49 protein-coding genes and 2 pseudogenes are annotated in these 56452 nt (G+C 71.6%); 12 read left to right on the top strand and 39 right to left on the bottom strand.

Annotated elements, in window-relative coordinates:
* Positions 1–78: 78 nt before the first annotated feature.
* Genes E5N76_RS25920 through E5N76_RS25900 form a run of 5 tightly spaced genes read right to left on the bottom strand, consistent with a single transcriptional unit; the run spans position 79 to position 4810 of the window.
* Complete coding sequence (locus E5N76_RS25920) at positions 79–783, bottom strand: nitroreductase (RefSeq protein WP_149540650.1); 705 nt, start codon at positions 781–783, stop codon at positions 79–81.
* A 2-nt stretch (positions 784–785) separates the two neighbouring features.
* Positions 786–1304 (bottom strand): MaoC family dehydratase, encoded by a 519-nt coding sequence (locus E5N76_RS25915; RefSeq protein WP_149540648.1) that lies wholly within the window; start codon positions 1302–1304, stop codon positions 786–788.
* Between the two features lie 31 nt (positions 1305–1335).
* Positions 1336–2472: a CaiB/BaiF CoA transferase family protein gene (locus E5N76_RS25910; protein WP_149540646.1), complete on the bottom strand. Its 1137-nt coding sequence runs from the start codon at positions 2470–2472 to the stop codon at positions 1336–1338.
* The gene (locus E5N76_RS25905) at positions 2469–3638 is read right to left on the bottom strand and encodes a CaiB/BaiF CoA transferase family protein (RefSeq protein ID WP_149540644.1); all 1170 of its coding nucleotides are present in this window, start codon (positions 3636–3638) and stop codon (positions 2469–2471) included. The genes E5N76_RS25910 and E5N76_RS25905 overlap by 4 nt, the downstream gene beginning before the upstream one ends.
* Positions 3635–4810, bottom strand: coding sequence for an acyl-CoA dehydrogenase family protein (locus E5N76_RS25900; protein WP_149540642.1), 1176 nt, complete (start codon positions 4808–4810; stop codon positions 3635–3637). The genes E5N76_RS25905 and E5N76_RS25900 overlap by 4 nt, the downstream gene beginning before the upstream one ends.
* Before the next feature lie 200 nt (positions 4811–5010).
* Here E5N76_RS25900 and E5N76_RS25895 point away from each other — a divergent pair, with 200 nt between their 5' ends.
* Positions 5011–5778 (top strand): GntR family transcriptional regulator, encoded by a 768-nt coding sequence (locus tag E5N76_RS25895; protein ID WP_187830409.1) that lies wholly within the window; start codon positions 5011–5013, stop codon positions 5776–5778.
* Positions 5779–5785: 7 nt separating this feature from the next.
* Here E5N76_RS25895 and E5N76_RS25890 read toward each other — a convergent pair whose 3' ends face one another.
* Positions 5786–6742: a Bug family tripartite tricarboxylate transporter substrate binding protein gene (locus E5N76_RS25890; protein ID WP_187830408.1), complete on the bottom strand. Its 957-nt coding sequence runs from the start codon at positions 6740–6742 to the stop codon at positions 5786–5788.
* Positions 6743–7046: 304 nt separating this feature from the next.
* Between E5N76_RS25890 and E5N76_RS25885 the strand changes: the two genes are divergently transcribed.
* Positions 7047–8249, top strand: coding sequence for a CaiB/BaiF CoA transferase family protein (locus E5N76_RS25885; protein WP_207792117.1), 1203 nt, complete (start codon positions 7047–7049; stop codon positions 8247–8249).
* Positions 8246–9151, top strand: a complete 906-nt coding sequence (locus E5N76_RS25880) for an HpcH/HpaI aldolase/citrate lyase family protein (RefSeq protein WP_149540634.1) — start codon at positions 8246–8248, stop codon at positions 9149–9151. Before E5N76_RS25885 ends, E5N76_RS25880 begins: the two co-directional genes overlap by 4 nt.
* 381 nt (positions 9152–9532) lie before the next feature.
* Here E5N76_RS25880 and E5N76_RS31175 read toward each other — a convergent pair whose 3' ends face one another.
* Genes E5N76_RS31175 through E5N76_RS25855 form a run of 6 tightly spaced genes read right to left on the bottom strand, consistent with a single transcriptional unit; the run spans position 9533 to position 15199 of the window.
* Positions 9533–10165: an NAD(P)/FAD-dependent oxidoreductase gene (locus E5N76_RS31175; RefSeq protein ID WP_207792116.1), complete on the bottom strand. Its 633-nt coding sequence runs from the start codon at positions 10163–10165 to the stop codon at positions 9533–9535.
* The gene (locus E5N76_RS31170) at positions 10102–10776 is read right to left on the bottom strand and encodes an NAD(P)/FAD-dependent oxidoreductase (RefSeq protein ID WP_207792115.1); all 675 of its coding nucleotides are present in this window, start codon (positions 10774–10776) and stop codon (positions 10102–10104) included. The genes E5N76_RS31175 and E5N76_RS31170 overlap by 64 nt, the downstream gene beginning before the upstream one ends.
* The gene (locus tag E5N76_RS25870; RefSeq protein ID WP_149540632.1) at positions 10769–11902 is read right to left on the bottom strand and encodes a M24 family metallopeptidase; all 1134 of its coding nucleotides are present in this window, start codon (positions 11900–11902) and stop codon (positions 10769–10771) included. Before E5N76_RS25870 ends, E5N76_RS31170 begins: the two co-directional genes overlap by 8 nt.
* Entirely contained in the window at positions 11902–13209 is a 1308-nt protein-coding gene (locus E5N76_RS25865) for an LLM class flavin-dependent oxidoreductase (RefSeq protein ID WP_235907888.1), read from the bottom strand. The genes E5N76_RS25870 and E5N76_RS25865 overlap by 1 nt, the downstream gene beginning before the upstream one ends.
* The gene (locus tag E5N76_RS25860) at positions 13206–14201 is read right to left on the bottom strand and encodes a ketopantoate reductase family protein (protein WP_187830407.1); all 996 of its coding nucleotides are present in this window, start codon (positions 14199–14201) and stop codon (positions 13206–13208) included. The genes E5N76_RS25865 and E5N76_RS25860 overlap by 4 nt, the downstream gene beginning before the upstream one ends.
* Entirely contained in the window at positions 14198–15199 is a 1002-nt protein-coding gene (locus E5N76_RS25855) for a Bug family tripartite tricarboxylate transporter substrate binding protein (protein ID WP_149540629.1), read from the bottom strand. The genes E5N76_RS25860 and E5N76_RS25855 overlap by 4 nt, the downstream gene beginning before the upstream one ends.
* A gap of 226 nt (positions 15200–15425) precedes the next feature.
* Between E5N76_RS25855 and E5N76_RS25850 the strand changes: the two genes are divergently transcribed.
* The gene (locus E5N76_RS25850; protein ID WP_207792114.1) at positions 15426–16487 is read left to right on the top strand and encodes a phosphotriesterase family protein; all 1062 of its coding nucleotides are present in this window, start codon (positions 15426–15428) and stop codon (positions 16485–16487) included.
* A gap of 104 nt (positions 16488–16591) precedes the next feature.
* On the opposite strand, the gene E5N76_RS25845 is transcribed toward E5N76_RS25850, so the two are convergent.
* Positions 16592–16864 carry a hypothetical protein gene (locus tag E5N76_RS25845; RefSeq protein ID WP_149540627.1) on the bottom strand — a complete coding sequence of 91 codons (273 nt, stop codon included), beginning with the start codon at positions 16862–16864 and terminating at the stop codon, positions 16592–16594.
* A 262-nt stretch (positions 16865–17126) separates the two neighbouring features.
* Here E5N76_RS25845 and E5N76_RS25840 point away from each other — a divergent pair, with 262 nt between their 5' ends.
* Positions 17127–18230, top strand: coding sequence for a catalase family peroxidase (locus tag E5N76_RS25840; protein WP_149540625.1), 1104 nt, complete (start codon positions 17127–17129; stop codon positions 18228–18230).
* On the top strand, positions 18227–18754 hold the full coding sequence (locus tag E5N76_RS25835) for a cytochrome b (protein ID WP_149540623.1): 528 nt from the start codon (positions 18227–18229) through the stop codon (positions 18752–18754). Before E5N76_RS25840 ends, E5N76_RS25835 begins: the two co-directional genes overlap by 4 nt.
* 152 nt (positions 18755–18906) lie before the next feature.
* Here the strand turns inward: E5N76_RS25835 and E5N76_RS25830 are convergent, their stop codons facing one another.
* Complete coding sequence (locus E5N76_RS25830) at positions 18907–19050, bottom strand: peptide chain release factor 1 (RefSeq protein ID WP_149540621.1); 144 nt, start codon at positions 19048–19050, stop codon at positions 18907–18909.
* 90 nt (positions 19051–19140) lie between these two features.
* Positions 19141–20307, bottom strand: a complete 1167-nt coding sequence (locus tag E5N76_RS25825) for a hypothetical protein (protein ID WP_149540619.1) — start codon at positions 20305–20307, stop codon at positions 19141–19143.
* A gap of 187 nt (positions 20308–20494) precedes the next feature.
* Between E5N76_RS25825 and E5N76_RS25820 the strand changes: the two genes are divergently transcribed.
* Entirely contained in the window at positions 20495–22660 is a 2166-nt protein-coding gene (locus E5N76_RS25820) for a M10 family metallopeptidase (protein ID WP_187830406.1), read from the top strand.
* A 15-nt stretch (positions 22661–22675) separates the two neighbouring features.
* Here the strand turns inward: E5N76_RS25820 and aroC are convergent, their stop codons facing one another.
* From aroC to fabI, 3 genes are read right to left on the bottom strand one after another with little or no spacing between them, the layout of a single operon-like run.
* The gene (aroC, locus tag E5N76_RS25815; protein WP_149540615.1) at positions 22676–23782 is read right to left on the bottom strand and encodes a chorismate synthase; all 1107 of its coding nucleotides are present in this window, start codon (positions 23780–23782) and stop codon (positions 22676–22678) included.
* Positions 23783–23796: 14 nt separating this feature from the next.
* Complete coding sequence (locus E5N76_RS25810; protein WP_149540613.1) at positions 23797–24171, bottom strand: coiled-coil domain-containing protein; 375 nt, start codon at positions 24169–24171, stop codon at positions 23797–23799.
* A gap of 32 nt (positions 24172–24203) precedes the next feature.
* Positions 24204–25037, bottom strand: coding sequence for an enoyl-ACP reductase FabI (gene fabI / locus E5N76_RS25805; RefSeq protein ID WP_149540611.1), 834 nt, complete (start codon positions 25035–25037; stop codon positions 24204–24206).
* Between the two features lie 105 nt (positions 25038–25142).
* Between fabI and pdxH the strand changes: the two genes are divergently transcribed.
* From pdxH to E5N76_RS25785, 4 genes are all read left to right on the top strand, one after another.
* Positions 25143–25730 carry a pyridoxamine 5'-phosphate oxidase gene (gene pdxH / locus E5N76_RS25800; RefSeq protein ID WP_149540608.1) on the top strand — a complete coding sequence of 196 codons (588 nt, stop codon included), beginning with the start codon at positions 25143–25145 and terminating at the stop codon, positions 25728–25730.
* Complete coding sequence (locus tag E5N76_RS25795; protein WP_235907887.1) at positions 25727–27214, top strand: bifunctional aminoglycoside phosphotransferase/ATP-binding protein; 1488 nt, start codon at positions 25727–25729, stop codon at positions 27212–27214. Before pdxH ends, E5N76_RS25795 begins: the two co-directional genes overlap by 4 nt.
* Before the next feature lie 229 nt (positions 27215–27443).
* Positions 27444–28322, top strand: coding sequence for a universal stress protein (locus E5N76_RS25790; protein ID WP_149540606.1), 879 nt, complete (start codon positions 27444–27446; stop codon positions 28320–28322).
* Positions 28323–28661: 339 nt separating this feature from the next.
* Positions 28662–29372 carry a pirin family protein gene (locus E5N76_RS25785; protein WP_149540603.1) on the top strand — a complete coding sequence of 237 codons (711 nt, stop codon included), beginning with the start codon at positions 28662–28664 and terminating at the stop codon, positions 29370–29372.
* Between the two features lie 82 nt (positions 29373–29454).
* Here the strand turns inward: E5N76_RS25785 and E5N76_RS29870 are convergent, their stop codons facing one another.
* Together E5N76_RS29870 and E5N76_RS25775 are read right to left on the bottom strand one after the other, a co-directional pair.
* The gene (locus tag E5N76_RS29870; protein ID WP_207792113.1) at positions 29455–30285 is read right to left on the bottom strand and encodes a hypothetical protein; all 831 of its coding nucleotides are present in this window, start codon (positions 30283–30285) and stop codon (positions 29455–29457) included.
* 5 nt (positions 30286–30290) lie between these two features.
* Positions 30291–31310, bottom strand: a complete 1020-nt coding sequence (locus tag E5N76_RS25775; RefSeq protein ID WP_149540600.1) for an NADP-dependent oxidoreductase — start codon at positions 31308–31310, stop codon at positions 30291–30293.
* 353 nt (positions 31311–31663) lie between these two features.
* Here E5N76_RS25775 and E5N76_RS25770 point away from each other — a divergent pair, with 353 nt between their 5' ends.
* Positions 31664–31963 (top strand): hypothetical protein, encoded by a 300-nt coding sequence (locus tag E5N76_RS25770; RefSeq protein ID WP_149540597.1) that lies wholly within the window; start codon positions 31664–31666, stop codon positions 31961–31963.
* Between the two features lie 198 nt (positions 31964–32161).
* On the opposite strand, the gene ligA is transcribed toward E5N76_RS25770, so the two are convergent.
* The 19 genes and pseudogenes from ligA to E5N76_RS29865 all read right to left on the bottom strand — a co-directional run.
* Positions 32162–34315, bottom strand: coding sequence for an NAD-dependent DNA ligase LigA (gene ligA / locus E5N76_RS25765; protein ID WP_149540720.1), 2154 nt, complete (start codon positions 34313–34315; stop codon positions 32162–32164).
* Positions 34316–34323: 8 nt separating this feature from the next.
* On the bottom strand, positions 34324–34788 hold the full coding sequence (locus tag E5N76_RS25760) for a GNAT family N-acetyltransferase (RefSeq protein WP_149540594.1): 465 nt from the start codon (positions 34786–34788) through the stop codon (positions 34324–34326).
* A complete protein-coding gene (recN, locus tag E5N76_RS25755; RefSeq protein ID WP_149540591.1) occupies positions 34785–36464 on the bottom strand; it encodes a DNA repair protein RecN in 1680 nt (559 codons plus the stop codon). The genes E5N76_RS25760 and recN overlap by 4 nt, the downstream gene beginning before the upstream one ends.
* A 24-nt stretch (positions 36465–36488) precedes the next feature.
* A complete protein-coding gene (locus E5N76_RS25750; RefSeq protein ID WP_149540588.1) occupies positions 36489–37343 on the bottom strand; it encodes an outer membrane protein assembly factor BamD in 855 nt (284 codons plus the stop codon).
* Between the two features lie 217 nt (positions 37344–37560).
* Positions 37561–38532 (bottom strand): UDP-3-O-acyl-N-acetylglucosamine deacetylase, encoded by a 972-nt coding sequence (lpxC, locus tag E5N76_RS25745; RefSeq protein ID WP_149540585.1) that lies wholly within the window; start codon positions 38530–38532, stop codon positions 37561–37563.
* Between the two features lie 352 nt (positions 38533–38884).
* Positions 38885–40441, bottom strand: a complete 1557-nt coding sequence (gene ftsZ / locus E5N76_RS25740; protein ID WP_149540581.1) for a cell division protein FtsZ — start codon at positions 40439–40441, stop codon at positions 38885–38887.
* A 140-nt stretch (positions 40442–40581) separates the two neighbouring features.
* Entirely contained in the window at positions 40582–41880 is a 1299-nt protein-coding gene (gene ftsA, locus E5N76_RS25735) for a cell division protein FtsA (protein WP_149540578.1), read from the bottom strand.
* Positions 41877–42764: a cell division protein FtsQ/DivIB gene (locus E5N76_RS25730; protein WP_149540576.1), complete on the bottom strand. Its 888-nt coding sequence runs from the start codon at positions 42762–42764 to the stop codon at positions 41877–41879. Before E5N76_RS25730 ends, ftsA begins: the two co-directional genes overlap by 4 nt.
* A gap of 38 nt (positions 42765–42802) precedes the next feature.
* Positions 42803–43726, bottom strand: a complete 924-nt coding sequence (locus E5N76_RS25725) for a D-alanine--D-alanine ligase (RefSeq protein WP_149540574.1) — start codon at positions 43724–43726, stop codon at positions 42803–42805.
* A 131-nt stretch (positions 43727–43857) separates the two neighbouring features.
* A pseudogene (gene murB, locus E5N76_RS25720) lies at positions 43858–44769 on the bottom strand (UDP-N-acetylmuramate dehydrogenase); the annotation flags it as partial.
* Positions 44770–44852: 83 nt separating this feature from the next.
* Positions 44853–46298: a UDP-N-acetylmuramate--L-alanine ligase gene (gene murC, locus E5N76_RS25715; RefSeq protein ID WP_149540572.1), complete on the bottom strand. Its 1446-nt coding sequence runs from the start codon at positions 46296–46298 to the stop codon at positions 44853–44855.
* Positions 46299–47429 (bottom strand): undecaprenyldiphospho-muramoylpentapeptide beta-N-acetylglucosaminyltransferase, encoded by a 1131-nt coding sequence (gene murG, locus E5N76_RS25710; protein WP_187830404.1) that lies wholly within the window; start codon positions 47427–47429, stop codon positions 46299–46301.
* A gap of 43 nt (positions 47430–47472) precedes the next feature.
* Positions 47473–48651: an FtsW/RodA/SpoVE family cell cycle protein gene (locus tag E5N76_RS25705; protein ID WP_149540570.1), complete on the bottom strand. Its 1179-nt coding sequence runs from the start codon at positions 48649–48651 to the stop codon at positions 47473–47475.
* Positions 48651–50015 carry a UDP-N-acetylmuramoyl-L-alanine--D-glutamate ligase gene (gene murD / locus E5N76_RS25700; protein WP_149540568.1) on the bottom strand — a complete coding sequence of 455 codons (1365 nt, stop codon included), beginning with the start codon at positions 50013–50015 and terminating at the stop codon, positions 48651–48653. Before murD ends, E5N76_RS25705 begins: the two co-directional genes overlap by 1 nt.
* Positions 50012–51100 carry a phospho-N-acetylmuramoyl-pentapeptide-transferase gene (mraY, locus tag E5N76_RS25695; RefSeq protein WP_149540566.1) on the bottom strand — a complete coding sequence of 363 codons (1089 nt, stop codon included), beginning with the start codon at positions 51098–51100 and terminating at the stop codon, positions 50012–50014. The genes murD and mraY overlap by 4 nt, the downstream gene beginning before the upstream one ends.
* A complete protein-coding gene (locus tag E5N76_RS25690) occupies positions 51097–52533 on the bottom strand; it encodes a UDP-N-acetylmuramoyl-tripeptide--D-alanyl-D-alanine ligase (protein ID WP_149540564.1) in 1437 nt (478 codons plus the stop codon). Before E5N76_RS25690 ends, mraY begins: the two co-directional genes overlap by 4 nt.
* The gene (locus tag E5N76_RS25685) at positions 52530–54029 is read right to left on the bottom strand and encodes a UDP-N-acetylmuramoyl-L-alanyl-D-glutamate--2,6-diaminopimelate ligase (protein WP_408021730.1); all 1500 of its coding nucleotides are present in this window, start codon (positions 54027–54029) and stop codon (positions 52530–52532) included. The genes E5N76_RS25690 and E5N76_RS25685 overlap by 4 nt, the downstream gene beginning before the upstream one ends.
* Entirely contained in the window at positions 54016–56265 is a 2250-nt protein-coding gene (locus tag E5N76_RS25680; RefSeq protein ID WP_149540560.1) for a peptidoglycan D,D-transpeptidase FtsI family protein, read from the bottom strand. Before E5N76_RS25680 ends, E5N76_RS25685 begins: the two co-directional genes overlap by 14 nt.
* Positions 56262–56452 (bottom strand): annotated as a pseudogene (locus E5N76_RS29865) (hypothetical protein); the annotation flags it as partial. The gene E5N76_RS25680 and the pseudogene E5N76_RS29865, both read right to left, overlap by 4 nt.

The following is a 56452-nucleotide window of genomic DNA, read 5'->3' as shown; positions in this document are numbered from 1 at the left end:
ATGACCGTTCGCTCCCGGCCTCTCTCGCCACGCCGTCCGATCAGGGTGCCGGCCGGCGCATCCCCCGCCCAGCCATTTTCAATCGTCCAGGAAGCTGGCGAATGCCTCCACCGGCTCACGCGGCGATCGCAATTGGTTGGCCGGTGCCTCTGGATCCGCCATTCCCAGCGCCATCCCGCACACCACGATCTCTTCCTCTGGCACATTCAGGAGCCGGCGGATGATTGCGTGATAGCTCTTGAACGCGGCCTGCGGGCAGGTGTCCAGGCCGCGGCCCTGGGCAGCGATCATGACATTCTGCATGAACATGCCCAGGTCGAGCCAGCTACCGTAGCCCAGCGACCGATCCAGGGTGAAGATCATGCCAACCGGGGCGCCGAAGAAATCGTAGTTCTTGCGGTGCTGCCGCGCCATTGCCTCCCGGTCGCCTTTGGCAATGCCGAGACGCCCGTAGAGCGCCCAGCCGATCTGTCGGCGCCGGTCGATATAGGGCGAGCGCCATTCCCGCGGATAGTAGGCATACTCCGCCTCCGGCTCTTCGCCGCGAGCATGGGACGCGGAGATCTCAGCCGACAGCCGGTCGCGCGCCGCGCCCGTCACCACATACACCCGCCAGGGCTGGGTGTTGGTCATGCTCGGGGCACGGCTGGCCACCGCCAGGATCTCCCGTATCGTCGTGGCCGCAACCGGATCAGGCAGAAAACCCCGAACGCTCCGGCGCGACGTGATGGCCAGGTCGACTATTCGCGCAACGGCCGGCTCCGCCGCGGGGAAGGGCTGCATCGCTAGACCTCGGCCATGTCGTCCACGGCATGTCCTCGCTTCGGCACCAGCATCGTGCGCTCGAAGGTCATGAAGACGGTGCCGTCGGCCTTCTTCCCCGTCGTCCTGACGGTGACGATCCCCTGGGTCGGGCGCTTCGCCGACTCGCGCTTGGACAGAACCTCCGACTCGGCATAGAGCGTATCGCCGATGAAGACCGGCGCGGTCAGGCGGATGTCGTTCCAGCCGAGATTGCCGATCGCTTTCTGGCTGAGATCGCTGACGCTCATCCCCACGACAATGGACAAGGTGAGGCAACTGTTCACCAGCGGCCGCTTGAACTCGGATTTGGCGGCGAAGGCGAAGTCGAAGTGCAGCGGATGGGTGTTCATCGTCAGCAGGGTGAACCAGGTATTGTCCGCCTCCGATATGGTCCGGCCAGGCCGGTGTTCATAGACATCGCCCGGCTCGAAATCCTCGTAGTAGCGGCCGAAGCTTTCCCGCCAACGCTGCGGTCCAACCTGCTTCGCGATACCCACCATGATCCTTCTCCGGTGCCGAATCTTGCGTGATCTAGCGACGGGAGGCAGTGCCCGTCGCAAGGGCGCTGCGCAACTCTTCCGTATGCTCGCCAAGCAGCGGCTCCCGCAGGCGAGGCTGCGGCGGCTCTTCGCGGAAGCGTATGGCCGGGGCGATGTGGCGGCGCCCAGTCTCGTCCGTCAGGACCATCCCGCGCGCCAGCAGGTTGGGATCCCTGAAGGCTTCGGGCAGCGTGTTCACCGGCGCAAAGCACACATCCAGGCCACCCAGCCAGTCCAGCCAATCCTGCAGGTCCCGCTGGCGAAAGGTCTCCTGCAGGAAGTCCACCACCGGCTGCTGATGCGTGCCCGGTCCCCGGGCGCAGAGCGCCTCAAGGTCCGGCCGACCGAGTGCTCGCAGGAGAGCGTGTACGAATTTTTCTTCCTGCCCTGCAAGAACGAGCTGCCGGCCATCTCGCGTATAGTAGATGCGATAGAAGGCGGATCCGCCGGTGGTCCGTTCCTGCTTGACGATGGGTTGGCGATCCGCCGCGAAGGTCGGGCCCACGACATTGGCGCAGGCCGCCACCAGCGCGTCATGCATGGCAAGGTCGAGATAGTCGCCGCGGCCCGTGCTGGTGCGCCGGAGCAGCGCCATCAGCACGCCGGAAAGGCCCTGCAGGGCGCTGATGATGTCGGCGGTCGGGATGCCGGGGATCGCCGGCCTTCCATCCTCGCCGAGGGTCAGGCCCAGCACGCCGCTCACTGCTTCCAATGCCAGGTCGTGCGCCGGCCGGCCGCGATAGGGACCGTCCTGGCCGAAGGCGCTGATGGAGACGTAGACCACGCCTGGATTGCGGGCACTGACCTGCGCATAGCCGACGCCGAGCCGCGCCGCGACGCCGGGGCGGAAGGACTCGACCATGACATCGGCGGTGTCGCACAGGTGGAGCAGCGCATCCCTGTCAACCTCCTGCTTCAGGTCGAGGACCAGGCTCTTCTTGCCGCGATTGGTGTTGCGGAAGAAGACGCTGGTCCGCCCGTCCGGCGGCCCGATGCGCCGGCCCGGATCGCCTTCGCCGGGCGGCTCGACCTTGATCACCTCGGCGCCATGGTCGGCCAGCGCCATGGTCAGGTAGGGCCCCGGCAGGAACCAGGAGAGGTCGACAACGCGGAGACCAGCGAGCTTCATGCGGCGCCGCCGGCCGGCGTGGCCGGCTCCTCCTGCTGCAGCAACGCAGCATTGTCGGCGCCGAGCGATGCACAGGCCGATTGCCCGGGGCGGACACCGTTGAACTTCAGCGGGTTCGCCAGCACCTGCATCTCCGGCTTCGCCGGATGCGGGACGCTGCGCACCAGGCCGTTCGCGCGGACGAAGCTGCTGTCGAGCGCCTCCGGCAGGTCATGGACCGGGGCAACCGGTAGCTGTCCTCCCAGGATCTGGAGCCAGCGTCCGGTGGGCGCCTTGCGCAGTTCGGCATCGAGTATTGCCGTCAGCGCAGCGCGATTGTCGCGCCGCGCCCCGAAGCTGGCGAAGCGCGGATCCTCCGGCAGGTCCGGCCGCCCGATCCCGTCGCAGAAGACGCGCCAGAATTTCTCCGTCATGCACATGACGAAGATCCACCCATCCGCGGTCGGGAAGGTCTGCACCGGCACGAGCGATAGGTGGGAGCTGCGGGAGAGGCGGCGCGACGCGTCTCCCTCGTTCAGATACCACATGGCGGGATAGGAGAGCTGGTGCATGGCCACGTCGAACAGGCAGGTGTCCACGTCGCAGCCGATGCCGCTCTGCCTGGCCTGCAGCACCGCGCTCAGCAGGCCGATCATGCCGGTCATGCCGGTCATCGTATCGACCAGGGAGGCGCCGACCCGCGCCGGTGGCCCGTCCGGCTCGCCGGTCAGGCTCATCAGGCCGGTCTCGGCCTGCATCAGGTAGTCATAGCCCGGCCAGGCGGCGCGCTCATTGTCCCGGCCATAGGCGGAGATATGCAGGCAGACCAAGGCGGGATTCACCCGCTTCAGCGCCAGGTAGTCAAGGCCGAGCCGGCCAGGGAGATTGCCGCGCAGATTGTTCACCACGGCATCGGCCCTGCGCACCAGCGCCTCGAATTGCCGGCGCCCCTCGGGCGATTTGATGTCGAGCGTGACGCTCCGCTTGCCGAGATTCCAGGCCTGGAAATACTGGCTGTCGGCGGGGCCCAGCATATGCGGCCCGACATGCCGCGCGGGATCGCCGCCCGTCTCGGCATTCTCGATCTTGATCACCTCCGCGCCGAGCTCGGCGAGGAGCATGGTGCCATAGGGCGCCGCGCCGAATTGCTCGATGCTGACGACCCGCATGCCCTGCAGCGGCTTCACGACGCGGGATTCCGCTTGATGAGCTGGCGGGCGATGATGATGCGCTGCATCTCGTTGGTTCCCTCCCCGATGCAGGTGAGCGGCGCATCGCGGTAGAGCCGCTCGATGTCGAATTCCTTGGAATAGCCATAGGCGCCGTGGATGCGCATCGATTCGATGCTGTTCTCCAGCGCCGCCTCGGAAGCGAAGTATTTCGCCATCCCGGCCTCCATGTCGCAGCGCTCGCCGCGGTCGAAGGCGGCGGCGGCGTCGAGCGTCAGCAGCCGGGCGGCGCGGGCGCGGGTTGCCATTTCGCCGAGCTTCAACTGGATCGCCTGGTGCTCGCAGATCGGCTTGCCGAAGGTCTTGCGGATCTGGGCGTATTCGGTGGCCAGCTGCAGCGCGCCCTCGGCGATGCCGACGCCGCGCGAGGCGACGTTGATGCGGCCCAGCTCGAGCCCGCCGGTCGCCTGGTAGAAGCCCTGGCCCTCGACGCCGCCGATCAGGTGGTCGGCCGAGATGCGGTAATCCTCGAAGATCAGCTCGCCGCTGTCGATCGACTTGTAGCCGAGCTTCTCCAGCTTGCGGCCGACCCGGAAGCCGGCCTGCTTGGGGGCGATGAACAGGCTCATGCCCTTGTGGCGCTGCGCGGCATGCGGGTCGGTCTTGACCAGCAGGGCCACGCAATTGCCCTCGATGCCGTTGGAGATCCAGGTCTTCACCCCGTTGATGACATAGTGGTCGCCATCGCGCCGCGCCGTCATGCGGATGGCCTGCAGGTCGGTGCCCGCATCCGGTTCGGTCAGCGCCAGCCCACCGCGGACCTCGCCGGTCGCCAGGCGCGGCAGCCAGGCCTGCTTCTGTGCTTCGGTGCCGAATTTCTCGATCGCCAGCGCCAGCATCAGATGCGAGTTGAAGATGCCGGTGATCGACATCCAGACCGCGGCGATCCGCATGACGATCTCGGCATAGAGGCGTGCCGGCAGGCCGAGGCCGCCATAGCCCTGCCCGATCGTCGCGCCGAACAGGCCGAGCTCCTTCATCTGCTCGACGATGGGCGTCGGGTAGCGGTCGGCGTGGTCGTAGGCCTTGACGACCGGCTTCACCTCGCGCTCGAGCCAGCGGTCGATGGCCAGGATGAGCTGCGCCGCATCGCGTTCGTCCAACTCATGGTGCCTGGTGACCAGGTTCATGGCGGCAAGCCCTCCTTCGGCCTGGCCATTGCTATTGCATGGAGGTATTGTACGTACAAGTCATATTTGAGCGGACAGAAGCGGCGCTGCGCAGGCTGCCCGGACTCGCCGATGCTTGACATCGGCCCGAGAACCACCCAAACGCAGCCGCTTGTTCTGACAAATCCGGAACGGCATGGCGCCGTGGAGAGATGCCGCGGATGGGCGAGCGCAGCGCAGGCAAGGAGCGGGCGGTCGGCGGCGACACGCCGCCCCTGTACCGCACGGTCATCGACGCGCTGCGGCAGGAGATCCTCGCCGGGACCTACGCCATCGGCGACAGGCTGCCGACCGAGGATGCGCTCTGCCGCCGCTTCGGCTGCAGCCGGCACACCATCCGCGAGGCCCTGCGGCAGCTTCGGGAGGAGGGGCTGGTGGCCTCGCGCCAGGGCGCCGGCACGACGGTCCTTCGCCGCGGCGCCGCGCCGCCGCTCTACACCTCCTCGGTTTCCTCCGTGGAGGAATTGCTGCAATACGCGACCGAGGCCCGCTACGAGGTCGACAAGAGCGGGCTCGTCGTGGCGGATGCCCTGCTGGCCGCGCGGATCGGCTGCCGGGTTGGCCAGCGCTGGCTCCGCGTCGAGGGCTTCCGCACCGTCGCCGGGCAGGACGCGCCGATCTGCTGGACCGAGGTGTTCGTTCTCTCGGACTATGCCGGCATTGCGCTGATGATCGGCCGCAAGCCCGGCACTATCTACTCCTGGATCGAGGAGATGTACGGCGTGCGCATCGGCGAGGTGCAGCAGGTGCTGCGTGCGGAGCCGATGCCGGAGGCCCTGACCGCCGAGCTCGGCTGTCAGCCCGGCAGCATGGCGATCAACGTCCGCCGTTCCTATCGCCTGGTCGGCGGCGAGCTGGTGGAGGTCGCCTTCAACCTCCATCCAGCCGACCGCTTCACCTATGAGGTGACGCTCCGGCGGCAAGGCTGAGCGCCGCCTACTGTACCTCGATCCTCGCATCCCGCACCACGCGCCGCCAGCGGGTCAGCTCCGCCGCGATCAGCTCCCGGAACCGGGCGGCCGGCTCAGGGGGCGCGACCTCAACATTCTGCGCGGCGAAGCGTTCGGCGATGGCGGGCTCGGCGAGCAGCTTGCCGAGCTCCCGGTTCCAGTACTCGACGATTTCGGGCGGCGTTGCCGCGGCGCCGAGCAGGCCGGTCCAGGCGCGAACCTCCATGCCGGCGATCTCCGGCACGCCGAGCTCCGAGACAGCCGGGATCTCCGGCGCCAGGGGGGAACGGCGCTGCTGCATCACCGCAAGGGCACGCACCTGCCCGCCGCGGGCCTGGGGCAGGGCGGTGCTCATGGCGTCGATCATCAGGGCAACGCGGCCGCTGGCGACATCCATCAGCGCGGCGCCGCTGCCGCGATAGGGCACGGTCTCCATGCGCGTGCCGGTCTGCAGCATGAATTGCTCCGAGGCGAGATGCGTCACCGTGCCGCTGCCGGGCGTGGCCATGGCGTAGCGCCCTGCCGGTGCCGCGCGGAGCACCTGTACGACATCAGCGAGGGTCTTTGCCGGGAAATCGGGGCTGCAGACCAGCAGGTAGCCGGTCCAGCCCATCAGCAGGATCGGCGCGAGGTCGCGCAGCGGATCGTAGCCGGGGTTGGCGGTGAGAACGGGGTTCACCGCGATGGGCGATACGGAGCTCAGCAGCAGGGTGTAGCCATCCGGCGGCGCCTGCATCACGGCGCGGATGGCGATGCCGCCGCTGGCGCCGGCCCGGTTGTCGACAACCCAGCTATGGCCCAGGCGCCGCTGGATCTCCTCGGCTGCCAGCCGTGCCGTGAGATCGGCCAGGTTGCCTGGCGGGAAGGGAATGATGAGGCGCACCGGCCGCGTCGGATAATCCTGCGCCAAGGCCGGGGAGGCGAGGCTGGCGGCGGCGAGCAACCCGGCAATGACGCGTCGACGTCCGGCCGCCGGAGCCGCTGCATGGCGCGGCGGGTCCTCCGTCCTGGGTTCCCTGTGCACTTGCTCCTCCCTTCTCCGCGTTCCGGCGCGCATTCAGAGTGCAGGATATTTGTACGGTCAAGTTGGAATTGATCGGTTCCGGTTGATCGCCACACCGGTGTGGGATGGGGTGCGACATCCGGATCATGGCCCTGATCGGCGGAGATCCAGCGTTCCGCCCCCGCTTCACCCTTGACGAAGCTTCGGCAACTCATCCAGTGTGTCCGGACAAATGGATGAGACGATGCAGCCAGATACGACCCCGCAGGACGGAGCGGCACGCGGACCGTTGGCGGGCATCCGTGTCCTCGATCTCGCCACCTTCATCGCCGCACCCTATGCCGCCACGCTGATGGCCGAGTTCGGCGCCGATGTGGTGAAGGTGGAACTGCCCGGCAGCGGCGACCCGACCCGGCGCTTCGGCAGCATGACGAGCTGCGGCGACAGCCTGCCCTGGCTGAGCGAAGCGCGGAACAAGCGCTCCATCACGCTCGATCTCCGCACGGCGGCGGGGGCTGCCACCCTGAAGCGCCTCGTCGCCGTGGCCGATGTGGTTTGCGAGAATTTCCAGCCCGGCACGCTCGAATCCTGGGGGCTGGGCTGGGACATGCTGCGGGAGATCAATCCGCGCCTCGTCATGCTGCGCGTCTCCGGCTATGGCCAGACCGGTCCGTATAGCGGGCGGCCGGGCTTCGGGCGCATCGCCAACGCCTTCGGCGGCATCTCCTTCCTCGCCGGCGACCCTGAAGGGCCGCCGGTCACCCCCGGCTCCGCGACGCTCGCCGATTACATGTCGGGCCTCTACGGCGCGGTCGGCGTGCTGATGGCGTTGCGGGCGCGCGACACTGCGGGGGCGGCCGGCCAGGTGGTGGATATCGGCCTCTACGAAAGCGTCTTCCGGATCCTCGACGAACTCGCCCCTGCCTATGACCTGCTCGGCAAGGTGCGGCAGCGCATGGGCGCGGCGACCGTGAACGTCGTGCCGCACAGCCATTACCCGAGCGGCGACGGGCACTGGATCGCCATCGCCTGCACCAGCGACAAGATCTTCGCCAGGCTCTGCGCGGCCATGGGCCGGCCTGAACTGGCCGGGCCGGACCGCTTCGCCAGCATCGCGCAGCGCGAGGCGGCGCGGGCGGAGGTCGACGGCATCGTCACCGACTGGACCCGCGGCATGACGCGCGATGCGGTGCTCGCGGCCTGCGAACAAGCCCAGGTGCCTTGCGGGCCGGTCTATGCCATCGACGAGATCTTCGCGGATCCTCACTACGCGGCCCGCGGCAATATCGCGCAGGTCTTCGAGCCGCGCCTGGGCCGCAGCCTGGCGGTGCCGGCACCGGTGCCGCGACTCACCGGAACGCCCGGCGCCATTCGCTGGCTGGGGCCGTCCCTCGGCGCGCAGGCCGCCGAGATCCTGTCGGAGTGGCTGGGCGAGAAGCCGGCATGACGAGCGGACCGAACCGGACCTTCCTCTTCGCCCCGGGCGACCATGCACGACGCGTCGAGAAGGCGCTGACGATGGATGCCGACGCCGTCATCCTCGACCTCGAGGATGCCGTGGCGCTCTCCGCCAAGGAAGCGACGCGGGAGCTGGTCGTGGTGGCGCTCCGAAAGCCGCGGCGCGGACGTGCCTATGTCCGCGTGAACGGCTTTGCCACGCCGTTCTGCTTCGGGGACCTGCAGGCCGTGATCGGCCCCTGGTTGGACGGCATCGTGCTGCCGATGCTGGAGGAGCCGGGCCAGCTTATCGCCGTGGACTGGGCGATGACGGCGCTGGAGCGGCAGCACGGCCTGGCGGAGCGCAGCCTGGACCTGATGCCGATCATCGAGACGGGGCGCGGCCTGGCCGGGTGCCGGGCGCTGGCTGCGGCCGCCGCGGCGCTCGGCGGCAGGGTGAGGCGGCTCGCCTTCGGGGCGGGTGACTACACGCTGGATCTCGGCATCACCTGGACCTCCGACGAAGCCGAACTGGCCCCTGCCCGGAGCGAGGTGGTGCTGGCGAGCCGCTGCGCCGGCCTGGAGGCGCCCATCGATACCGTCTTCGCCAGCCTGCAGGAGCCGGAGGCCTTCGCCCGTTCCTGCCGGTGCGGCGCTGCGCTGGGGTTCCAGGGCAAGCTCTGCATCCATCCCGACCAGCTTTCGGTTGCCAATGCCGCCTTCGGCCCGGCCGCGGGCGAGGTGGAATGGGCCCGGCGGATCGTCGCCGCTTTCGCCGAGGCGGAGGCAAAAGGTGTGGCTTCCATCCAGATCGACGGCCGCTTCGTGGACTACCCGATCGCCGCGCGGGCCCGGCGCATCGTTGAACTCGCCGAACTGATTGCGTCCGCCGAGAGCCCCGTTCTGCCCTGAGGCCGGTGCGCCCGCCGAGGCCATGGCGTGGCCCGGCCCGTCGCTGGCTGCATGGCCCGATGGCGGCAACCCGGGCCAGGCGCGCGAGGCTGGTAGCACGGACCGGATCGTCCATGGCCTTCATCGTGGCCAGCCGGTGTCGCGCCATGCCTGGACAGGCATCCGAATCCGCCGGGCGGAAACGCGCAGCCTCCGAAGGGGCGGAGCCAGAGCGCGGCCCGGCCGGGGATGCAGCCGCAGTGCCGGCTCGTCGCTAGAGCAGATCGCCGGAGGGCGGCATCGCCCGGAGGCGTGAATCTGCTCTACAATCCATAAGCTAGAGCGGTTTCGCGCTGCACAGTCAGCGTGAAACCGCTCTAGGGGGCCTCGGAGGCCAGCCCGTCAGAACCGCGCAGCGGCATAGGGTGCCGGGTCGATGGGCGGCGCCACGCCGGCGATCATGCGGGCCACCAGCTTCCCCGAGGGCGGGCCCGCCGTCATGCCGAAATGGCCGTGGCCGAAGCAGAGGAACAGGCCCGGATGCCCCGGCGCCGGCCCCAGCACCGGCAGGCTGTCCGGGAAGGACGGGCGGAAGCCCATCCAGAGCCGCGCCGGCCCCGTGCGCAGGTCCGGGAAAAGGCGCTTCGCCTGGGTCTCCAGCAGCGCGGCGCGGCGCTCGTCGGGCGGCGCTTCCAGCCCGGCGATCTCCACCGTGCCGGCGGCGCGCAACCCATCCTCCATCGGCGTCAGGCCGAAGCCGCGGCTCTTCTGCATGATGGGCAGGCGCAGCTCGATGGAGGGCGCGGGGAGGTGCGCGTGGTAGCCGCGCTCCGTCTCCAGCGGCAGCTTCAGGCCGAGCGGCGCCAGCAGCGCGCCGGCGAAGGCGCCGCCGGCCAGCACCACGGAGTCCGCCGCGTGGTTGCCGGTGTTGCTCAGCACCATCCAGCGCTGGCCGGGGCAGGGGACCAGCTTCATCGCCCGCTCCGGCAGGATGCGCCCGCCCTCGGCGAGGAACAGCTCCGCCAGGCTGCGCACCGCGCGGGGGGGCTGACGAGATGGCCATTGCCCGGCACCAGCAGCCCGCGCGTGATGTCGCGCGCGATGCCGGGGAAGAGCTGGCGCAGCTCCTCCGGCCCCAGCTTCTCCGCCCGGATGCCATGGCGTTCGCGCAGCGCCGCCTCCACGCGCTGGCTGGCAGTGTCCTCCGTGCCCTCCCAGACCTGCACCTGGCCGGTGCGGCGCATCAGCTCGCGCGCCAGGGGCTCGCCCAGCAGCTCCCGCCAGCACTCCAGGGAGGGGCCGTGCAGGGCGCGCAGTGCGTTGGAGATCTGCTCCACCCGCGCCAGCCGGCTTTCCCCCACCCAGCGCAGCAGCCAGGGCAGGGCGCGTGGCAGGTAGGCGTGGCGCACCGTCAGCGGGCCCAGCGGGTCGCGCAGCCAGCCCGGCACCTTGCGCAGCATGCCGGGCAGGGCGATGGGCACCACCGTCTCCGGGCTCAGCAGCCCGGCATTGCCGAAGCTGGCGCCGCCGGCGGGGCCGAGCGGGTCCAGCACCGTCACGGCGAACCCCTCCCGGCGGAGGTAGAGCGCCGTCGCCAGCCCGGCCACGCCGGCGCCGATGACGAGCACGGCCTGTGCCTCAGCCACCGATGAGGAGCCCCGGCGGGGCGCCGGTGAGGATCTCCGGCCCGGTCTCCGTCACCAGCACCGTCTCGCTGAGCGCGGCGCCGCCGGCCGAGGCATAGACGTGGAAGACCATCCCCGCCTCCAGCGGCCAATGCGCCTCCGGGTGGAGGATGCGGGTGAAGTCGCTGGTGCGTGGCGTCTGCGGCGCGTAGAGGCCGAGCGTGTAGCCGGTGATGTTGTCGTAGCTGGCGCGCAGCCCGGCCTGGACCACGCCCTGGCGGAGGATGGCATCCACCTCCGCCGCGAGGACGCCGGGGCGCATGGCGGCGATCTGCTGCGCCTGCAGCGCGGCCAGCGTCTCGGCCGCCTGGGCGCGGGCGGGTTCCGGCGGGCCGATGGAGACGCAGCGCATGATGCGCGCGCTGTACCATTCGATGCGCGGCGTCAGCTCGATATGCACCACGCCGCCGGGGCGGAGCGGCGCGTCCTCCAGATGGCCGTGCAGGAAGTCCCAACCGGTGACGGCGGTGATGGGGCCGGGGGCGGAGGGATCGGCGCCCAGCTCCATGAAGCACTCCATGGCGGCGCGCGCCACCTCCCGCTGGGTGCTGCCGGGGCGGCAGGCGGCGGCGGCGCGGGCGAGGGCGGCATCGGCGATGCCGGCGGCGCGGCGCAGCAGGGCGATCTCGGCCGGAGACTTCACCAGCCGCAGCTCGTTCGCCAGTGGGCCGAGATCGACCAGCCGCGCCCCGGGCAGGGCGGCGGCGAGGGCGGCATGGCGGTTGACGGAAAGAGCATAGGAATTGAGATCGAGCCCGATCGCCGCCTCCGCCAGGCCGCGCCGGGCGAGGGCGGCGGCCAGCGCCGGCACCGGGTCCTCCCAGTCCCGGTAGGGGATCACCTCCACCCCCGCGGCGCGCTCCCGGCAAACCGCGGCGTCCAGGGCACGGATCAGGATGAAGGGCTCGCCGATCAGCGGCACCACCAGGCAGCGCCAGCGGTTCAGCGAGGAGCCATAGCCGGAGAGCCAGGCCATGGCCTCGATCTCGTCGAACAGCGCGGCGGCGACGCCGCGCGCGGCCAGGGCGCCGCGCAGCCGGGCGAGGCGGGCGGCGAATTCCTCTTGCGGGAAGATGGGGTGGGGCATCAGGGGTTCAGCAGGTTCTCTCGCAGGGTGCGGCCCCGGTATTCCTTGCGGAAGATGCCGCGGCGCTGCAGCTCCGGAACCACCAGCTTACAGAAATCCTCGAACATGCGGGGGAAAACGGTGGGCCAGATGATGAAGCCGTCGCAGGCCCCGGCGAGGAACCAGTCCTCGAGCTGGTCGGCGATCACCTTCGGGGTGCCGACCAGAAGGTCGCGCGGCTTGCTGGCCGCCTTCTCGAAGCTGATCCCTTCCTGCTCCATCACCTGGAGCACCCGGTCCACCGAGCCGGTGATGCCCTGGTTGCCCTGGGCGGCCACCATCGCCTCCTTGGTCCGGGCCTTGGAAAGATCGGCGCCGAGCAGGGAGGAGTTCAGCATGAGCTGCGCCTCCGGGTCGATCAGCGACTGGAGGTATTGGTGCTTCTCCTCGGCGATGCTCGCCGTCTCCCCCACCACCATGGCGAAGGAGGGCAGCACCTTGCAGTGCTCCGGCGGCCGGCCGTACTTCGTCATGCGGGACTTGATGTCGTCATGGAAGGCGATGGCGTCGGCCTTGCTGTTGGGGGTGCAGAAGATCATCTCCGCCCAGCGCGCGGCGAATTCCCGGCCGCGGTCGGAGGCGCCGGCCTGCAGGAAGACCGGCCGGGTCTGTGGGCTGCGCGGGATGGTCAGCGGGCCGCGGGTCTTGACGTAGCGGCCCTCGAAATTGGCGTAGCGGACCTTCTTCGGGTCGATGAAGACGCCGCTCTCGCGGTCCATGACGAAGGCGTCCTCGTCCCAGCACTCCCAGAGGGCGATGCAGGCTTCCAGCACCTCGTCGGCGCGCTCGTAGCGCAGATCCTTGGGCGGGATGCCGTCCATGCCGAAATTGCGGGCTTCGAGGTTGGTGGCGGAGGTGACGACGTTCCAGGCGGCGCGGCCGCCCGTCAGCATGTCCAGCGAGGCGAGGGTGCGGGCCAGCCAGTAGGGATTCATGAAGGTGGTGGAGAGGGTGGCGCCGAGGCCGAGATACTTCGTCACCCGCGCCATGATCGGCAGGATCATCAGCGGGTCGAGATAGGTGATCTGCCCGCCATAGCGCAGATAGGCGTTGAAATTGCCGCCATGGATATCGGGCAGCCCGAAGGTGTCGGCGTAGAAGCCGGCATCGATGCAGCCATGCTCCAGCACCCGCGCCAGGTGCTCGTAGCGCTCCGGCGCGAAGATGTCGTCGAGGTCCGAATCCGGGTGCCGCCAGGCGCCGGGATGGTTCGCGGTCGGCCCGGTCTTGAGGTAGGCGACCAGGTTCATGCGGCGGGGTGCGGTCACGGCACGGGTTCCTCGGGTTCGGAATAGGAGCCTACGGAGATCGCGCGGGCCTTCACCAGCGCGATCAGCAGGTCGAGCGTCGGGGTCGGCACCCCGGCCAGGCGGGCCAGCGCCTGCGGGCCGCCGAACATCGGGTCGAATTCGATGGGCGCGCCGCGCGCCAGATCCTGCACGACGCTGCTCTTGTGGCCCTGGGAGCGGGCGCGGCCGAGCAGCGCCTCGGCATCCAGCGGGCTGGGGTGGCCGAGGGCGGCGGCCACGGCGCCGACCTCCGCCACCACGCGGCGCACCGCATCGGCGACGGCCGGGTCGGAATAGATCGCCCTGGGCGGGCTGTCGGCGAGGCAGCCGAACAGGCCGGAGCAGATATTGGTCTGCAGCTTGGACCAGATGCGGGCGCGGATGTTCGGCTCCGCCGTCACGGTGAAATCCGTGTCGCGCAGCAGCGCGGCCAGCGCCTCGGCGCGGGCGGTGGTGCCGGCGGGTTCGCCCAGGTGCAGCGCCGTCTGGGCGGTCTCGATATGCACCACCCCCGGCCGCTCGATATCGCAGGAGGCGAAGATGACGCCATGCAGGGCGCGCTCCGGCCCGACGGTGCGCCACATGATGTCGCCGGGGTCGATGCGCGGCAGGCGCTGCCCCTCATGCGGGCCGCCATGGGCATGGAAATACCACCAGGGCAGGCCGTTCATGACGAAGCAGACCGGCGTCTCCTGCCCCAGCAGCGTCGCCAGGCCCGGGGCGATGGCGGGCAGCGCCGGCGCCTTCACCGTGACCAGCACCATGTCCTGCGGACCGAGCGCGGCGGGATCCTCGGCGACCTCGACCCTGGCGTGGAGGTGCTTCGCCGGCGTGTGCACGGTGACGCCCTCGGCGGCGATGGCGGCGAAGGTTGCGCCGCGCGCCACCATGGACACCGTGGCGCCGCCCTGGTGCAGCCGCCCCGCGAGATAGCAGCCGACCGCGCCGGCACCGTAGATGCAGACCTTCATGTGATGCGAATCCCCCGCGCCTTGATGATGCCGCCCCATTTCGCCGTGTCCTCCGCCATGTGGCGGGCCAGCGTCGCGGGGTCTCCGCTCAGCGGAATGAAGCCGGCATGGGTGAGCATGGCCTGCGTGGCGGGCAGCGCCATCCAGCCCTGCATCGCCTCCGCGAGCCTCGCCTGGATCGGCGCCGGCACGCCGGCGGGGGCGACCATCGCCCAATAGGTCGCGCTCTCGAAGCCGGGCACGCCGGCCTCGTCCAGGGTCGGGATCTCGGCCAGCAGCGGGTGGCGCTGGCGGCTGGTGACGGCGAGCGCGCGGATATTGCCGGCGGGCAGCAGGGTCCGCACCAAGGCGGCTTCCATGAAATTCACCTGCACCTCTCCGGCCGCGATCGCCTGGCTGGCCGGCGCCCCGCCGCGATAGGGCACGTGCAGCATCTTCGTGCCCGTCATCGCCATGAAGAGCTCGGTCGCAAGATGGCTGGTGAAGCCGATGCCGGCGGTGGCGAAGGCCAGCTTCTCCGGCTCCCGCCGCAGCAGCGCCAGGAATTCCGCCAGGGTGGCGGCGGGAACGGTACGATGCAGGACGAGGAAGCTCGGCGCCTCGGCGATCAGCGCGATGGGGGCGAAGGCCGTCGCATTGTCATAGGGCATCGGGTAGAGGTGCGGCGCGATGCTGTAGGTGCTGTTGCTGTACACCACCAGCGTATGGCCATCCGGCCGCGTGCGCAGCGCATACTCCAGCGCGATGGTGCCGCCGGCGCCGGTGCGGTTGTCGATGACGAAGGGCTGGCCGAACGCCGCCTGCAGATGCTGCGCCAGGGGGCGGGCGATGACGTCGCCCGGGCCGCCCGGCGCCGTGGGCATGACGAAGGTGACAGGGCGGTTCGGCCAGGCGTCCTGGGCGCGGGCCAGGCGCGGCGCGGCCAGGCCGGGCGCAAGCATCCCGGGCACTGCCAGGGCGGCGGTGCGGAACAGGGAGCGGCGGGCGGCAGAGCGCATGCGGCACCTCGCGCAGACGCACCCGTGCCGCAGCACGCATGCGCCCGGTTGCGGCGCCCCCTCTGACCGTCGCGGCCCTGGTTCGGGCCGATCTCACGGCAGGCCCGTGCACCTGCCGGCCCTCATTGCGGGGCGCTGCGAGTTAAGCGTCCTGCCGCCGCCCGGGCAACCCATGGACAGCATCGCCCGCCCGCCGGATCATCCTGCGGCAGCGGGAGGGGCGAGCATGGCCGAGGCAGGGCAGCGCATGACGCGGGAGATGTTGCGGGGCCGCGCCCAGACCGTGCTGGGGCCGGTGGCGCCGGCCGAGCTGGGCCCGACCCTGATGCATGAGCACCTGATCTGGGACATCCGCACCCCCGCCATGCGGGCCGAGCCGGATCAGGGACCGGAGATCACCCTCTGCAATTGCTTCGCCATCAATTACGGCCGCAAGCGCAAGGTGCCGGGCAATTTGCGCTTCCGCTGCGAGCCGACAGCCCTGGGCGAGCTGGCGGCGATGAAAGAAGCCGGCGGGCGGACGGTGGTGGAGCTGAGCAGCGGCGGGCTGGACCCGGACCCCGCGGCGCTGGCCCGGCTGGCGGCGGAGGCCGGGATCCACATCGTCATGGGCTGCGGCCATTACGTGCATGAGTACCAGGATCCGGCGAATGCAGCGCGCAGCGCCGAGGACTTCGCTCGGGAGATGGTGGACCAGGTGCAGCTCGGCGCCTGGGGCACCGACATACGGGCCGGCATCATCGGCGAGATCGGCTGCCAGGCGCCCTGGACCGCGCAGGAGAAGCGCGTCATGGCCGGCGCCCTGCTGGCCATGGCGGAGACCGGCGCGGCGGTGAACGTCCACCCCGGCCGGCATCCGGACCAGCCGCAGGAGGTGGCGGAGTTCATCCGCGCCCATGGCGCCGACCCGTCGCGCGTCATCATCAGCCATATCGACCGCACCATCTTCGACGAGGACCGGCTGCTGCGCCTGGCCGACAGCGGCGTGGTCGTCGAATTCGACCTGTTCGGGCAGGAGGCGAGCTACTACGCGCTGGCGCCCATCGACATGCCGAACGACGCGGTACGGCTGAAGCTGATCCGCGCCCTGATTTCCCGCGGCCATCTGGAGCGCGTGGTGATCAGCCATGACATCTGCTACCGCACGCGGCTGACCCGCTGGGGCGGCCATGGCTATGGCCATATCTTCGAGAATGTCCTGCCGCTGATGCGCGAGCGTGGCTTCTCAGAAAGCGAAATCGACGCCATCACGGTCGGCAATCCGCGGCGGCTGCTGGCGTTCGCCTGATTCGGGGCAGGGTCCGGGAGGAGCCTTCCTCCCGGCCGGGGGTGGCGGCGCTGCCGCCGATGGGCAGCGCCGCTGCTGGAGGCATGGGGGCGGAGCCCCGCCCGTCAGCCGCGGACCACCTGCGCGTCCTTGCCGCCGCCGATCAGCATGGCAGCGCCGGCCGGCCGTTGCGCGCCGCTCGTGGCGTCATGGGTGTAGGTCAGGTCGGCGCCGCCGCCGGTCACCGCCGCCACGCCGCCGCCGGCGAGATTCATGGACGGCGCGTCATACACCACCTGCCCGTTCTCGCCGCCGCCGACCAGGCGGGGGCCCGCGGCCTGGGCCGCGCCGAAGGTGGAGAGGGCCAGGGCGGAAGCGAGGATCAGCTTGCTGAACATCGTACTGTCTCCGTGGGGTTCCTGCGGGGCGTTGCGCCCTCGCCTTGGCCCGGAAGATGCCCCTCGCTGCGTGCCCTGCCCAATATCCGCTGCAGATGGGCCCCATTCATCCAATGGATTATCGAACGCTCATCCAGCCCTGCCCGTAACCCGAGCATGCCATGGCGCGAAGAACTCCCCCGTCCCGTGGCAGCGACCGAATGGCCTCGCCGCCTGGCTTCCCGGGACACGTCACACGCCCATGCCGGGCCAGGAGCATTGCATGACGGATATTTCCCCCGAGCCGGCGCCGCCGCGGCGCCCGCCCGCCCTGTATGGCCGGCTGGCCGCCATCGGCGTGGTGCTCGGCGCGCTCGGCGCCAGCTTCGCCTATGCCGGGGGGTGGCTGAGTCCCGGCCGGCTGACCCCCGGCCGCATCGTCGACGCGCTGGGCGAGCGCGGCGGCGACCCCACCGGCCACCGGCGCAACCACGCCAAGGGCATCTGCTTCACCGGCAGCTTCGAGGCAAGCGGCGAGGGGGCGCGCTATTCCACCGCGCCGATGCTGGCGGCCGGGCGCTATCCGGTGGTCGGCCGCCTCGCCATTGCCACGGGCGATCCGGCGGCGCCGGATGCCAGCGGCGGCCGGGTGCGCAGCATGGCGCTGCGCATCATTGCGCCGGACGGGCAGGAATGGCGCACCGGCATGAACAACCTGCCGGTCTTCCCGGTGGCGACGCTGGAGGCCTTCTACGAGCTGACGCTGGCCGGCCGGGTGGACAAGGCGACCGGCAGGCCGCTGGACCCGCAGGCGACGCCGCGCTTCGTCAGCGCCCATCCGGAGATGCAGCCCTTCCTCGCCTGGGCCCGCTCCGCACCCTGGACGCCGAGCTATGCGGAGGAGGATTACCACGGGCTCAACGCCTTCTATTTCGTCGATGCGGCAGGCACAAGGCGCGCGGTGCGCTGGTCCGTGCTGGGGACGGTGCCGCCGGAGCCGAGGACGCCGGCCGAGCTGCAGGCGATGGGCCCGGATTTCCTGAGCCGGGACCTGGAGGCGCGGCTGCGCCAGGGCATGCTGCGCTGGCGGATGGTGGCGCGCTTCGCCGCCCCCGGTGACCCCGTCGAGGATTCCACCCGCGCCTGGCCGGAGGATCGCGAGCAGGTCACGCTCGGCACGCTGGTGGTGGAGCAGGCGGAGGAGGAGGCGAGCGGCCCCTGCCGGGACGTGAATTACGACCCGCTGGTCCTGCCCGCCGGCATCGAGCCCTCGCGCGATCCCATCCTGCTGGCGCGCTCCCCGGCCTATGCCGCGTCCTATCTGCGGCGGCAGGCGGAGCTGGGGCAGGTGCCCGCCCTGGCACATGGCCCGGGGGCCGGAAGATGAGCGGGCGCGGCTTCACCCCGCTGCAGCGGGGCGTGCACTGGCTGATGGCGGCACTGATCCTTGCCATGCTGTTCATCGGCGTGGCGATGGTCGCCTCGGTCACTGGCTATGCCGGGCTGGTGGCGATCCACAAGCCGCTCGGCATCGCGTTGCTGCTGCTGGTGGTGCTGCGCATCGGGCTGCGGCTGCGCCATGGCGCGCCTTCCCTGCCGGCGGACCTGCCGGGGTGGCAGAAGGCCGGGGCGCATGCCTCGCATGTCGCACTCTACGCGCTGATGCTGGCCATGCCGCTGCTGGGCTGGGGCATGCTGTCCGCGGCGGGATACCCTGTGGTGCTCACGCCGGGCCTGGTGCTGCCGGCGATCCTGCCGGTGAGCCCCGCGCTCTACGCCCTGCTGCGGGCGGCGCATGGCTGGCTCGGCTACCTGCTGTTCCTCACCGTGCTGCTGCATCTGGGCGCGGCGCTGTTCCACGCGCTGGTGCGGCGGGACGGGGTGTTCAGGGGAATGGTGCGGGGACGGTGATTTCGAGAGGGGCTTTGCCCCTCTCGGGCTCACCCGGCCAAAGGCCGAAGGGCCTTTGGAAACCATGAGGTTGCGGCTGGTCCGTCGGCTCCAAACCTGGGGATTCAAGGGGCCATTCGGCCCTTTGCGGGTGGGGAGGGCAGGGCGCTCCCTCAACACCCCGCCATCTGCGGCAGTCGCGCCCCGCTGAGCTCGGCCAGCAGGGCCCAGACCCGGTCGGGGTCCATGCGCGTGTCAGGGTCATTCAGTAGCTGGTCCAACTCGGCCAGCTTCGCGTCCATCTCGGCTTCGCTCATCCTGGTCCCCATACTTCGGCGACGGTGATTCCCGCCGGAAAACGTGGCAGAAATCAGCCGGTTGCCGCTATGAAGCCGAAAGGAGGCCGATCACAAGGAAGAGAGAACAGCCGGCGAAAGGCCCGGATGCTTCGCCGCCGGATGCCTTGGGTTGCGGAAGCGCAGCTCGCCTTCACCCGCCGCGTCCGCCGCCCCGAACATCTCGAACCGGGAGGTGCAGGAGACCGCCACCACCTCGCTCGCCGGGGGGGTGGTGAACCAGCGCCGCACCGCGCCTTCCAATTGCAGATCCTCCCGCAGCGCGCGCCATTCGCCGCGCTCCAGCTCCTCCAGGAAGACGGCAAGGATGGCCGGGTGCTTGCCGCTCAGCCGGCGTTCCGCCGTGCCGGTCAAATGGCGGCAGACCGCGCCGCTGATCTCGTTCTCCCGCCCCGCCCGGGCGGCCATGGCGAAGACGCTGCGGCTGCTGGCATCGGTGGTGACGGCCAGATGCGCCTCATGCCCGAAGATCTGCCGCAGCCGTGCCGGCAGCCCGCCCGCCGCGTCCTGTAATTGCGCCCCGGCCAGGACCAGCGGATCGAGCTTCAGGATCGCCTGTGCCCCGGCATCCTGGCGCTTCTCGGCGGTCAGCATCTCGCTGATCCGGCGCTGCAGCCCGGCCAGCTGGTCCGGGCCGGAAATCCCCTCCGGCAGGGTCAGCTTCAGCAGATAGCGGCCGGGATGCGCCGCCAGCCAGGTCTGCAATTCGGGATGGATGCGGTCCACCAGGGCGAACCAGTCGCCGCGATGCACCGGCCGGCCCTCCTCGGCGGAGACGGTCTCGCACACCACCTCGGCCACCGCCCCGCCGCGCTGGGCGAGCAGATCATAGGGCGCATCCTCCGCCAGCCCGTCGAAGCGCAGTTCGAAGCCCTGCTCCCGCAGCCGGGCGGCGGTGCGCAGCAGATGGAACAGGGGCAGCAGGGTTGCCTCCCCGCTCAGCCCGGCCAGCAGCCGGGCCCGCAGCCTCTCGCGCGCCGCGGGCGGCAAGGTCTCGGCCAGGGCCACCAGGTCGCGGGCAAAGCCGCAGAGCCGCTTCTCCGCCGGGGCGGCGCGGGCCAGGGCGCGGCCATCCGCCATGCGCGCCAAGGCGAGTTCCAGGGCGTGACGGTGCTGCGCGGCACGCGCGGTGAGCGAGCCTGGCTGGCCCTGGGCACTCAGCGCCGCCATCCGCCCGGCCCAGGCGGCATCGCCGCAGAGCGCGATGAAGGCTGCCAAGGGGCCCGGTTCCGGACCTGGTCTCGCGGATGGCCTGGCACGCGACATGGGCCAGCTCTCCTTCGGGGAATTCCGTCCGCCCGAAAAGCGCCAAGGCGGCATGGCCGTCAAGCGCCGTTTTGTCGGGCCAGGCAACCGAATCTTGGGGGAGGCGGTTTAGTCTCGCCCGGTCGGTGGAGCAGCGATGATGGCAGCCTTTGACCCTCTTCTCTACCTGCTGGAGGATGGCGGGACCTCGACAAGGTGGAATTTTCCCCTGGCGGCGGGCACCGACCTTGCGCTGAGTGTTGGCCTCGGCACCGCCGTCAGCCTCACCTACAGCTTCATGGCGACGGTGCCGGAGTATGAAAGCCCGGACATCCATCCGGGCTTCGTCCCCTTCACCGCGGCGTTGCAGGACGGGGCGCGGCGGGCGCTGGCGGCCTGGGCGGCGGTGGCGAACCTCACCTTCACCGAAGTGGCGGATGACGGCGGTGGCGGCCAGCTCCGCTTCGGCCAGGAAAGCATGGCGGATCGCGGCGGCTACGCCTTCCCGCCGAGCTTCGCCTATACCTACAACCCCGCGACCAATACCGTCACCGGCTACAACGCCGTGCCCTGGATGGGCGACATCTATATCAACGACGCGCCGGAGAACGGCGTGATGACGTCCGGCGCCTATGGCTATGAGGTGCTGGTGCATGAGATCGGCCATGCGCTGGGCCTGCAGCACCCGCAGGACGGCGCCGACCCGTTGCCCCCGGCGGAGGCCACGCTGCGTACCAGCGTCATGGCCTACGCCATTCCGGAGAATCTCGGCATCGTCACCGTCACCGGCGATGCCTCCGCCTATAGCTGGGTGACGGGGACGCTCTATCCGAGCGGGCCGATGCTCTACGACATCGCGGCCATGCAGTATCTCTACGGCGCCAACACGGCGACCAATGCCGGCGCCACCTTCTATGGCTGGGCCACGAATGCCCCGCTGTTCGAGACCATCTGGGATGGCGGCGGCATCGACACCATCGACACCAGCAACCAGGTGCTGCCGAGCCGCATCGACCTGCGCGACGGGCATTTCAGCAGCATCGCGATGCGGCTGACCGAGGCCGAGCGGCACCTCGAGATTCCCGCCTGGGCCACGGCCGTGCCGACCCCGAGCTATGACGGGGTGGACAACCTGGCCATCGCCTTCGGCGCGGTGATCGAGAATGCCCGGGGCGGCGTCGGCAATGACGGCATCGTCGGCAATGACGTGGCGAATTGGCTGGAGGGCAATGCCGGCAATGACACGCTGGAAGGCGGCGCCGGGCCCGATACGCTGAATGGCGGCGGGGGGGCTGACAGCCTGGTGGGCGGTGCCGGCGATGACTGGTTCCTGGTGGACGACCCGGGCGACCTGGTCATCGAGGAGGCGGGCGGCGGCACGGATGGCGTGACCAGCTCGGTCGGCCTCTACCTCTCCGCCTGGGTGGAGAACCTGGCCCTGGCGGCCGGCACCGGTGGCATCTCCGGCGTGGGCAACGAGTTGGCCAACAGCCTCATCGGCAATGAGGGCGACAACATGCTGGTGGGCTGGGGCGGCGCGGATGTGCTGCGCGGCGATGCGGGCGCAGACGTGCTCCATGGCGCCGAGGGCGATGACCGGCTGGAGGGCGAGGCCGGCCTCGACTCGCTGTTCGGCGGCGCCGGCAACGACACCCTGCTCGGTGGCGCCGATGCCGATGTGCTGCAGGGCGAGGCGGGCGATGACAGCCTTTCCGGCGGCAGCGATGCCGCCTTCGACCTGCTGGTGGGCGGCGCCGGCAATGACACGCTGGACGGCGCCAGCGGGTTCGGCGAGGCCGACCAGCTCTTTGGCGAGGCGGGCGACGACCTCTTCCTCGTGGATTCGGCGGGCGACCTGGTCGTCGAGCAGCCGGGCGAGGGCAGCGACACGGTCCAGGCCGCCATCCCGGGTGGCGGCTATTCCCTGCCGGAGAATGTCGAGGCGCTGGTGCTGCTGGGCAGCACCGCCTTCGGCGCCGGCAATGCGCTGGGCAACGCGCTGACCGGCAACGCGGCGGCGAATTACCTGCTGGGCGGGGCGGGCAATGACACGCTGGATGGCGGCGCGGGCAATGACCTGCTGTTCGGCGAGGCGGGGGCGGATGTCTTCGCCTTCCGCCGCGGCACCGGCGCCGATGTGGTGGGCGATTTCGCTGCGGGCACGGACAAGCTGCTGCTCATCGGCCTGGGCTTCGGCAGCCTGGCCGAGGTGCTGGCGGGCTTCACCGTGGCGGGCGGCAATGGCGCGCTCGATCTCGGCCAGGGGGATGGGGTCGTGCTGAACGGCGTCACCAGCCTCTCGGCCGGGGATGTGCTGCTGGCCTGAAGCGGCGGCGATGCGTCAGTTCCGCGGCAGGCGGGCGCGGTCGGGCGCGTCCGGGTTCTGCGCGCGGTGGCGCAGCAGATGGTCCGCCAGCACCAGGGCCAGCATCGCCTCCCCCACCGGCACGGCGCGGATGCCGACGCAGGGGTCGTGCCGCCCCTTGGTCTGCACCTCGACCTCCTGGCCGAAGCGGTCCACTGCGGCGCGCGGGGTGAGGATGGAGGAGGTGGGCTTCACTGCGAAGCGCGCGACGATGGGCTGGCCGGTGGAGATGCCGCCGAGGATGCCGCCGGCATGGTTGCTGCCGAACACCACCTCGCCCTGTTTGCCCATGCGCATCTCGTCCGCGTTCGCTTCGCCGGAGAGGGCGGCGGCGGCGAAGCCCTCGCCGATCTCGACGCCCTTCACCGCATTGATGCTCATCAGCGCCGCGGCGAGCTCGGCATCCAGCTTGCCGTAGATCGGCGCGCCGAGGCCGGGGGGCGCGCCCTCCGCCACCACCTCGATCACCGCGCCGAGGGAGGAGCCGGATTTGCGGGCGGCGAGCAGCGCCTGCTCCCAGCGCGCGGCGGCGGCGGGATCGGGGCAGAAGAATTCATTGCGGCCCACCTCGGCCCAGTCCCAGGCGGCGCGGTCCACCTTATCTGCGCCGATCTGCACCAGGGCGCCGCGGATCGTCACGCCCGCCCCCAGCACCTTGCGCGCCACCGCGCCGGCGGCGACGCGCATCGCGGTCTCCCGCGCCGAGGAGCGACCGCCGCCGCGATAGTCACGGACGCCATATTTCAGCTCATAGGTCAGGTCGGCATGGCCGGGGCGGAAGCGGTCCTTGATCTCGCCATAGTCGCGGCTGCGCTGGTCGGTGTTCTCGATCTGCAGGGCGATCGGGGTACCGGTCGTCACCCCCTCGAAGGTCCCGGAGAGGATGCGGATCTGGTCCGGTTCCTGCCGCTGCGTCACGAAGCGGGACTGGCCGGGGCGGCGGCGGTCCAGGAAGGGCTGGATGTCCGCTTCCGTCAGCGGCAGGCGCGGCGGGCAGCCATCCACCACGCAGCCGATGGCGGGGCCATGGGATTCGCCCCAGGTGGTGACGCGGAAGAGATGGCCGAAGGAATTATGGGACAAGGGGCGGCTGCCGCTCAGTGCTGGAGGATGCGGGTCAGCACGACGGGGGTGCCGAGCACAGCGAGGGTCTGCAACCCGACGGCGCTGATGACCCATTTCAGCAGATCGGCCTTGAGTTCCGCGATATCGGCCTTGGTCGTTTGCCGCAGCTCCGCAATGTCGGCCTTGGTGGCCTGGCGGTGAGCATCGAGCTCGTGCCGCAGCCCAGCAATATCGGCCTTCGTCGCTTGCCGCAACTCCGCCAGGTCGGCCTTGGTCGCCAGATCGGAGAAATCGATCTCCTGCCCCTTCCGCACGGCGCGCGTCACCGCTTCCGCCTGGGCTTCGGTGAAGCCTGCGGCCTGCAGCTCCTTCACCACCGCATGGGTGTCCAGGGCGATCACCGGCATGGGCCGATCCTAGCCTATCCGGCCGCCCATTGTCACACCGTGCTGATATCCGGCGCGTCCGGATTCTTCATGCCGACGATATGGTAGCCGCAATCGACATGATGCACCTCGCCTGTCACCCCGGCGGCGAGGTCGCTCAGCAGGTACAGCCCCGCCCCGCCCACCTCCTCGATGGTCACGTTGCGGCGCAGCGGGCTGTTGAGCTGGTTCCATTTCAGGATGTAGCGGAAATCGCCGATCCCGCTGGCCGCCAGCGTCCGGATCGGCCCGGCGGAAATCGCATTCACCCGGATGCCGGCGGTGCCGAGATCGGCCGCCAGGTAGCGCACGCTCGCCTCCAGCGCCGCCTTGGCCACGCCCATCACGTTGTAATGCGGGGTGACACGTTCGGCGCCCAGATAGCTCATCGTCAGCAGGCTGCCGCCCGGCTGCATCAGCGGCACCGCCCGCTGGCTGACCGCGACGAAGGAGTAGCAGGAGATGTCCAGCGCCTGGGCGAAGACGTCCCGCGGCGTGTCCAGATAGCGGCCGCGGAGGTAGTCCTTGTTGGCGAAGCCGATGGCATGCACCAGGAAATCCAGCCCACCCCATTCCTGTTGCAGCGCAGCGAACAGGGCGTCGATGCTCGCCTCATCGGTCACGTCGCAGGGCAGCACCAGGCGGGCGCCGATGCTCTCCGCCAGCGGCCGCACGCGCTTCTCCAGCGCCTCGCCCTGGTAGCTGAAGGCTACCTCCCCACCCTGGGCCGCGACCGCCCGGGCGATGCCCCAGGCGATGGAACGGTCATTGGCCACGCCCATGACGAGGCCGCGCTTGCCCGCCATGAGCGTGCCGGTGGGGGCGTCTGCGAGCGGCGCGTCGGGCATGAGGGAAAGGAACCGGGCTGTTGCGGAGAGGCGGTCGTGGTGGCACACCCCCGCCCGGCGGGCAAGGGGGACCTGGCCCGCACCACCCGCTCCGGGATCCTCGCCATGAGCAGCAGCGCCGCCGACCCCATTGCCCGTTTCGAGGCCTGGATGGCGGAGGCGACGAAGACGGAGCCGAACGATCCGAATGCGGTCTGCCTCGCCACCGCGACGAAGGACGGCGTTCCTTCCGCCCGCATGGTGCTGCTGAAGGGCGCCGATGCGCGGGGCTTCGTCTTCTACACCAACCTCGAAAGCCGCAAGGGGCAGGAGCTGGCGGCCAATCCCAATGCCGCGCTCTGCTTCCACTGGAAGTCGCTGCACCGCAGCGTGCGGGTGGAAGGCGGGGTGGAGCCGGTCACCGCGGTGGAGGCGGATGCCTATTACGCCTCCCGCGCCCGCGGCAGCCGGATCGGCGCCTGGGCCAGCAAGCAGTCCCGCCCGCTGGAAAGCCGCTTTGCGCTGGAGAGGGCCGTCGCCGAATACACGCTGAAATTCGGCCTCGGCGAGATCCCGCGCCCGGAATTCTGGTCCGGCTTCCGCCTGATCCCCCGCCGGATGGAGTTCTGGCAGGACATGCAGTTCCGGTTGCATGACCGGCAGGTCTTCCACCGCGAGGGCGATGGCTGGCGGGTGGAGGCGCTCTACCCGTGATCCCGGCGCCGCAGCTGCCCATCGCGGCGCTGCTGCGGCGGCTGACCGGGGCGGCGCCGCTGGAGACCCATATCTCCGCCATCTTCGTCGGCCCGGACCATGCCTGGAAGCTGAAGAAGGCGGTCGCCCTCGGCTTCCTCGACTTCACCGCGCTGGCGGCGCGGGAGCATTTCCTGCGGCGCGAATTGGCGCTGAACGCGCCGCATGCGCCGGGCCTCTACCAGGCGGTGCTGCCCGTGACCCGCACGCCGGAGGGCGGGGTGGAGCTGGACGGGCCGGGCGAGGCGGTGGAATGGGTGCTGCGCATGGCCGCCGTGCCGTCCGGCGATTTCCTCGATGCGGTGGCGGAGGCGGGCGGGCTGGACGGGGCGCGGCTGGATGCGCTGGCCGATGCCGTCTTCGCCATGCACGCCGCCCTGCCCGCCGCCGCGCCGCTGAACGACATGGCAGCGGTGCGGGAGGGAAATCGCCGCGCCGCCCTCGCCGCCGGCCTGCCGCAGGCGCGCATCGCTGCCTGGAATACGGCGCTGGCCACCCGGCTGGCGGCGCTGGCCCCGGTGCTGGCAGCGCGGCAGGCGGCGGGGCGGGTGCGGCGCTGCCATGGCGATCTGCACCTGGGGAACCTGCTGCTCTGGCAGGGCAGGGTCTGCCCCTTCGACGCGCTGGAATTCGACGAGGCGCTGGCCACCATCGACACCGGCTACGATCTCGCCTTCCTGCTGATGGACCTCGAGCACCGGCTGGGCCGCGCCGCCGCCAACCGGGTGCTGAACCGCTACGTGGCGCGCAGCGGGGATATCGGGCTGGCGGCCGGGCTGCCGGCCTGGCTCTCGCTGCGGGCCATCATCCGCGCCCATGTCGCCGGCGCACGCGGGCGGCGGGAGGAGGCGCTGGCCTATCTCGCCCGCGCCGAGGCCTATCTCGCGCCGCCGCCGCCCCGCCTGGTCGCGGTGGGCGGGCTGCAGGGTACCGGCAAGTCGCGACTCGCCCGGGCCCTGGCACCGGAGCTCGGCGCCGCGCCTGGCGCGCTGGTGCTGCGCAGCGACGAAATTCGCAAACGCCAGGCCGGCGTGCCGCCGGAGCAGCGCCTGCCGCCTGCCGCCTATGCGCCAGAGGCCAGCGAGTCGGTTTTCGCCGAACTCGCCGCGCAGGCGGCGGAGGCGATCGGCGCCGGCCATGCGGTGGTGGCGGATGCGGTGTTCGGTCGTCCGTCCGAACGCGCCGCGCTGGAGCAGGCCGCCGGCACCGCGCCCTTCACCGGCTTCTGGCTCACCGCCCCGCAGGAGGTGCTGGAAGCGCGCATCGCGCGACGGCGCGGCGATGCCTCGGATGCCGATGCGGCGGTGCTGGCGGCGACCGCGGCGCGGGATATGGGCGAGATCGCCTGGCATGTGCTGGATGCGACGGAAGACCCGCTGCCCGCGGCGCGCGCGGCGCTCGGTCTCGATGCCGGCGGCGGAGACGGGCCGCCCGGTCCGCCGTGATGCAACGGCAGGGCCGGTTGCGCCGTTCGCATGGTGCGGAACGGCAAGCGTTTCCGCCGGGCCAGGAAATGCTCTAGTGTCCCGATTCCGCAGTCCTGCGGACTTCGGAATCGGGACACTGGCTTTTGTTTTCAGTGGCCCGCTTGTCCGCTGCGTTCGCTGGAAAGCCAGCGAACTTCGCGGGCAGGACACTAGCCTGCCGACGGAAGCGCCGTTTGGGAGACGCGCCATGGCTTATCGTCGCCTGCTGCTGCCGCTGACCGGAACCGCTGCCGGGGAAGCGGCTCTTGCCACCGCGCTGATGGTCGCGCGGATATGGAACGCGCATGTCCATTGCCTGCATGTGCGGGTGGATGCGCGCGACGTGGCGCCGTTGGCCGGCGAAGGCCTCTCCGGCGCCATGATCGAGGAGATGATGGCCGCGACCGAACGCGAGAGCGGCGAGCGCGCCAACCGCGTGCGCGCCCTCTTCGAGCGCTTCGCCGAGCATGCCGGCGGGGTGACGCTGGCGAACAGCGCCGAGAGCGCGCTGAAGACCGGCGGCCCGACCCTCTCCTTCGAGAGCATCGCGGGGCGGGAGGAAGACGTGGTGGCGCAGCAATCGCGCCTCTACGACATGGCCGTGGTGCCGCATCCGGAGGCGGAGGAGGATGTCTCCTCCTCCGACGCGCTGCATGCCGTGCTGTTCGATTCCGGCCGGCCGGTGCTGATCGCGCCGCGGCATGTGCCGCAGACCATCGGCACCCGCGTCTGCTGCGCCTGGAATGGCAGCGCGGAGAGCGCCGCCGCCATCGCCGCGGCGCTGCCCTGGCTGCACCGGGCGCAGGCGGTGCGGCTGCTCTATGCCGATGAGTACCAGCGCCGCGGGCCGCAGGTGGAGGGCATCCGCGCCTATCTCCGCTGGCACGAGATCCTGGCGGAGCCGGTGCAGTTCAAGCCGCAGACCAAGGATGTCGGCGCCGGGCTGCTGGGCGCGGCGCGGGATTTCCGCGCCGATCTGCTCTGCATGGGCGCCTACAGCCATTCCCGGCTGCGGCAGCTCATCCTGGGCGGCGTGACGCGGCATGTGCTGGAGAACAGCGACATGCCGGTGCTGATGTGCCGGTGAATCCCCGCGGCACCGCGGCGCGGTGCCGTGGCGGCCCCGGGGGTGCTCCTGGCCCCGTGTCCCTGCCGCGGTAAGGGCGGGGCAGGGCGCCGGGCGGCGCGGGAGCCTCGGGCGCGATCGGTTGAGATCGAAGCGGCCGAAACCGTGAATCACGCGTCCGAACAGCGAGTTGGAGCCGGATCGGGGGCGAAGCGCCGCCGGTCACGCCGGGCAGCACCGCCCCGCGGCGACCATAGCCCCCGCCAATGACCGCGATCACGCCCGCCGCATGGCGCCGGCCCGCCCGCCTCGCCATCTTCCGCGCCAACGGACGACAAACCCGTCCGACGGAGCACACCGATGATCGACATCCGTCCTTTCAAGAGCCTCGGCGGCGCCGAGCATGGCTGGCTGAAGGCCCGCCATCATTTCTCCTTCGCGCATTACCACGACCCCTCGCGCATGAACTGGGGCAAGCTGCGCGTCTGGAACGATGACGAGATCGCCGCCGGCACCGGCTTCGACCCGCACCCGCACCGCGACATGGAAATCATCACCTATGTCCGAGACGGCGCCATCACCCATCGCGACAACATGGGCAATGAGGGCCGCACCGAAGCGGGCGACGTGCAGATCATGTCCGCCGGCACCGGGGTGGTGCATAGCGAGTACAACCTGGAGGACGACACCACCCGCATCTTCCAGATCTGGATCATCCCGGACCGCCGCGGCGCCAAGCCGAATTGGGGCGCCAAGCGCTTCCCGAAGGAGCAGCGCGAGGCGGGGTTCGAGGTGCTGGCCAGCGGCCGCCCCGGCGACGAGGGCAGCGGGGCGCTGCCGATCAACGTGGACGGCGCAGTGCTGGCCGCCACGCTGAAGGCGGGGCAGACGGTGGTCCAGCCGCTCGCCAAGGGCCGCGCCGCCTATCTGGTGCCGGCCAGGGGCGCCGTCACCGTGAACGGCCAGGCGGTGAACCGCCGCGACGGCGTCGGCATCGTCGATGAGGCGGAGATCGCCATCACCGCGACCGAGGATGCGGAGCTGGTGATGGTGGAGGTGGCGGCGGAGTAGCGGGGTGGGGCTCCGCCCCACACCCCGGCAGGGGGCTCTGCCCCCTGCACCCGCCCCGAGTCGGCGGGTTGAACCAGCAAACTCACACCGGGGTCCGGGGGGTGGTCCACCCCCCGGCGGGGGTTTGGGGGCAGCGCCCCCAATCTTCCGCCCCCAGCACCTCCGCCAGCGCCCGCCGCAGCACCCCGATCGGGTCCCTGCCGCTGCCCTCCGCCACCAGGGCCCGGTGCCCGCCCTCCAGCACCTCCTGCCGCGCCCCTGGCAGCAGGGTGGAGGCGACCGGCACCAGCCCGTCATTCGGCCCCGCCCCCAGCCTTTCCATCCAGCGCGCCACCGGCAGGTAGACATTGTCCTGCCAATCCTCGGCGCTCCGCAGCACCGTCGCCAGGCTCAGCATGGGCAGGGTCGCGGCCAGGGCCATGATCGCCGCCTCATGCTCGGCCATCCAGGCCCCGCGCACCGTGGTGGTCAGGTCCTGCACCCCGCGCCCATCCCCCAGGCCGAGCGCTTTCAGCACGTGATGCGCCGCCAGGTGCAGCGGCTTCTGCTGGCACACCGCATCCGCCACCGGGGAGCCATGGAAGGGCGATTGCAGCGCGACGAAGCCGCGGCAGCGCGCCGCCACCCCCGGCTGCAGCAGCGCCGCCAGCGCTTCCAGCCCGCCCTTGCTGTGGCCCACCAGCAGCGCCGGCCGGTCCGCCGCCAGCACCGCGGCGGCGATCTCCGCCGCATTGCCCGCCACCGGCGCGCCGGTGGCCAGCGGCACCACCGCGACGTCCACGCCCAGGCCGCGCAGCCAGAGGAGCTGCCCCGCCATGTAGTCCACGTGCAGCCGCACCATCAGCTCGCCGAGCAGCCCGTAGCAGAGCAGCACGCGCTGCCCGGCCAGCGCCGCGGCCAGCGCCGCATCCATCCCGGTCAATCGATCTTCACCACCAGCTTGCCGAAATTGGCGCCCTTCAGCAGGCCGATGAAAGCGGCGGGGGCGTTGCGCAGCCCCTCCACCACATCCTCCCGCCACTGCATCATGCCCGCCGCCATATGGCCCAACATCTCCTGCCGGAACTGGCCATAGCGTGGCCAGCCATTGTCGCTGACGATGAAGCCCTGAATGCGCAGGCGCTTGCGCACCACCGCGCCGAGATTGGGGCCAGGCGGGCCGCCGAAGCTGTCCGCCCCTTCGACCGTGTTGTACTGGCTAATGACGCCGCACATCACCATCCGGCCGAAATCCCGGAAGCGCGGGAAGACCGCCGCCTGCACCGCGCCGCCGACATTCTCCCAATAGATGTCGATCCCCTCCGGGCAGGTGGCGTCGAGCTGCGCATTCAGGTCGCCGCGATGGTCGAGGCAGGCATCGAAGCCCAGCTCCTCCGTGACGAAGCGGCATTTCTCCGGCCCCCCGGCAATGCCGATGACCGTGCAGCCACGAATTTTCCCGAGTTGCCCGACCACCTGGCCCACCGCGCCCGACGCGGCGGAAACGACCAGGGTCTCCCCCGGTTTCGGCAGGCCGATATCCTCGAGCCCGACCCAGGCGGTGAGCCCCGGCATGCCGAGCACGCCAAGGCTGGCCGAGAGCGGCGCCTCGGCGGGGTCGATCCGGAACAGTCGCGCCGGGCTGGCGCAGGAGAAGCGCTGCCAGCCGAAGCCGCCCAGCACCGTATCGCCGGGCGCGAAGCCGGGGGCGTTGCTCGCCACCACCTCGCCCACCGTCTGGCCCTCCATCACCGCGCCCAGCGCCACCGGCTTGGCGTAGCTCTTCGCCTCCGACATGCGGCCGCGCATATAGGGGTCCAGCGAGAGGAAGCGGGCGCGCACCAGCACCTCCCCCGCGGCCGGCACCGGCACCGGCGTCTCGACGATCTCGAAATCCTCCGGCACCGGCTCGCCCTTCGGGCGGCGGCGCAGCAGTACCTGCAGGTTGGTCTCGGCCATGGCGCGGTCCTTCTTGCTCGGCGCGGCCGGCCCGGCCGCGGAGCCCCGGAGGGGCGCGGTCCGGGCCGCCGGACGCCGGTTCGGCGGCGGGCGGGCCCCGCGACGCCGGGGCAGGGAGAAGATCGGGTCGATTCGGCGATGGCGGAAGGGGCGGCGGCGGACCGCGCATTCCGGCCACAGCTTTGAAGCTTCATGCCCGGAAGGCATCATCACGGCCGCGGGAGGGTGGTACGCCCGATTATTTCACGGCAGACTGGCGGAGCCGGATGACTCAGTGGTAACCGACGAGTCCCTGGCCCGGTTACATGCCGGCAAGGGAACCGCGCGGGCGGGAAGGAGAGAGAAAGAAAGCCATGCATCCATCCAAGCTTCTGCTCGGCCTTGCCGCCGGGCTTGCCCTTTCGGCCTGCGCTGAGGTGAGCGCGCCCAGCGGGCCGCCGCCGGCCGGCGCCGCCGCCGGCCCCGGCGCCCCGGCGATCCAGCAGCAGGTGCGCGATATCGGCGGCAGCAGCCCCAACGCCTCGGCCGGCACCCCGACCGTGACCGGCACCGACGCGGCGGGCCGCCCGATCGTCACCTATTCCGGCCCGACCGGGAATGTCGGCGGCACCGGCACGCCGGCGACGCCGCCGGCGCGCAGCCACCGGCCCTGACGCTGTGCGGGGCCCGGCCCGGCCGGGCCCCGAAGACTGTCGGGCCGCCCTGACGGGGGCGGCCCGTTTCGCCCGCCGCGACTAGCTCCTTTGGCCTAGAGCAGATCGCCGGAGGGCGGCATCGCCCGGAGGCGTGAATCTACTCTACAATCCATAAGCTAGAGCGGTTTCGCGCTGCACAGTCAGCGTGAAACCGTTCTAGCCCTCCAGCCCGGCCATCTCCCGCCACTCCGCCTCCGTCAGCATGCGGATGCCGAGTTCCGCGGCCTTCGTCGCCTTGCTGCCGGCCTCCGCGCCGACCACGACGAAATCGGTCTTCTTCGAGACGCTCTTCGTCACCTTCGCCCCCAGCCGCTCCGCCACCGCCTCCGCCTCGTCGCGGGAAGTGCGATCGAGCGTGCCGGTGAAGACCATGGTCTTGCCGGCGAAGGGGCTGGCGCTGTCCCCGAAGCTGGCGGCGGCCAAGGGCGAGACCTCCCGCAGCAGATCGTCCAGCGCCGCGAGGTTGCGCTCCTCCTTGAAGAATTCCGCCAGCTCCGTGGCGATGGCCGGGCCGATGCCCTGGATGGAGCCGAGCTCCTCCCGCGCCTCGGAGCCGATCACGGTGGCGTCCAGCATCCGCGCCCGCCAATTCGCCACGTCGTGGTAGTGCCGCGCCAGCAGCTTGGCGTTCTGCGCCCCGATGCGGCGGATGCCGAGGGCGAAGATGAAGCGTTCCAGCGGCGGCCGCCGCCGGCTTTCGATGGCGGCCAGCAGGTTGGCCAGCTTCTTCGATTCGCTGCGGGAGGCGCGGCCCCAGCCCTCCCATTGCCTGATGGTCTCGGCATGGTCCTTCAGGCGGAAGATGTCGGCAGGGCTCTTCACCAGCCCGGCCTCGTGCAGGGCAATGATGTTCTCCTCGCCCAGCCCCTCGATGTCCATGGCGTTGCGGCTGACGAAATGCTTGAGCCGCTCCACCGTCTGGGCCGGGCAGATTAACCCGCCGGTGCAGCGCCGCACCACCTCCCCCGGCGGGCGCACCGCATGGCTGCCACAGGCCGGGCAGGTGTCCCGGAAGACGAAGGGCTGGCTGTCCGCCGGCCGCTTCTCCGCCACGATGCCGACGATCTGCGGGATGACGTCGCCGGCTCGCTGCAGGATGACCGTGTCGCCGATGCGGATATCCTTCCGCGCGATCTCGTCCTCATTGTGCAGCGTCGCGTGCTGCACCATCACCCCGCCGACATTCACCGGCTGCATCACCGCCCGCGGCGTCAGCGCGCCGGTGCGGCCGACCTGGATGTCGATCTTCAGCAGCACGGTGGTGGCCTGCTCGGCGGGGAATTTCCAGGCCGTCGCCCAGCGCGGCGTGCGGCCGACGAAGCCGAGCCGGCTCTGCCAGTCCAGCCGGTCCAGCTTGTACACCACGCCGTCGATGTCATAGGCGAGGCTCGCCCGCTGCGCGCCGATCTCGGCCTGGAAGGCCTCCGCCGCATGCTCGTCCGGCAACAGGCGGGAGAGCGGGTTGACCCGGAAGCCCCAGCGCTTCAGCGCCTCCAGATACGCCCAATGCGTCTCGGCGACCGGGGTGGAGGAGGCGCCCTGCGCATAGGCGAAGAGCTGCAACGGCCGGCCGGCCGTCACCTTCGGGTCGAGCTGCCGCAGCGAGCCGGCGGCGGCGTTGCGCGGATTGGCCGGGATGCGGATTTCCGGCCCCACCTTCTCGCCGCGCTCGCGCCGCTGCTCGCGTTCCTCCGAGAGGCGGGCTTGATCGTCGCGGAAGGCGAGGAAATCCGCCTTCGACATGAAGACCTCGCCACGTATCTCGATCTGCGCCGGGGCGTCGGGGCCGAGGCGGCGGGGCAGTTCCGCCGCGCTGAAGGTTTCGAGGTTGCGGGTGATGTCCTCGCCCTCGGTGCCGTCGCCGCGCGTCGCGCCCTTCACGAAGGCGCCGTTCTCGTAGATGAGGTTGACGGAGACGCCATCGATCTTCGGCTCGGCGACGAATCGCAATACCGCCTCGTCAGGCAGGCGGAGGAAGCGGCGGATGGTCCTGGTGAACTCCACGAAATCCGCGGCCTCGAAAACATTGTCGAGGCTCAGCATCGGCGTGCCGTGCCGGGATTTGGCGAAGCCGGCAGCGGGGGCGGCGCCGGGCGGGGCCTCGCTCGGGCTGTCGCTGCGCTTCAGCTCGGGGAAGCGGGCCTCGATGGCGACGTTGCGGCGGCGCAGCGCGTCGTACTCCGCGTCGCTGATCTCCGGCGCATCATGCTGGTGGTAGGCGATGTCGGCGGCGGCGATCTCGGCGGCGAGGGTGGCCAGCTCCTCGGCGGCCTCGACCTCGGTGAGATCCTCGACGCGGCGGCTGCGCAGGCTGCCGCTCACGCCGCCCGCGCCAGCCGCGCCAGCGCCTCCCCCGCCAGGGTGAAATCCTCCACCATCGCGCGCACCGCGCCCAGGTGCCGATGGAAGGCCAGGGCGAGGGCATCCCCCGCATCCGCATTCCACCAGAGAAAGCCGCCGCCTTCCGCCAGAGCCGCCGCCGCCATGGCCGCCACCAGCGCCCGGCCATGGCCGCGCCGCCGCGCCGCCGGCGCTACGTAAAGGTCGTTCAGGAACAGGCCCCAGCGGCTTTGGCCGCTGTCATAGGTGGGGTGCGCCGTGGCGAGGCCGACCGGGCGATCCCCCTCCACCGCGAGCAGGACGCGGCACCGCGGATCGGCGATCAGGTCGCGCGCCACGCCCTCCGGCGTGATCCGTTCCGGTGCCAGCCCCGGCTCATCATTCAGCGCCCGCAGCATGGCGGCAAGGGCCGGCGCGTCCTGCGGCGCGGCGGCGCGGATCACAGCAGCCCCCCGGTCAGCAGGCTGTCCGCCGCCGCCCGCGCCGCATCCGTCACCCTTTCCCCGGCCAGCATCCGGGCAATCTCCTCCCGCCTTTCCGTCTTGCCCAAGGGCTCCACGACGGTCGCCGCCCTTTCGCCCTTCACCTGCTTCGCCACCCGCAATTGCTGTGCCCCGCGCGCCGCGACCTGCGGGCTGTGGGTCACCACCAGCACCTGCAGCCGTTCCGCGACCCGTGCCAGCCTCTCCCCCACCGCCGCCGCGGTGGCGCCGCCGATGCCGGCATCCACCTCGTCGAAGATCAGCGTCGGCACCGGCGAGCCGCGTGCCAGGACAACTTTCAACGCCAGCATCAGTCGCGAGAGCTCGCCGCCCGAGGCAATCTTTTGCAGATGCCCCGGCGCCTGGCCGGGATTGGTGGCGACCAGGAAGGTAACGCGGTCCATGCCATCCGCACCCCAGGCGCTTTCCTCGCGCGGCGCCACCTCCACGAAGACTTTGGCGCGGTCCAGCTTCAGCGGCGGCAGCTCCTTGCCCAGCGCCGCTTCCAGCTTCGCCGCGGCGGCGCGGCGGGCGGTTGACAGCGCCTCGGCGGCCGCCAGATAGTCGCGGCGGGCGGCGGCGGCGGCTTCCTCCAGCGCGGCGACGCGGCCGGTGCCGGCATCCAGCGCGCCCAGCCGCTCCTTCAGGCTCACCAGCAGCGCCGGTAGTTCCACCACCGCCACGGCGTGCTTGCGGGCGGCGGCGCGCAGGCCGAACAGGCGGTCCTCCAATTGTTCCAGCCGCCGCGGATCGGGTGCGCCCTCCTGCAGCAGCCGCTCCAGCAGCGTCTCCGCCTCGGCCACCGCGTCCTGGGCGGTGGCCAGCAGGCCGAGGATCGGCTGCGCCTCCTCATTCGGCGCCGGCAGGCGTTCCAGGGAGCGGGCGGCATTGCGCAGCGCCTCGGCCGGGCCGCCGCGACGGCGGTCGCGCGGCTGCAATTCCGCCAGGGCGGCGGCGATGCTCTCGCTGCGCCGCTCGCCCTGCTGCAGCTTCTGGCGTTCGGCGGAAAGCTGCTCCTCTTCCCCGTCTTCCGGCGCGAGGTCGGAGAGTTCCTCCACCGCATGGCGCAGGAATTCCTCGTCCCGCTGCGCCGCGGCAATCGCCTCCCGCGCCGCGGCGAGGCTCCGCTCCGCCTCCCGCCAGGCGCGGTGCAGGGCGGCGACGCCCTGGCGCTGCGCGTCCAGCCCGCCGAAGGCATCCAGCAGCCCGCCATGCGTCGCGGGATCCGCCAGCCCCACCTGGTCGTGCTGCCCCTGCACCTCCACCAGCGCGGCGGCCAGGCGCCGCAGCACCCCGGCCGCCACGGGCTGGCCATTGACGAAGGCGCGGCTGCGGCCATCCGCCTGCACCACGCGGCGCAGCACCAGCGTCTCCTCCGGCTCCATCGCCTGCTCGGCGAGGATGGCGAAGACCGGGTGGTTGGGCGGCGGCGCGAATTCCGCGCTGACCGAGCATTGCGCCTGCCCGGCCCGCACCATGCCGGCTTCGGCGCGGGCGCCGCAGGCCAGGCCGAGGCTGTCCAGCAGGATGGACTTGCCCGCGCCGGTCTCGCCCGTCAGCACCGTCAGGCCGGGGCCGAAGGCAAGGTCCAGCCGCTCGATCAGGACGACGTCGCGGATGGCCAGCGAGGCGAGCATCGGCGGGCGCTCAGCCGGCCCGGCTCAAAAGATCCAGTTCCAGGCCCGGCTGAAGAAGCCGGGGCGCTCGCCGCTGGGCGCCGCCAGGCTCTGGTCATCGGCCAGCAGCGCGTAGCTGTCCAGGTACCAGGGGCTGCCAGGGAAATTATGCCCGAGCACCGAGGCGGTCTGCCGCGCCTCCTCGGTCAGGCCGAGGGCGAGGTAGATCTCGGTCAGGCGGTGCAGCGCTTCCGGAACATGGTTGGTGGTCTGATAATCCTCCACCACCCGCTTGAAGCGGCCGATCGCCGCGCCGTAGAGCTTCTGGCGCTGATAGAATCGGCCGACATTCATCTCCTTGCCCGCCAGATGGTCGCGGCCGAGATCGATCTTCAGCCGCGCATCCCGGGCATAGGCGGTGTCCGGGTAGCGGTTCACCACATCCTGCAGCGCCGCCATGGCCTGTTCCGTGCCGCGCTGGTCGCGCTGCGCATCGCTGATCTGCTCGTAGTAGCAGAGGGCGCGGAGGTAATAGGCATAGGCGATGTCGCGATGCGCCGGATGGAGCTGGATGAAGCGGTCCAGCGCGCCGATGGCCTCCGTGTAGCGGTTGCGCTGGTACTCGCCATAGGCGGCCATCAGCTTGGCGTTGGTGGCCCAGGTGGAATAGGGGTGGTCGCGCTCCACCCGGTCGAAATAGTCCACCGCCTGCTGGTAGCGCTGGGCCTGCAGCGCCTCGATGCCGGCGCCGTAAAGGCCCTCGGCGGTCTGGTCGCGCGTCGGGTCCGGCCCGGTCCGCGTGAGGCTGGAACTGCGGCCGTCCCAGGCGCTGAACATGCTGCAGCCGGGCAGCAGGGCCAAGCCGAGGAGGAGCAGCAGAAGAGGGGCGCGACGAATCATCAGGGGCCGGTCATGCAATGCGGAAGCGTCCTATAGCATGGGCCCGGCCTGGGGGTGAGGGGGGCGCTGCCGCTCTCGAACTCTCCCCGCCAAAGGCCGCAGGGCCTTTGGCAATCATGAGTTCGGCGCGAACAGGCTCAACCAGCCGACGCAAGGGTTCGAACGACCTTCGGCCCTTAGTGGGAGGTGGGGGAGGGCAGGGCCCTTCCCCAAGCGGTCAGGCCACCGCCGCCGCAGCCGCGGCCGGCAGCCTTGGCGCGACGCCCTCGCCCAGCACCGGGCCCGGCACGGCACGCCAATTCGCCCGGTCCGCGAACAGCGCCCGCAGCAGCCGGTTGTTCAGCGCATGGCCGGAGCGATGGCCGGTGAAGCGGCCGCGCAGCGGGGCGCCGGCCAGCGCCATATCCCCCACCACGTCCAGCAGCTTGTGGCGGACGAATTCATCCGGCCGCCGCAGCCCGCCCGGGTTCAGCACCAGCGGGCCATCCACCACCACGGCATTGGCCAGGCTGCCGCCCTGGGCCAGGCCCATGGCCCGCAGCCGCGCCACTTCCTCGGCCAGGGTGAAGGTGCGGGCATCCGCCAGCCCGTCGCGGAAGGCCTGCGGCGTCAGGCGCAGCGAGAGGCTCTGCCGGCCGATGGCGGTATTGGCGAAATCGATGGTTAGACTGGCCTCCAGCCTGTCCCCGGGAAAGGGGGACAGCTCGGCCCGGGCCGCCTCCGGCCCCTCGCCCTCGGTGACGCGCACCGGGCGCAGCACCTCGATCGCCTCGGCCGGCACGGCGCCGCCGCCATGGGCGATGAGGCCGGTGCAATCCAGCAGGAACAGGAAGGGCGCGGCGGAACCGTCCAGGATGGGCACTTCCGGCCCGTCCAGCTCCACCACCGCATCATCCACCCCGCAGCCGGCGAGCGCGGCCATCACATGCTCCACCGTGCCGATACGGCGATCGGCGCCTTCCCCCGGAATCCCGAGGGCGGTGCAGAGCCTGGTATCCACCACATGGTCGTAGAGCGCGGGCAGTTCGAGGCCGATATCGCTGCGGCGGAAGCGGATGCCCGTGCCGGGCTCCGCCGGGCGCAGGGTGAGGCGGACCCGGCGGCCGCTGTGCAGGCCGGTGCCGACGCAGCCGATGGCGGCTTTGAGCGTCTTGCGACGACCTGTCTCGAGCGGGAAGAAACCGTCCATGCCAACCCCTGTCCTGTGCCGGGCATCCAGGCCCTGTTAACCGGATCCCGGTATCCCTTGGGACGTGATGCCTAAGGGGGCTGCGACCCCGAGGGCGCACCCAGGCTGGTCATGCCAGCCGGAGGGGCTGGTTGCGAGTCAAGCCTTATTTCCTCATATTTCGCCATAACACACTGATCGTAAAAAGTTTTTGCGTCGCACAATCGGGGCGTGCCGAAAGCTGGAAAGGGTGCGGTCGCGGCCCGGAGGAAGCAGGAATGGTTGCAGCCAGGCACGCTGAACCGGAAATGCGAAAAGGGGCGCGCCCTGCGGCGCGCCCCTGGCGAAAACCTTGCCCTTCCGGCGTCGGGCGTCAGTTCGACTGGCGGCGGAGGAAGGTGGGGATCTCCAGCCCAACCTCTGCCTCCGGCGAGGGCCGCGCCGGTGTGCGGGCGGGCGTCGGTTCCAGCCGTGGCGCCACCGGCGGCGGGGTCGGCTCGGTCAGGTTGCGCTTCAGCAGCGGAGCGGAACGGCCGGTGACGGTCTGGAACAGCCCGCGCAGGCCGCCGGAGGCAGGCGGGGGCGGCGGCGGGGCGACGCTCGGCTGGGCCACCAGCGGCCGGCGCGGCGCCTCGGCGGCCGGTGCCGTCACGGCGGGGGCCATGGGCGGCTCTGCCGGCGCGGGCTCCTCCACCAGCACGGGGCCCAGGGCAGGACCGGCCGCCGGCGCCGCGGCCTGGGCAGCGGCGGGCACCGCCGCCGGCTGCGCCACCGCCGCGGCCGGGCGCAGGAAGCTGCCCGGCACCCCGGCGACGCGGCGCGCCCCGGCCTGCGGTGCGGTAGGGGCCGCCGGCGCCGCCGCCGGGCGGCCGGGGCGACCGCCCGGCACCAGGGTCAGCGCCTCCGGCTTCGCCGCCCCGGCGGTGGGCTGGCCGATCGGCGCCGCCGCCTGGGACGGTACCGCATCGATGCCGGTGGCCACGACGGAAACCCGGATGCGGCCGTTCATCGTCTCGTCGATGGAGGAGCCGAAGATGATGTTGGCGTCCTCATCCACTTCCTTGCGGATGCGGTTCGCTGCCTCATCCACCTCGAACAGCGTCAGGTCGTAGCCGCCGGTGATGCTGATCAGCACGCCCTTGGCGCCGCGCATGGAGGTGTCCTCCAGCAGCGGGTTGCTGATCGCGGCCTCGGCGGCCTTCACTGCGCGGTCCTCGCCCTCGGCCTCACCGGTGCCCATCATCGCCTTGCCCATCTCCGCCATGACGGTGCGGATATCGGCGAAGTCGAGATTTACCACGCCCGGATTGACCATCAGGTCGGTCACGCCCTTGACGCCCATGTAGAGGACGTTGTCGGCCATCTTGAACGCTTCCTGGAAGGTGGTGCGTTCGTTGGCGAGCCTGAAGAGATTCTGGTTAGGAATGACGATCAGCGTGTCGACGAAGCTCTGCAGCTCCTCGAGGCCGGTATCGCTGGCGCGGCGACGCTTCGGGCCCTCGAAGTCGAAGGGCTTCGTCACCACGCCGACCGTCAGCACGCCGCGCTCCCGCGCCATGCGGGCGATGACCGGCGCCGCCCCCGTGCCGGTGCCGCCGCCCATGCCGGCGGTGACGAAGACCATGTGGCAACCGTCGAGATGCTTCGCCAGTTCCTCAGTGGCTTCCTCCGCGGCAGCGCGGCCGATCTCCGGCTTCGCGCCGGCGCCGAGGCCCTGGGTCAGGTGCGGGCCGAGCTGCACGCGGCGCTCCGCCTTGCTGTGCACCAGGGATTGCGCATCGGTGTTCGCCACCACGAACTCGACCCCGTCGAGCCCCATGGCGATCATGTTGTTGACCGCGTTGGTGCCGCCGCCGCCGACCCCGATGACGGTGATGCGCGGGCTGAAATCGGTGTGCTGCGACACCGGCAGGGTCAGGTTGAGAGTCATGCGGAAATCCCCCTTCCACAAATCCTAAACGACGGTTTCGAGTCGTGTCCTCCGGCCCCCACCGGGAAACGCGAGTCGTCCACAGCTTCCTCACTATCCACAGGGCGTCGCACGCTCCCCGCTGCGCGCGCCCCGTCCCGCTACGCCCTGTCCCGCAGCCAGTTCACCAGACGGCGGAACAGCCCCGGGGCGTGGTCGGGCCCCGGCACGAGATCGAGCAACGGCCGGCCTTCGCCCGCCGCCCAGGCCAGCAGGCCGAGCGGTGCGGCGAAGCCCGGGCCGGAAGCGGTTTCCGGCAGGCCGCGCACCGGATGCGGGCGGCCGAGCCGCACCTGCCGGTCGAGCACCCGCGCCGCCAATTCGCGCGCGCCGACGAGCTGGCTGGCGCCGCCCGTCAGCACCACCCGCCGGCCCATTTCCTGGCCCAGCCCGGCGGCTTCCAGCTTGTCCTTGATGAGCTCGAAAGTCTCCTCGAGCCGCGGGCGGATGATGCCGACGACCATGGCGCGCGGCACCCGCGCGATCTGGTCCTCCGCCTCCCCCACCATCGGCACCGGCAGCCATTCCTTCTCATCCTCCGGCGCGCCGAGCACGCCGCCATGCAGCGTCTTCAGCCGCTCCGCATGGCCGAGCGGCGTGGAGAGCAGCCGCGCCAGGTCGTTCGTCACATGCCAGCCGCCGATGGCGAGCTGCGCGGTGTGCAGCAGATGTCCCTCGGCGAAGACCGCGAGCGAGGTGGTGCCGCCCCCCATGTCGATGACGGTCGCGCCGAGCTGCTTCTCATCCTCGACCAGCGTGGCGAGGCCGGCGGCGAAGGGCGCGCTCACCAGCTCCTCCACCTCCAGGTCGCAGCGGGCGAGGCAGGCGCCGAGATTGCGCAAGGAGGCCTGCGCCGCATCCACCAGATGCAGCCGTGCGGTGAGCGATTCACAGATCATGCCGCGCGGGTCTTCCACCCCCGGCGTCGCGTCCACCGCGAAGCCGAGGGGGAAGCCATGCACCGTCTCCCGCCCTTCCTCGGCGCAGCGGCGGCGGCCCTCATGCAGGATGGCGCGGAGATCGGCCTCGGTCGCCGCGCGGCCATGGATCGGCCATTGGATGTGCTGGTGCCGGCTTTCCGGCTGGCCGCAGGACAGGTTGAGGATGGCGCCGCGCAATTGCGTATCCGCCATCACCTCCGCCTGGCCGACGGCGGCGCGGATGGCGCGCTCGGCGGCTTCCAGATCGACGATGCTGCCGCCCTTGATGCCCTGCGCCCGCTGCCAGCCGAAGCCGAGCACGCGCGCGGCGCCATCGCCCTCGATGCGGGCGATGAGGCAGACGATCTTGGTGCTGCCGAGATCCAGCACGCCGAAAATGCCGCTGCGGCCGCCGCGGCGGCGGCCGGGGGCGGGGGCAGGCGGCTCGAAGGCCGGGGGCAGGCGGGCGATCTGGTTCATCCGCGGCCATTCCTCACCCGTTGCAGCACCGGCTCCGGCGCCGCCGGCTGGGCGGCCTGGGGCAGGCGCAGCACCAATTTGTCCGGCAGGCGCAGGTCGATGGCGGCCAGCGGCCGGTCCAGCAGCGCCTGCTTCGCCTGCAGCTCGGCGAGGCGGAGGATCGCGGCTTCCTCCTGCCCTTCCGGCAGCAGCACCTCCGCCTTGTTGCGCAGCACCAGGTTCCAGCGACGGCCGGCGACGCGCACCAGCGCCTCCACCCGGTCGTTCACCTCCTTCTGGCGGCGCAGCAGGTCGATCATCGCCGCCGCGCCCTCATTGGCGCGGTGGCCGACGACGAGGGGCAGCGGGCCGAAGGCGCCGAGGCTGGCGCTTTCCACCACCTTGCCCTCGCGGTCGATGATGGAGAAGTGGCGGTCCTGCTGCCAGATGGCGAAGGGGTTCCGCTCCTCCAGCGTCACCCGGATGGTGCCGTTCAGGTGGCGCTGCACATGGGCGGTGCGGACCCAGGGGATCATCTCCAGCCTTTCCCGCGCCGCCTGCGGGTCGAAGGCGAGGATCGGGTCGCCGCGGCGGATGGAGAGGGCTTCGCGCACCAGCACCTGGGGCGTGTTGCGGCTGCCTTCCAGCACCACCTCCTGCACCGTCAGGCCGGCGCCGGCGCCGATCTCCGCCGCGCTTTCCCAGAGACTGGCGAGGCGGCCATAGGGGTCCGCCGCCATCACAGCCAGGGCGGCGACGCCGAGCGCGCCGGCGCCGAGCAGCGCCAGCCCGGCCGGCCGCGCCAGACCACGCCGGCGGCGCAGCCAGAGGCGGAGGCGGGAAGGGCGGGTCGGCGGCTTGCTGGTCACCGCCCCGCGCGCACGCCTTGCGGGTTCACGGGCCATGGCGGTCATTCCCGGTCATCCGGGCGCAAAGGGTGGGGCTATGGGCCATGGCGAGCGTTCTCGACCATCCAGGCGCAGAGTGCGGGAAAGGGCATGCCGGTGAAGGCGGCCTGTTCCGGCAGCAGCGAGGTGGGCGTCAGGCCAGGCTGGGTGTTCAGCTCCAGCAGCACCAGCCTTCCCGGCTCGCCCTCCGTGTCGTCATAGCGGAAATCGGCGCGGGTGGCGCCGCGGCAGCCCAGCGCCTTGTGCGCCGCGACGGCCACTTCCAGCGCCTGGCTGTAGGCCTTGGGGTGGATGCCCGCCGGCAGGATGTGGCGGGAGCCGCCCTCGGCGTATTTCGAGGAGTAGTCGTAGAAGGCGCCGGCATCGGCCAGGATGTCCGTCACGGCCAGCGCCCGGTCCTCCAGCACGCCGACGGTCAGCTCGCGGCCGGGGATGTATTCCTCCACCATCGCCTCGGTGCCGAAGCGCCATTCCCGGGCGATCTCGGTGCGGCGGTTGTCGCCGGTGCGGAGGATGTGGACGCCGACGGAGGAGCCCTCGCTCACCGGCTTCACCACATAGGGGCGCGACATGGGGTCGGACTCGGCCAGCTCCTCCAGCGTCACCAGCCGGTGCGGCAGCACGGGCAGGCCGGCGGCGCGGAAGGCGGTCTTCGCCGCATTCTTGTCCATGGCAAGGGAGGAGGCGCGCAGGCCGGAATGGGTATAGGGCAGGCCCATCCATTCCAGCACGCCCTGGATGCAGCCATCCTCGCCATAGCGGCCATGCAGGGCGTTGAAGACGACATCCGGCTTCGCCGCTTCCAGCGCAGCGACCAGGCGACCGAGATCGCGCGTCGCCTCGATGGGAGTGGCGGCGAAGCCGGCCTGGCGCAGCGCGGCGATGCATTGCTCGCCGGAAGCGAGGCTCACCTCGCGCTCCGAGGAGATGCCGCCATAGAGGACTGCAACGCGCGTCATGCCACTTCTCCCTCTCCCGCTGTGCGGGGGAGGGCCGGGGTGGGGATGGTCGTCCCCGCCGCCGGCTGTTCCACCCCCATCCGTTGGACGCAGTGCGTCCAACCCCCCGCCACCGGGGCAGGGCTGTTGTGCGGCAGGCCGATTCGCCTGATTTCCCATTCGAGCGCAATGCCGCTCCGTGCCAGCACGCGCGCCCGCACCTCCTCGCCCAGCGCCTCCAGCTCCGCCGCGGTGGCGGTGCCGGTGTTGAGGAGGAAATTGCAGTGCTTCTCGCTGACCTGGGCGCCGCCCAGCACCAGGCCACGGCAGCCGGCGGCGTCGATCAGCTCCCAGGCCTTCGCGCCCGGCGGGTTCTTGAAGGTGGAGCCGCCGGTGCGGGCGCGCACCGGCTGCGCCGCCTCGCGCGAGGCGCGGATGTCGGCCATGCGGGCGGCGATGGCGGCGGGCTCGCCCGGGGCGGCGCGGAAGCGGGCGCGCACCACCACGCCGCGCGGCGGCAGGGCGGCATGGCGATAGGCGAAGGCGAAATCCGCGGCCGGCAGCCGCTGCAGGCCCGCGGCGGTCGTCACCTCGGCCCAGTCCAGCACGTCCTTCACCTCGGTCCCGTAGGCGCCGGCATTCATCGCCACGGCGCCGCCGATGCTGCCCGGGACGCCGGAGAGGAATTCCAGCCCGGCGAGCCCCGCCTGCGCCGCATGCTGCGCCACCACGGCATCCAGCGCCGCGGCGCCGGCGATGACGCCGTCGCTCTCCACCTCCACCGCGCCGAAGGCGCCGCCCAGCCGCAGCACCACGCCCGGCAGGCCACCGTCGCGGATGATGAGGTTGGAGGCGGCGCCGAGCACGGTGAGCGGAGTCGCCGCCGGCAGCCCGGCGAGCAGCGCCACCAGATCCTCCGCATCCGCCGGCCGCACCAGCCATTCCGCAGGGCCGCCGACGCGGAACCAGGTGAAGGGCGCGAGCTTCGCCCCGGCCTGGACCCGGCCGCGGAGGGCAGGGACAGGGCCCGGCGCGACCGTCATGGCCGGCCCGGGCCCGGCCATCTCCGGCGCCCGCGCAGGGATGCCCGCGTCAGGCCCGGGGATGACGGCGGAGGGCCGGATGCGGGGAGGGGCCATGAGTGCACTCATGCACGCCTCAGCGGCAGCACGGCGGCGGCGCGGCCACCCGGCTGCAGCGCGGCGAGCTGGTCCGGCAGGGCATGGGCCCAATTGGTGATGCTGCCGGCGCCGAGGCAGACCACGTAGTCGCCCGGCTTGGCGATGGCCTGCAGCATCTCGGCCAGGCTCTCCGGCCCCGGCAGCGGCACCACGCTGCGATGGCCGCGCGCCCGCAGCCCCTCCACCAGCGAATCCTTGTCCACGCCCTCGATCGGCGCCTCACCGGCGGCGTAGACATCAGCCACGATGACTGTGCCAGCATCATTCATGCACGTACAAAAATCCTCGAAGAGCGAGGCGAGGCGGGAATAGCGGTGCGGCTGCACCACGGCGATCACGTCCCGCGCCCCCGCCTGCCGGGCCGCCTTCAGCACCGCGGCGATCTCCACCGGGTGGTGGCCGTAATCATCGATGACGGTGACGCCATTCGCCTCGCCGACGCGGGTGAAGCGGCGCTTCACGCCCTTGAACCCGGCCAGCGCCGACCGGATGGTCTCCTCGTCGATCCCCATCTCCACGCCGATGGCGATGGCGGCCAGCGCGTTCTGCACATTGTGCTGGCCGAGCATGGGCAGGCGGAAGGGCATCATGGTGCGGGCGCGGCCGGTCACGCGGTCCTGCACCGTGACGGTGAAGGTCGCGCCCTTGCGGTCGGTCAGCAGCTTCTCCGCCCGCACATCCGCCTGGGGGGAGAAGCCGTAGGTGACGATGCGGCGGTCCAGCTTCGGGATCATCGCCTGCACCTCGGGATGGTCCAGGCAGAGCACGGCGAAGCCGTAGAAGGGGATGTTGCTGACGAATTGGGCGTAGCCCTCCTTCATCGCCTCCGCCGTGCCCCAATGGTCCAGGTGTTCCGGATCCATGTTGGTCACGATGGTGACGACCGAGGGCAGGCGGAGGAAGGAGCCGTCGCTCTCATCCGCCTCCACCACCATCCACTCGCCCTCGCCCAGGCGGGTGTTGGTGCCATAGGCGTTGACGATGCCGCCATTGATGACGGTGGGGTCGATCTTCGCCGCCTCCAGCACGCAGGCGACGAGGCTGGTGGTGGTGGTCTTGCCATGGGTGCCGCCGACCGCGACGGACCATTTCAGCCGCATCAGCTCGGCCAGCATCTCGGCCCGCCGCACCACCGGGATCAGCCGCTGGCGGGCGGCCGCCACCTCGGGGTTGTCCTTGCGCACCGCGGTGGAGACGACGACGACCTGCGCCTCCGCGAGATTCGCCGCGTCATGGCCGATGGCGACGGGGATCCCCGCCTCCCGCAGCCGGGCGACGTTGTAGCCCTCCGCGATGTCGCTGCCCTGCACCTGGTAGCCGAGATTGTGCAGCACCTCGGCGATGCCGGACATGCCGATGCCGCCGATGCCGACGAAATGGATGGGGCCGATGGTGAGCGGCAGGGCGCGCATTCAGAGAGCTTCCTGTTCGGTCCGGGCGCGGACCAGGGAGAGGACGAGGTCGGCGAGATTCCGCGCCGCTTCCGGCTGGGCGAGCTTCGCGGCGGAGGCGGCGGCGCGGGCCAGGGCGCGCGGGTCGGCAAGCTGCAGGGCCAGCTCCTCGGCCAGCCGCTCGGCGGTGAAATCCGCCTGGCGCACCACCACGGCCGCCCCCGCCTCCTCCAGCAGCCTTGCGTTGGCCTGCTGATGGTCGTCGATCGCATGCGGCAGCGGCACCAATATGGCGGGGCGGCCGGCGCAGGCGAGTTCCGCTACCGTGCCGGCACCGGCGCGGGCGATGACCAGATGCGCCATTTCCAGCCGCCCGGCGACATCCGGGAAGAAGGGGGAGAGGTCGGCGGGGATGCCGGCGGCGGCATAGGCCTCCCGGACGCGGCCGAGGTCCTCCGGCCGGCATTGCTGCGCCACCACCAGGCGCTGCCGCAGCCCCTCCGGCAGGGCCGTGATGGCAGACGGCACCACATCGGCGAAGATTCTCGCGCCGAGCGAGCCACCCAGGATGAGCAGCCGCATCGCCCCGTCCGGCATCGGATAGGGCGTGCCGGAGAGCGCGGCGAGGGCGGGGCGGACCGGGTTGCCCACCACGGTCACGCGCGCGCCCTCCGGCAGCTTCCCGGTGGCGGCGAAGGAGAGCGCCAGCGCATCCGCCCGGCGGCCGAGCAGCCGGTTGGCGCGGCCGAGCACGGCATTCTGCTCATGCAGCACCGTCACCGGCCGCCGCCCCAGCATGCCGAGCGCGGCGAGCAGCGGCGGCACGGAAGGATAGCCGCCGAACCCCACCACCGCCGCCGCGCCCAGCCGCCGCAGCAGGCGCCGCGCCTGCCAGGTGCCGGCGGCCAGCGCCACGGCGCCGCGCGCCGCACGCAGCGCTCCGCGGCCGGAAAGGCCCTCGCCCCGCAGCACGAAGCGCTCCGCATTGGCGAAGGCGGGGCTGGCGAAGGCGGTGGAGCGGGCATCGGTCATCAGCGCGATGCGCTCGCCGCGCGCCAGCAGCTCCGTCGCCAGCGCCTCGGCGGGGAAGAGATGCCCGCCGGTGCCGCCGGCGGCGATGACGATGGGGTGCACCGCGGGGCCGCGCATCATGCCGCCCCCCGGATCAGAGCAGGACAAGGCTGGCCGCGGCGCATCACAGCCTCTCCTCCAGCCGGCTGCCGCGCTTCTTGGTCAGCGCCAGCAGCATGCCCATGCCGAGAGCGATGGCGAGGACGGAGGAGCCGCCATAGGAGACGAAGGGCAGCGTCATCCCCTTGGTCGGGATCAGATGCAGGGTGGAGGCCATGTTGACGAAGGCCTGCAGCCCGAATTGCGCGAGCAGCCCGGTGGCCGCCAGCACGACGAAGAGATCGGCCTCCGCCAGCAGCCGGATCAGCCCGCGCACCACGACGAAGGCGAAGAGCAGCAGGATGACGGCGCAGACGATGAGGCCGAATTCCTCCCCCGCCACGGCGAAGACGAAATCCGCATGGGCGTCGGGCAGCAGGTTCTTCACCCGCCCCTCCCCCGGGCCGCGGCCGAAGAGGCCGCCATTGCCGAAGGCCTCCATCGCCTTGGTGATCTGGAAGGTGTCGCCGGAGGAGGGGTCGAGGAAGCGGTCCACCCGGCTGCGCACATGCGGCAGGATGAAATAGGCGGCGATGGCGAGGCCGATGCCCCCCGCCCCCAGCACGCCGACGAAGGCGAGGTTCAGCCCGGCGACGAAGGCCTGGGCAAGGAAGACCGAGACCACCACCATCAGCATGCCGAAATCCGGCTGCATCTTCAGGATCGCCGCCGTCAGGCCGAGCAGGCCGAGCGCCGCCAGCGGCCAGAGCACTCGACCATGGATCAGGCCGAGGCCGCGCTGCGGCTCCGCCAGGCGCTGCGCCGCCGCCCAATTGCCCTCCGCCAGGAACCAGGCGCTGACGACGGCGAGGCAGGGCTTGAGGAATTCCGAGGGCTGCATGGTGCCGAGCAGCGGGAAGGCCAGCCAGCGCCGCGCCCCCTTGGTCTCGAAGCCGATGACGAGGGTGGCCGCCGTCAGCGCCAGCGCGCCGAGACAGCCGAGCAGGGCGAGCCGCCTGATGTCGCGCGGCGAGAGCAGGGAGACGGTGACCATCAGCCCCGCCGCCAGCCCCAGGAACACCACCTGCTTCAGGAAGAGCAGGGTGCGGGAGGCTTCGCCGATGACGCGCTCGGCGACCGCCGGGCTGGCGGCGAGCATCATGACGTAGCCGAAGCCGATCAGCGCCAGCAGGGCGGCCAGCGTCCAGCGATCCACCGTCCACCACCAGCGGCCGAGGGTGGAGTTATCCGCGCGGCTGACCATCAGGCGGCCCTTTCCTGGCCGAGCCCGGCGACCAGGGCGCGGAAGGCCTCGCCCCGCTGGTCATAGCCGGTGAACTGGTCCCAGCTCGCGCAGGCAGGCGAGAGCAGCACCACGGGGGCGGCGCCGGCGAAGGCGGCGGCGGCGGCCTCGCGCGTGGCCTCGGCCAGGGTGCCCGGGATGCTGTGCTTCACGCCATGCGCTGCGAGGGTGGCCGCCAGGAGCGGGGCATCGCGGCCAATGAGAAACGCCTCGGCGATGCGGGGGAAGAGCGGGGCGAGGCTTTCGATCCCGCCCTCCTTCGCCGTGCCGCCGGCGATCCAGACCACCCGCTCATAGCTCGCCAGGGCCTTTTCCGTGCTGTCGGCGTTGGTGGCCTTGCTGTCGTTGACGAAGACCACGCCGCGATGGGTGCCGACCCTTTCCTGCCGATGCGGCAGGCCGGGATAGCTGCGCAGCCCCTCGGCCAGCGCCCCCCGGGGCAGGCCGAGCCAGAGCGCCATGGCGCTGGCCGCCGCCGCGTTCTGGGCGTTGTGGGCGCCGGGCAGGGTGGGGGCCTCGCGCAGGTCGAGGATCGGGCCGGCATCGTCGCGCAGCACGAGGTCCGCCGTCCAGACCCCGCCGGGCTGCGGCCCGGTGCCGGAGATCGGGATGCGTCGCGCCGGGGTCGCCATGGCGGCGCCCCAGGCGTCCTCCATGCCGATCACCGCGGCATCCTCCGCCGTCTGGCGGGCGAAGATCCGGGCCTTGGCCGCGGCATAGCCTGCCATGTCGCCATGGCGGTCCAGATGGTCCGGCGTGAGGTTCAGCATGGCCGCAATGTTGAAGCGGGTCGCGGCGAGTCGCTCCAAGCTGTAGGAGGACATCTCGAGCACGTAGATGCCCTGATCCCCGAGCAGCTCCAGGGAGAGGGCGGCCGGGCCGAGATTGCCCCCCGCCAGCGCCGTGAACCCGCCGCGGCTCAGCAGGTGGTGCAGCAGGGCGGTGGTGGTGGACTTCCCATTGGTGCCGGTGATGCCGGCGAAGCGTGCCGCGCTGCCCGAAGCCCGCACCGCCCGGAACAGGTAGTCCACGTCGCAGAGGATCGGCTTGCCCGCCGCCAGCGCCGCCGCCGCGGCCGGATGGGCGCGCGGCAGGCGGTGGGGAATCCCCGGGGAGAGCAGCAGCGCATCCCAGCGGAAGCCCCCTTCCGCCGGGTTGGCCAGGGGCAGGCCGGCTGTCTCCGCCGCCGCCCTGGCCGCCTCGCCGTCGTCCCAGCAGGCGATCTCCGCCCCCCAGCCGCGCAGCCGCCGCGCCGCCGGCAGCCCGGCCTTGCCGAGCCCGACCAGGGCAATGCGTTCTCCGGCGAAGGGACGGAACTCGCTCATCGAATCTTCAGCGTGCTGAGGCCGACCAGGGCGAGCACCATGGCGATGATCCAGAAGCGGATCACGATGGTGGCCTCGGCCCAGCCCTTCTTTTCGAAATGGTGATGGAGCGGCGCCATCAGGAAGACTCGCCGCCCGGTCCGCTTGTACCAGAAGACCTGGATGATGACGCTGACAGTCTCGACCACGAAAAGACCGCCGACGATCGCCAGCACGATCTCATGCTTGGTGGCGACCGCGATGGCGCCGAGCGCCCCGCCCAGGGAGAGCGAGCCGGTATCCCCCATGAAGACCGCCGCCGGCGGCGCGTTGAACCAGAGGAAGCCAAGCCCCGCCCCGATCAGCGCGGCGCAGAACACCGCCAGCTCATTGGCGCCGGGCACGGCGATGATCTGCAGGTAATCCGCCAGCACCCTGTTGCCGACCAGATAGGCGATCAGGGCGAAGACGCCGGCCGCGATCATCGCCGGGACGATGGCCAGCCCGTCCAGCCCGTCCGTCAGGTTCACGGCGTTGGAGGCGCCCATCATCACCAGCATGCCGAGCAGCGGGAAGGCCAGGCCGAGCGGGATCAGCGCCCCCTTGAAGATCGGCAGGGCCAGGGCCGTGGCGATCGGCGCCGGCTGCACGCTCATGATCCAGAGCGCGCCGAGCAACCCGATGCCGCCCTGCACCAGCAGCTTGGCCCGGCCGGAGACGCCCTTGGTGTTGCGCTTGGTCACTTTCAGCCAGTCATCGGCGAAGCCCAGCAGCCCGTAGCCGACCGTCACCACCAGCGTCGCCCAGACCAGCCCGTTGCGCAGATCGGCCCAGAGCAGGGTGGAGAGGACGAGGGCGAGCAGGATCAGCAGCCCGCCCATGGTGGGCGTGCCCTTCTTGGTCAGCAGATGGCCCTGCGGCCCATCCTCCCGGATCGGCTGGCCGCCGCGCTGGAAGCCGCGCAGCCAGCGGATGACGGAGGGGCCCAGCGCCAGGGAGAAGACCAGCGCCGTCAGGCAGGCCGCGCCCGCCCGGAAGGTGGTGTAGCGCACCAGGTTGAAGAGGGCGAAATCCTCGGCGAAGGGGGCGAAGAGGTTGAAGATCACTTCGCGTCTCCCGTCAGCGCCTGGACCACCAGCGCCATGCGGCTGCCGAGCGAGCCTTTCACCAGAACCACGTCCCCTGGCTGCAGGGCGGCCTTGACCAGCGGTCCCAGGGCGGCGGAATCCGCGGCATGGCCGCCGCGCTTCGCCGGCGGCAGGGCGGCCAGCAGATGCGCCATCTCCGGCCCGCAGGCGAAGACCAGGTCGGCGGCACCGGCCTCTTCGGCCAGGCCGCGATGCAGGGCGGCGGAGTGTTCTCCGAGTTCCCGCATGTCGCCGAGCACGGCGATGCGGCGGGTGGCGGGGCGGAGGGCCAGGTTGCGCAGCGCCGCCCGCATGGCGGGGGGCTGGCCGTTATAGCTGTCATCCACCAGCAGGGCGGTGCCGCCGGCGGGCAGGGCGATGACGCGGTCGGCGCCGCGGCCGGCGCCGGGGGCATAGGCCGAGAGGGCAGGGGCGGCGATGGCCGGGTCCTCGCCCAGCGCGGCGACCACGGCCAGGGCGCAGGTGGCGTTCTCCGCATGCTGCAGCCCGATGGCCGGCATGGCGATGGCGATCTCCCGGCCCTGGATGGCGATGCGGGCGGTGGTGCCCACGGCGCCGGTCTCAGCCTCCAGCAGCCGGATCTCCGCCGCCGGGTCACGGCCGAAGCCGAGGAGGCGGGCGGCGCCGGCGGCGCGGGCGATCTCGGCGAGGCGGGGGAAATCGGCGCTGTCCCGCGGCAGCACGGCGGTGCCGCCGGGTTCCAGGCCGAGCGCGATGCTGCCCTTCTCCGCCACGATGGCTTCCATGCCGCCCATATGGCCGATATGCGCCTCCGCCACATTCGTAATGGCGGCGACATGCGGCCGGGCCAGCCGGGTGAGGGGGGCGATCTCCCCCGGATTGTTCATGCCGATCTCGATCACCGCGAAGCGCGCCCTGGCGGGAAGGCGCGCCAGGGTCAGCGGCACGCCCCAATGGTTGTTGTAGGAGGCCTGGGCGGCATGGGTGGGGCCCAGCGCGCCCAGCAGATGCCGCAGCATCTCCTTGGTGCCGGTCTTGCCGACGCTGCCGGTGATTGCCGCGACGCGCCCGGCACAACGGGCGCGCCCGGCCGCCCCCAGGGCGGTAAGGCCCTGGAGCGTGTCCGTCACGCAGAGCAGCGGTGCCTCCGGGCCAAGACCAGAGGGGGCGCGGTCTACCATGGCCGCCGCCGCCCCGCGCGCCAGGGCCTGCGCGACGAAATCATGCCCGTCCCGCGCATCGCGCAGGGCGATGAAGAGGTCGCCGGGGGCAAGGGTGCGGCTGTCGATCGAGACGCCCGTCACCGCCACCTCGGCAGTCAGCCGACCGCCCGTCGCAGCGCGTAGCTCCGCAGCGGTCCAGAGCACGGCTCCCTCCCCCGCTGGCGGGGGAGGGCTGGGGCGGGGGTGGCCAGGCTTGGGGCCGCTCATGGCGCGCACCCCCACCCGGCTGCCAGCCCCCCGCCAGCGGCGGAAGGCGCGCCGACCAGCTCGCGCACCACCGCCGCATCGTCGAAGGGCGTGGTCACGCCGGCGATGGTCTGACCGCTCTCATGCCCCTTGCCGGCCACGGCCAGCACATCCCCCGGGCCGAGCGCCGCCAGCGCCCGGGCGATGGCGGCGCGCCGGTCCCCGGCATCGATCCCGCCGGGGCAGCCCGCCAGCACCGCGGCGCGGATGGCGGCCGGGTCCTCCGAGCGGGGATTGTCATCCGTCACCCAGCAGCAATCGGCCGCCTCGGCGCAGGCGGCGCCCATCAGCGGGCGCTTGCCCGGGTCCCGGTCCCCGCCGGCGCCGAACACCACATGCAGCTTGCCGCCCGGCCCGACATGCGGGCGGAGCGCGGCCAGCAGCCGGCTCAGCGCATCCGGGGTGTGGGCGTAGTCCACATAGGCGGCGGCGCCGTTCGGCAGGCGTGCCGCCAGCTCCATCCGCCCGCGCACCCCTGCCAGCCGGGGCAGCAGGCCCGGCAGCAGCGCGGCGTCCAGCCCCGTCGCCACCGCCAGCGCTGCGGCCAGCATGACGTTATCCGCCTGGAAGCGGCCGGGCAGGGCCAGCTCCACCGCCACCTTGCTGCCGAACAGCGCCAATTCCAGCGCCTGACCGGCGGGCAGCGGCCGATGGGACAGCAGGCGGATCGCCTCCCCCGCCTCCCCCACCGTCAGCAGCCCGGGGCGGGCAGCGCGGAGGGCGGCCAGCGTCTCCCCCTCCATATCCGCATTCGCCACGGCCGGCGCGCCCGGCGGCAGCAGCGCGCGGAACAGCCGCAGCTTGGCGTCCCGATAGGCGGCCAGGGTGCCGTGATAGTCCAGATGGTCGCGCGTCAGGTTGGTGAACCCCGCCGCGGCCAGCTTCACCCCGTCCAGCCGCCGCTGCTCGATGCCGTGGGAGGAGGCCTCCATCGCCGCCCGGCCCACCCCCGCCCGGGCCAGCGCCGGCAGGGTGGCGTGCAGGCCGAGCGGGTCCGGCGTGGTCAGCGAGGGACCGGGCGGAAACCCTTCCGCCACCAGCCCCAGCGTGCCGAGCGAAGCGGCCTTCCCGCCGGCCAGCCCCCAGAGCTGGCGGAGGAAATCCACCGTGCTGGTCTTGCCGTTGGTGCCCGTCACCGCGACCACCACCGCCGGCTGCCCGCCATGGAAGGCGGCGGCCAGCAGGGCCAGCACCCGGCGCGGATCGGCATCGGTGATCAGCGGCCGCGCCGGCACCCCCGCCGGCCATTCCGTCCCGTCCGGCGCCAGCACCGCGGCGGCGCCGCGCGCCACCGCCTCGGCGATGAAGGCACGGCCATCCGCCTTCGCCCCCGGCAGGGCGGCGAACAGCCAGCCCGGCCGGACGGCGCGGCTGTCGGCCGTCAGCCCGAGCAGCGCGGCCGGCGCGCCTGGCGGCGTTTCCAGCCCGGCCCGGGAGAGGAGCTCATCGAGCCGCAAGGCCGGCCTCCAGGGGAGGCATGGCGACGAGCCGCAACCCGGGGGCGGCGGGCGCCCCCATGGGCGCATCGGTCCGGCGCAGCGGCGGCGGCTGGCTGCCGGCGGGGCCAGGGGGCTGGATCACCGGGCCGGGCGGCACCATGGCCGGGGCATTGCCCGCGCGCGGCACCGCGCCGGCGGCGGCGGCCGGCGGCGGCGCGGCGCGCGGCGGCCGCGCCGGCTGCAGCGGGATGCTGATGGTCTGCTGGATCTGCGGCGCCCGCTCCGTCTCCGGCACCAGGCCGAGGATCGGGGCGATGCGGCGGATCACCATGCCGGCGGCCGGCGCCGCCACCCAGCCCGCCGTCGCATAGCCATGGCTCTGGGCGTTCGGCTTCGGCTCATCGACCATGACATAGACGGCGTAGCGCGGCTGGTTCATCGGGAAGGCGCCGACGAAGGCGGCGATGCGCTTGTCCTGCAGGTAGCCGCCGCGCGGCCCGGTCTTCTGGGCCGTGCCGGTCTTGCCGCCGACGAAATAGCCCGGCACCTCGGCGCCCTTGCCGGAGCCGTCGGTGACGACGAGGCGCATCAGCCGCCGCATGATGTCCGAGGTACGCTCGGACACCACGCGCGTTCCCTCCCGCGCCGCGCCCTCGGGCTGGGCGACCAGGGTGGGCGGGCGGAGGATGCCGCCATTGGCCAGCGCGGCGACGCCGGTGACGACATGCAGCGGCGAGACCGAAATGCCATGGCCGAAGGCGATGGTCATGGTGTTGATGTCGCGCCAGTGCTGCGGCGAGGGTGCCATGGGCCGCGCCGTCTCCGGCAGTTCCACGCCGAGGCGCTGGAGCATGCCCATCCGCCCCATGAATTCGCGGTGCCGCTGCGGCCCCAGCAGCAGCGCCATATGCGCCGCGCCGAGGTTGGAGGAATAGGCCAGCACCTCCGGCAGGCTGAGGACGCGATTCTTGCCCTTGTAGTCGCTGATGGTGAAGCGGCCATAGCGGATGGGGCGGGAGGCGTCGAAGCTGGACCAGATATTGGCCGCGCCGGAGTCGAGCGCCATGGCCGCGGTCATCAGCTTGAAGGTCGAGCCCGGCTCGTAGAGGCCGACGGTGACGCGGTTGAAATGCGGATCGCGGTCCTGCGGCACGGCGGCGGCGGCCGCGGCGCCGCGGCCCACCGGCACGCGCCGCCCGGTGGTCGGGGCCGGCCCTCCGGCCTGTTCCTCCGCCCGCTGTCCAGGCGCGCCTTCGGCTCGTTGTCCAGGCGCGCCTTCGGCTCGCAGCCCAGGCGCGCCTTCGGCTCGCTGTCCAGGCGCGCCTTCGGCTCGCTGTCCAGGCGCGCCTTCGGCGCGACGCTGCAGCCCGCCGGGGTCGGAAGCGTCGAAATCCGGCAGGCTGACCATGGCCAGCACTTCTGCCGTATTCGCATCCAGCACCACCCCGGCGCCGCCGACGCCGTTGAAGTCGCCGATCGCCTTCGCCACTGCCTCGCGCAGCGCCACCTGCACGCGCACATCGATGGAAAGGCGGAGCGGCGCGCGGTCGTCGCGCAGCCTGGCGTCGAAATGCCGCTCCACGCCGGCGATGCCGCGGCCGTCCACATCCACCTGGCCCAGCGCATGCGCCGCGGCCGAGCCCTGGGGGTAGAAGCGCCGCTCGGCCGGGCGGAAATGGAAGCCTGGGATGCCGAGATTGTTGATCGCCTGCTGCTGCCGCGGCGGCAGGTTGCGGGCGATGTAGGCGAATTGCACCGGCGTCTCGGTCCCCGGCACGTTCCGCTGGGTGATGCGGGCGATCAGCCTCTCCCGGTCCAGCCCCGGCAGCACGGTCAGCAGCCGGTCGGCGGCCTCGATCGGGTCGTTGATCTCCTGCGGGTTGGCGTAGAGCTCCGTCACCTGCAGGGAGACCGCCAGCACCTCGCCATTGCGGTCGGTGATGGGGGCGCGAGTCACCGTCGGCTCGCCGGTGGGCACGCGGGCGGCAGGGCGCAGCCGGGGCGCCAGCGGGTCCAGGATGGTGGCGAGCGTCAGCTTCACCCCGACCGCCGCGAAGAGGGTGGCGAAGCCGAACGCGGCCAGCACCAGCCGGCCGCGGGTCCGCTCCATCTGGGCGCGGCGGGCGAGTTCCGGCGCCGGGATGCGGACCAGGGCGTGGCTCGGCGCCGCCTCCCGCGGCAGCGGCCTGCCGGCCGGGGCGGCGTGCGGGGAGGGCGGTGCGATCTCGGCCGGCTGGTCCGGGATGAAATTCACCTGCCGCCCCCGTTCAGGGTGGCGGCATGGGCGCTGCCGAAGGGCACGGGCGGGGCCAGCAGCGGCCGGCCGCCGCCGAGCAGCGAGCCGCCGGGCGAGGCCAGGGGCGGCTCCGCCGGGCGCGGGGCAGCGATCGGGGTGGGGGCGGGGCGCGCGGCCTGCGCCACCACCGGGCGGGGCGCGGGCC

It is taken from the genome of Siccirubricoccus phaeus, from assembly GCF_008360935.1.
Taxonomy (GTDB): Bacteria; Pseudomonadota; Alphaproteobacteria; order Acetobacterales; family Acetobacteraceae; genus Siccirubricoccus; species Siccirubricoccus phaeus.
The sequence above is the reverse complement of the archived record's forward strand: the minus strand, read 5'-3'. Positions and strand labels throughout refer to the sequence as shown.

Excerpts from the sequence above, each read along its gene's own strand:
- E5N76_RS25920 (WP_149540650.1), bottom strand. The coding sequence starts at position 783 with ATGCAGCCCTTCCCCGCGGCGGAGCCGGCCGTTGCGCGAATAGTCGAC.
- E5N76_RS25915 (WP_149540648.1), bottom strand. The coding sequence starts at position 1,304 with ATGGTGGGTATCGCGAAGCAGGTTGGACCGCAGCGTTGGCGGGAAAGC.
- E5N76_RS25910 (WP_149540646.1), bottom strand. The coding sequence starts at position 2,472 with ATGAAGCTCGCTGGTCTCCGCGTTGTCGACCTCTCCTGGTTCCTGCCG.
- E5N76_RS25900 (WP_149540642.1), bottom strand. The coding sequence starts at position 4,810 with ATGAACCTGGTCACCAGGCACCATGAGTTGGACGAACGCGATGCGGCG.
- E5N76_RS25895 (WP_187830409.1), top strand. The coding sequence starts at position 5,011 with ATGGGCGAGCGCAGCGCAGGCAAGGAGCGGGCGGTCGGCGGCGACACG.
- E5N76_RS25885 (WP_207792117.1), top strand. The coding sequence starts at position 7,047 with ATGCAGCCAGATACGACCCCGCAGGACGGAGCGGCACGCGGACCGTTG.
- E5N76_RS25880 (WP_149540634.1), top strand. The coding sequence starts at position 8,246 with ATGACGAGCGGACCGAACCGGACCTTCCTCTTCGCCCCGGGCGACCAT.
- E5N76_RS25870 (WP_149540632.1), bottom strand. The coding sequence starts at position 11,902 with ATGCCCCACCCCATCTTCCCGCAAGAGGAATTCGCCGCCCGCCTCGCC.
- E5N76_RS25860 (WP_187830407.1), bottom strand. The coding sequence starts at position 14,201 with ATGAAGGTCTGCATCTACGGTGCCGGCGCGGTCGGCTGCTATCTCGCG.
- E5N76_RS25855 (WP_149540629.1), bottom strand. The coding sequence starts at position 15,199 with ATGCGCTCTGCCGCCCGCCGCTCCCTGTTCCGCACCGCCGCCCTGGCA.
- E5N76_RS25850 (WP_207792114.1), top strand. The coding sequence starts at position 15,426 with ATGGCCGAGGCAGGGCAGCGCATGACGCGGGAGATGTTGCGGGGCCGC.
- E5N76_RS25845 (WP_149540627.1), bottom strand. The coding sequence starts at position 16,864 with ATGTTCAGCAAGCTGATCCTCGCTTCCGCCCTGGCCCTCTCCACCTTC.
- E5N76_RS25840 (WP_149540625.1), top strand. The coding sequence starts at position 17,127 with ATGACGGATATTTCCCCCGAGCCGGCGCCGCCGCGGCGCCCGCCCGCC.
- E5N76_RS25835 (WP_149540623.1), top strand. The coding sequence starts at position 18,227 with ATGAGCGGGCGCGGCTTCACCCCGCTGCAGCGGGGCGTGCACTGGCTG.
- E5N76_RS25830 (WP_149540621.1), bottom strand. The coding sequence starts at position 19,050 with ATGAGCGAAGCCGAGATGGACGCGAAGCTGGCCGAGTTGGACCAGCTA.
- E5N76_RS25820 (WP_187830406.1), top strand. The coding sequence starts at position 20,495 with ATGGCAGCCTTTGACCCTCTTCTCTACCTGCTGGAGGATGGCGGGACC.
- E5N76_RS25810 (WP_149540613.1), bottom strand. The coding sequence starts at position 24,171 with ATGCCGGTGATCGCCCTGGACACCCATGCGGTGGTGAAGGAGCTGCAG.
- fabI (WP_149540611.1), bottom strand. The coding sequence starts at position 25,037 with ATGCCCGACGCGCCGCTCGCAGACGCCCCCACCGGCACGCTCATGGCG.
- pdxH (WP_149540608.1), top strand. The coding sequence starts at position 25,143 with ATGAGCAGCAGCGCCGCCGACCCCATTGCCCGTTTCGAGGCCTGGATG.
- E5N76_RS25790 (WP_149540606.1), top strand. The coding sequence starts at position 27,444 with ATGGCTTATCGTCGCCTGCTGCTGCCGCTGACCGGAACCGCTGCCGGG.
- E5N76_RS25785 (WP_149540603.1), top strand. The coding sequence starts at position 28,662 with ATGATCGACATCCGTCCTTTCAAGAGCCTCGGCGGCGCCGAGCATGGC.
- E5N76_RS29870 (WP_207792113.1), bottom strand. The coding sequence starts at position 30,285 with ATGGATGCGGCGCTGGCCGCGGCGCTGGCCGGGCAGCGCGTGCTGCTC.
- E5N76_RS25775 (WP_149540600.1), bottom strand. The coding sequence starts at position 31,310 with ATGGCCGAGACCAACCTGCAGGTACTGCTGCGCCGCCGCCCGAAGGGC.
- E5N76_RS25770 (WP_149540597.1), top strand. The coding sequence starts at position 31,664 with ATGCATCCATCCAAGCTTCTGCTCGGCCTTGCCGCCGGGCTTGCCCTT.
- recN (WP_149540591.1), bottom strand. The coding sequence starts at position 36,464 with ATGCTCGCCTCGCTGGCCATCCGCGACGTCGTCCTGATCGAGCGGCTG.
- E5N76_RS25750 (WP_149540588.1), bottom strand. The coding sequence starts at position 37,343 with ATGATTCGTCGCGCCCCTCTTCTGCTGCTCCTCCTCGGCTTGGCCCTG.
- lpxC (WP_149540585.1), bottom strand. The coding sequence starts at position 38,532 with ATGGACGGTTTCTTCCCGCTCGAGACAGGTCGTCGCAAGACGCTCAAA.
- ftsZ (WP_149540581.1), bottom strand. The coding sequence starts at position 40,441 with ATGACTCTCAACCTGACCCTGCCGGTGTCGCAGCACACCGATTTCAGC.
- ftsA (WP_149540578.1), bottom strand. The coding sequence starts at position 41,880 with ATGAACCAGATCGCCCGCCTGCCCCCGGCCTTCGAGCCGCCTGCCCCC.
- E5N76_RS25730 (WP_149540576.1), bottom strand. The coding sequence starts at position 42,764 with ATGGCCCGTGAACCCGCAAGGCGTGCGCGCGGGGCGGTGACCAGCAAG.
- E5N76_RS25725 (WP_149540574.1), bottom strand. The coding sequence starts at position 43,726 with ATGACGCGCGTTGCAGTCCTCTATGGCGGCATCTCCTCGGAGCGCGAG.
- murC (WP_149540572.1), bottom strand. The coding sequence starts at position 46,298 with ATGCGCGCCCTGCCGCTCACCATCGGCCCCATCCATTTCGTCGGCATC.
- murG (WP_187830404.1), bottom strand. The coding sequence starts at position 47,429 with ATGATGCGCGGCCCCGCGGTGCACCCCATCGTCATCGCCGCCGGCGGC.
- E5N76_RS25705 (WP_149540570.1), bottom strand. The coding sequence starts at position 48,651 with ATGGTCAGCCGCGCGGATAACTCCACCCTCGGCCGCTGGTGGTGGACG.
- murD (WP_149540568.1), bottom strand. The coding sequence starts at position 50,015 with ATGAGCGAGTTCCGTCCCTTCGCCGGAGAACGCATTGCCCTGGTCGGG.
- E5N76_RS25690 (WP_149540564.1), bottom strand. The coding sequence starts at position 52,533 with ATGAGCGGCCCCAAGCCTGGCCACCCCCGCCCCAGCCCTCCCCCGCCA.